Consider the following 55,629-nt stretch of genomic DNA (forward strand, 5'->3'; position numbering starts at 1 on the left):
GCGCTCTCCCAGCTGAGCTATAGCCCCGTCGGTCAGGACGGGGCGCATGTTAAGAGGCCCGGCCTCCCCTGTCAACACCAATCAGAAAAAAACCTGCTAGTAACAGACACTTAAGCCGGAAAAGGGTCAGATCGCCCGCGCCAGGGCCGCACGCTGGGCGCGGGCCGCCAGCAGGTAGGTGAACTTGCCATCGCTGGCGGAGAGCTTGCGCAGGACCTTCTTGTCCAGGGCGCGGTAGCCGCCCATCTCCAGCGCCGTACGCCCCGAGCTGCCGATCAGCATGCCGGGATTGGCTACCATCAGCCGAGCAGCCTGCTCCACGGCCTTGGCGCAGCTCTTGCGATCATTCAGGTCATAGCCTTGCAAGGGCAGCAGCATGCGCAGCCATTCGGCCCAGTAGAATTCAAGGAATTCCGAGGGCAGTACCCGGCCATCCGGCGTACGCGGCTTGTCGTAGCCGATCTGGCGAGTGAAATACACCAGGGCGCGGTAGGGATCGTCGGCCATGGCGGTGAGCCCCAGGGATTCAGGCAACTGTTCGGGCAGGATCGGACGCCCCTGGGGATCCTTGAGCCAGGCCTTGCGCTCGTCGAGCAGGCGAATCCAGAACTCGGCCATGCTCGCCGCGCCGCTGAAATCGTCGGTGACCCTGACCCACACCGAGGTCTCGGCGCCACCGCCGGGGTGTTCCCAGAAGGCGGAAAAGGTGTGGTGACCATCGGTGAGGTAGAGCTGCTGTCCTGGGCCGATGACCACGGTCTTCATTTCGTCTGGATAAGTGCCGGGTGGCTCGACGCCCAGGGCGTCGCCAGCCGAGCGCAGACTGGTGCTCGGCTGAAAACCGCCACTCAGATGCTGGCCGTTGGCTTCGCAGTAGTCGTCGAACAGCTTGCGTCGGTCGCAGGCGTACTTGCCAAGCTTGTACAGCACCTGGTCATGGCCGATCGCGGGCTGGGTGGGGCGCAGCTGGCGCAATTGCACCCGGAGCAGGCTTCCTGGCGACACGGGGTCTTCCTTTCTCGAGAGGTCTTCCCAGGTCCGACAACGGTCCTCCCGGGAAGACTCCTGCCGTCGATCAGACCTTGCGCAGGACCACGCTGCCGATGGAGTAACCGGCGCCGAAGGAGCTGAGCACCCCCAGACTGCCACTGACCAGATCCTCGTGGTGCAGATGCAGGGCGATGACCGAGCCGGCAGAGCTGGTGTTGCCGTAGGTATCCAGGATGACCGGCGCCTCGCCAGGCTCGGGTTCGCGCCCCAGCAGGCGCTTGACGATGAGGTGGTTCATCGCCAGGTTGGCCTGGTGCAGCCAGAAGCGCGAGACCCGCTCGACGGGGATATCCAGCTCGGCGAGGTGATTGGCGATCAGTTCGGCCACCAGCGGGCAGACCTCCTTGAACACCTTGCGCCCTTCCTGGACGAACAGCTTGTCCAGGTGGGTCATGCCCTCCTCCGCCGCGCGGTTGAGGAAGCCGAAGTTGTTGCGGATGTTATTGGAGAACTGGGTGAACAGCCGGGTGCCGAGGATTTCGTAGCGGTGAGCCGAGGTCGCCTGGTCGGCGCGTTCCACCACCAGGGCGGTGGCGGCATCGCCGAAGATGAAGTGGCTGTCGCGGTCGCGGAAGTTCAGGTGCCCGGTGCAGATCTCCGGATCTATCACCAGCAGTGCCCGCGCCTGGCCCAGTTGCACGGCGTTGGCCGCCGTCTGCAGGCCGAAGGTGGCCGAGGAGCAGGCGACGTTCATGTCGAAGCCGTAGCCCTGGATGCCCAACGCGGCCTGGACCTCGATGGCCACTGCCGGATAGGGCCGCTGCAGGTTGGAGCAGGCGACGATGACACCGTCGATGTCGGCGGCGGTCCGCCCTGCCCGTTCCAGCGCCTCGCGCGCCGCGGCGACGCCCATCTCGCAGAGGATCGAGGGCTCGTCGTTGGAACGCTCGGGAATGCGCGGCACCATGCGCGCCGGATCGAGGATACCGGCCTTGTCGACCACATGGCGGCTGCGGATGCCGGAGGCCTTCTCGATGAAGGCGGCGCTGGATTCCGGCTGGGGCGCCAGACTGCCTTGGGCGATGGCGTCGGCATGCTCGGCATTCCACTGGCCAGCCCACTGGTTGAAGGACGCAACCAGCTCGTCGTTGGAAATGCTTTCGGGCGGCGTATAGAGCCCACTACCGCTGATGACCGCGTGCTGCACGGCTATTCCTCTTGTTGTCAGGATGAAGCCGTGCCAGTTTGCCGCAAATCCAGGGTGGACGCCCGTGCAATCTCAACGCCGATTGGCGGCCTCGGCGGCGCGCAGGACGTCGCTGCCTACTTCGCTTTCGTACCTCTTGAGCAACGGCGCCACGGCCGTGCGCCAGGCTTCCCGCTCGGCAGGCGTCGGCACCAGGATCCTGCTGGTATTGGCCGCGACCACCCGTTCGCGCGCCTTGGCGTTGATGGCTTCGGCATCGCGGTTCACCGACTGGGTCACTTCGTCGAGGATGGCCTCCAGCTCGCTGCGGATCTGGAACGGCAGGCCATTCCAGAAGGTGGTGTTGGTGATGAGCATATAGGTGAGGAAGCTGTGGTTGTCCTCGACGATATAGGGCTGCACGCTGTTGATCTTCTGTCCCAGCAGGTTCGACCAGGGATTCTCCGCTCCCTGCACCTTGCCGGTCCGGAGGGCGTCGTAGACCTGGGCGAACGGCAGCTTGACCGCCTCGGCACCCAGTTGCTGGTAGTAGGCGGCCAGCACCTCGGAGGATTCGACGCGGAAGGTCAGCCCCTTGAGATCGGCGGGAGTGTGGATTTCCCGCGTGGCCGAGAGCTGGCGGCCGCCGTTGTTCCAGTAGCCTAATCCGGTGATGTTGTGGCTGACCAGGCTGCCCAGCAGTTCGCGGCTCTTGTCGCGGCGCTGGAAGCGCTTGACCGCCTCGATGTTGTCGAACAGGAAGGGCAGATCGTAGACCCTGAGTGGTTTGGCCAGGGCGTTGAGCTTGGAAACCGAGGGTGCCAGCAGTTGGACCTTGTTGCTGCGCAGGGCTTCCAGTTCGTCGGCGTCGCCCACCAGGCTGGAATTGGGATAGACCTCCACCTTGACCTGGCCGGCCAGTCGCTCCTGCACCAGCTTCTGGAATTGCAGGGCACCACGGCCCTTGGGCGTATCGTCCGTCACCACATGGGCGAACTTGATGACGATCGGCTCGGCCACAGCGAAGGGCATGGCCAAGGCGATAAGCGAGCCGGCCAGGGTGGCGAAGAAGGTCTTGATCATGGAATTCCCTGCGTTGAACGATCCATCGGATCGCCTGCGCGACCCCGGTCACGCTGCGTGCGCGACGCGGTTACCTTAGCAGTCGCGAGGTGAATGGCTGGTCAGCACAGGGAGATGGCACGACGAATGTGCAAGAAAGTAGGATCAGGGGTAGGACCAGCGCCGTCGAAACGGCGCCAGGAAATCATCAAGGCGAAATGGGATCGCTTGCAGGAAAGGTTTCCTCGACGGATTCGTCGAGCTGCTCTTCGCTTACCTCGTCTTCATCGTCGGCGACGGGCGGATCGTTCGGCTGCTGTTGGGCATGGACGGCGTTCATGGCAAATCTCCAGACGCGGAAAGAGAAGGACTACAGGGCCGAAAGGGTTCGGCCCTGTACGTTAGTCATGGCGATGCAGGCGGACGTTCAGCTCGTCGACGATCGGTGCCCAATCGGCATCTTCCATGATCTCGTCCTTGAGGAACGCCTTTTGCGACGGTGACCAGAAATCGGCTTCCGAGACCTTCACCTCGTCGGGCAGCGGGGAATGGCTGGCGATGAAAGCATCGATGGCAGCCGGATCGGAATCCAGGCCCAGTTGCTCGAAAAGGGTCGTCAGATCGTGAACGGGAAGTTCCATAGGGGTCTCCAGGCAGGTATCGGTCGGTAACGGCAAGCATCTAGAAAGACGCCAGCCTTGAGGGGTTCCCTGGCCTTAATAAATCCTTCAGCGTCGGGCCTTAAGGTACGCCCACGTTTCGCCAACCAGGGCCTTCGCCATGTCGCTTCCCGTCTCTGCCATTCACTTCACCGCCGCACCGCGCCGCATTCTCGTCACCGGTGCCACCGGCTTTCTCGGCGGCGCCGTTACCCTGCGCCTGCTGGAGCTGGGACATGTCGAGGGGCTACAGTTCCTGGTCCGGGCGGCCACCCCGGCGGAAGGTCTGGAGCGGCTGCTGCAGAATCTGCGCGTCCATGACGTCGACGAGCGCCTGGCGGCGCGGCTCAAACCCGAGCAGATCCTCTGCGGTGATCTGCTGGACACCCATTGGATCGAGGCCGCCAAACCACAACTGCTGGCGCTGGACGAGGTCATCAACTGTGCGGCGGTGGCCTCCTTCTCGCGCAATCCGAAGATCTGGCCGGTCAATGTCGAGGGCACCTTCGCCCTGGCCGAGGCCTGCGCCCAGTCCCGGCGGCTGAAACGCTTCCTGCACGTCAGCACCGCCATGGCCTGCGGCCCGCAGCGCCAGTCACCGGTCGCCGAGACCTGGGACTTCCCCGAACCCGAACAGCAGCTGGTGGACTACACCGCCTCCAAGGCCGCCATCGAACTCAAGCTGCGTAACGAATTGCCGCTGCTGCCGCTGGTGGTGGCGCGTCCTTCCATCGTCGTGGGTCACCGTCGCTCGGGCTGCAAGGCCTCGGGCAGCATCTTCTGGGTGTTCCGCATGGGCTTCGCGCTGGAGCGCTTCACCTGCGGTCTGGATGAGCAGATCGATGTCATTCCGGTGGACTACTGCGCCGAAGCCCTGGTGGAGCTGGCGCTCAAGCCCAAGCTGAACTACAGCCTTTACCACATCTCGGCGGGCAATGCGGGCGCCTGCACCTTCGGCGAAATCGACGAGGCCTATGCCGGCGCCATGGGCGACGCCCCGGTGGGCGAGCGCTATCGCCAGGTGGACAGCGCCGATCTCAAGGCACTCGCCGCCGACTTCAACGAACGCATCGGCCCGGCCAATCCGCGCCTGGTGCTGCGGGCGTTGAAGCTGTACGGCGGCTTCGCCGATCTGAATTATCTGTTCGACAATCAGCGGCTGCTCGACGAAGGCATCGCCGCCCCACCGCGCTTCACTGATTATCTGGATGTCTGCGTGCATTCCTCGCGGGACATCAGCATACCCGCGCAGATGCAGTGGGACTTCAAGTAAGGCCTACCCCGGTCCTGGCAATCGCTAGGGCCGGGCCTTGCTCAGACGGGGTCCTTTTCCGGCGAATTCAGCCGCGAATCCCGCACGATCTCGCTGACCGAAGCATAACCCCCGCGGGCATCGCGCAGCATGGTGCGCAGGTTGCCTTCGATGGTGTTGCAGATGGTACCCATGGTGATCTGGTGACGACTGCGCTGGAAGGGATTCTGCAGATCGGTGCCGACCTTTTCCATGGCCAGGAAGATGAAGCCCACCACGGTGGAGGCCAGCGGCGTGTACCACTCCAGGCTTTCCACCAGGCCGATGGGCATCAGCACGCAGAACAGGAAGATGAACAGCCGCGGAAAATTCACATAGGGATAGGGCAAGGGGGTATTGGCGATGCGCTCCATGCCGCCCTGCCAGTTGGACATATCGACGAAGGTGGCTTCCAGGCGCTCCAGACGGATGCTGTCCAGGCGACCGGCGCGGTATTCCAGGGCGATCAGGCTGGAGGAGCCGCTGAGGATGGCGTTGGCGAAGTTGTTGGTCTCCTTGCGCATCGCCCACTCCTCCTTGCCCAGGTAGGTGCGCACCTCCTTGGGCAACGAATCGCCGCTGAGCTGGCAGGCCAGGCAGCGGACATAGGCGAGGTGACGCTCGATGAGCACCGTCTTGATCGCGTTGAAATGTTCGTCGCCGTCGTCGATGAGCGTCAGCGCTTGGCGGGCGAAGCTACGCGAGCTATTGACCATGCCGCCCCAGAGGGTGCGCGCCTCCCACCAGCGCTGGTAGGCACTGGTATTGCGAAAGCTGGTCAGCACGATCAGCGCCGAGCCGATCAGGGTCAGTGGAATGTTGGGCAGCTGCGCCCGATTGTCGACGAAAATCATGTAGTCGACGGTAACGGCGATGTCCCACAGCAGCAGCCAGAACACCGACCAGCCAACGTAGGTGAAGGTTTGCCGAAGGAAGGTCATTTTGCTGGTGAAAAAACCCAAGGTGATAGTCCTTAGCGCGAGAAAGGAGGGATGCAGCCATAGGAACCTGGGGTCGAAAACAGGTTCAAGGCAAGCCTCTAGAGCGCGGATCGCCGCCCATTTCACGTAATAGGCCCGGGACAATTGCGTTTCCAGATATGAAGAGGCCCGCTGCGCAGGCCGTTACCTCGCCAAGGCAGCAGCGCCTGGCTGGTTGCCACGTCACGGAGGATATCGACCCGTTCAGCGAACATCCGCGCCCAGGTGCGGTCCGACGGACACCACGCCCTTCCGGAGCACTGCCATGACCGCCACCCCGCGCGTTCGTCTGGATGTCTGGAGCGACTACGTCTGCCCCTTCTGCTACCTGGAGCTGCCCCAGCTGGCGCGCCTGCAGGAGGAATTCGGCGATCAACTGGCCATCGAGTGGCATGCCTTCGAATTGCGCCCCGAACCCACGCCCACCCTGGATCCCGCCGGGGATTATCTGCGCCGGACCTGGGACCGGGCGGTCTATCCCATGGCGGCGGAATACGGCATGGTGCTGCGGCTACCACCGGTCCAGCCGCGCAGCCGTCTGGCCCTGGAAGCAGCGGAATTCGCCCGCGACCACGACCGCTTCGACGCCTTCCATACGGCGGTCTTCCAGGCCTTCTTCGAAGAGGGGCGCGATATCGGCGAGCGGGAGGTGCTGATCGATCTGGCGCGCCGCAGCGGTCTCGATGGCGAAGCCTTGCAGGCCAGCCTGGCGCGCGGTGACCACACCGACGTGGTGCTGCACGCCGAGGATCGCGCCGAAGCCCTGGGCATCACGGCCGTACCGACGCTGCTGCTGCGTTCCGCGCAGGCGCCCATCGAACAGGCGCGGGCTCTGGATGGAGCGGTACCCTTCGCCCAGTTGGCGGCAGCCGTCCGGGCGCAGCTGGACGCGATCCAAGCCTAGCGCTGGGCGGCCGGCGTCAACTCGGGGAACAGCACCTCGGTAAAGCCGAAGCGGGCGAAGTCCTGAATCCGCGAGGGATAGAGCCGACCGATCAGGTGATCGTACTCGTGCAGCACCACCCGCGCATGGAAGCCTTCGGCCTGCTGGTCCACCAGGTTGCCCGCGCCATCCACGCCTCGATAACGGATTCGCCGCGGCCGCGGTACCTCGCCGCGCAGCCCGGGGATCGACAGGCAGCCTTCCCAGCCCAGTTCTTCGCTGGCATCAAGGACCTCAATGCGCGGATTGATCAGTACCTGCAGCGGTACCGGCGGCGCCTCGGGATAGCGGGCATTGCGCTCGAAGCCAAAGACCATCAGCTGCAGGTCCTCACCGATCTGCGGGGCGGCAAGACCCACGCCACCCGCGGCGGCCATGGTATCGAACATGTCCTGGATCAACGCCTGCAGCTCCGCCGAGCCGAGGCGCTCGGCGGCTATCGGCGGCGCCACCCGCAGCAGCCGGGGATCACCCATCTTCAAAATGTCGCGAATCATGCGAGGATTCCTTCTTTGCCAGTCACCGGCGTTTCGCCAGGAGCTTAAACCAGATGTCCTCCCTACTGCTCGCCAGCGCCCTCGGTCTCGGCCTGAGCGCTCCCCTCGTCCAGGCCGAGGAAGCCGCCCTCGCCGCGCGGCTGGATCCGATCCTGGAGCGCGCCATCGCCCAACAGCGCATCGTCGGTACCGTGGTCATGGTCGCCCGTCAGGGCCGGGTGGTGTATCACCGCGCGGCGGGATTCGCCGATCGGGACGCGCAGCGGCCGATGCAGGAAGACCAGCTGTTTCGCTTTGCCTCCCTGACCAAACCGCTGGTGGCGGTGACGGCGCTGCGCCTGGCGGATCAGGGGCGCCTGGATCTGCAGGCGCCGGTCAGTCGCTACCTGCCCTACTTCACCCCGCACCTGGCCGATGGCACTCCAGCCGTGCCCACGCTGGCCCAGCTCCTCAGCCACACCGCGGGCCTGCGCTACGGCTTCGGCGAAGACCAGGACGGTCCCTATCACCGCGCCGGGGTATCCGACGGCCTGGATGGCGCCCCCCTGACTCTGGAAGAAAACCTGCGGCGCCTCGCCGGCGTACCGTTGGACTTCAAGCCAGGTACCCAGTGGCGCTACTCCCTCGGGCTGGATGTCCTGGGCGGCGTGCTGGAAGCCGCGACCGGCCTGCCCTTGCCTCAGGTCGTCCAGCAGCAGGTGGCGGCACCGCTCGACCTGCACGACCTGAGCTTTCACGTCAGCGAGCCCAGCCGCCTGGCCACGGCCTATCGCGACGGCTATCCACGCCCGGAGCCCATGAGCGAGCCCTATCTGCTGCCCCTGCCCAAGGGCGGCATCCTCTATTCCCCGGCGCGGGCACTTTCGGCCACGGCCTTTCCCTCGGGCGGCGGCGGCATGCAGGGCAGTGCGGGAGACTACCTGGCCTTTCTGGAGGCGCTGCGCCAGGGCCGGCTGCTCACCCCGACCAGCCAGCGTCTGTTCATGGAAGACCAGATCCCCGGGCTGCAACGCGACGACGCGCCAGGCTGGGGCTTCAGCCTGGGCGCGGCGGTGCTGCGCGATGCCCGGCTGGCGAAGACGCCGCAGACGCCCGGTACCCTGCAATGGGGCGGGGTCTACGGCAACGCCTGGTTCATCGATCCGGCGCGCGAGCTGAGCGTGGTGATCCTCACCAACACGGCGATCGCCGGCATGAGTGGCCCCTTTCCCGACGCCATCCGCGATGCCCTCTACCGGGACTGATCGCTCAGCTGGACCGGCCAGGAGCGGTCGAGCGGTGAGGCAGTGGCAGCGGCCTGTCCTCGCCGCGAGAAAGCTGTGCCTGGATGACGGGAAAGGGCAATTCCAGCACGGCGCAACACAGCCTCAGCAGCTCCAGTTCGCGGATTCGTACGGCTTGATCCGCCTCCACCAAGCGGATCAAGCCTTCCAGTACCAGGGTCCGCGCCTCGACGCCCAACCGGCCTAGGCCCATCAGAGCCACTTCGAGCGCGGGTAGCCAGGCCAGTGGCGGCTGGTAGGCACAGTGCAGTCCGGGAAAGGTGGTTGCCACGGCCAGGAGGAAGGCGCGCCGCGCCGCCAGGACGCTCTCATGGGTCTGCTCGGCAGCGACCGCGTAGAGGGTGAGCACCGCCGTCCGCTCCTGGGCCAGGGTACGCCGCCCTGCAGGCTGTTGGCGTCCGGGCGCCAGGCTGCCGATCAGCTGGCGCTGGATGATCCGGGCGAGGCAATAGCGGGACAGATCCAGCTCCGCGGATCGCAGCTGCGTCTTGAGCGCGACCAGCAAGGCACGCAAGGCAGGCCGGGGCAACTGCCGGATGGCCGGAAAGGTCAGCTGGGCCAGCGGCAGGTGCAGCGCCGTGTCCAGGCTATCCACCCAGCGTCGCCCCTCCCCTGCAGCAGTCGGCGCGGAGGCACCGGCCAGGGCCAGCAGCACCTCGGCGGCCTGTTGCGGGTCTTGCAGGAAGAGGTACAGCGCTGGCGGGATGTCCGCCAGGCGCTCGTCGGCCAACGCGGGCGGGGCTGTTGGTTGACTCGCGGTCGGTTGTGCCGGCGCGGGTGGCGGACTGCCGGCGACATAGGCCACGCCCGTGGGCAGCAGCGCCTCCGCCCGCAGGCGCTCCAGCTGCCATTCGTCGAACCCCGGTTCGAGTTGCTGGATGCGTTCCAGGACCGGTGGATGGGTGGCGAACCAGGACGCGCCGGAGTCGCCCAGCACCATGTGGGCGACGCTGCGCGCCCGGCGATGATAGAGCCGCCCCTGCAGCGGATGGGCGGCGATCTTTTTCAAGGCATCGGCCAGCCCCTGGGGATGGCGGGTGAACTGCACGGCGGAGGCATCCGCCAGGCGCTCGCGCGAGCGCGTCGCCGCGGCCTGGATCAGATTGGCGAAGAACAATCCGCAGCCGCCGATCGACAGCAGCACGGTGCCCAGCAACCAGCCGAGCAGATGGTTGCCGTCGACCCGGGTGGTGGTCGAGGTGCGATCGGAAAACAGCTCCTGTCCCAGGTCGGCGATCAGGCTGATGCCATGCAGCCAGCCCAGCAGGCGCAGATTCAGGCGCATGTCGCCATTGAGCAGATGACTGAATTCATGGGCGACCACGCCCTGCAACTCGTCCCTGTTCAGCTGCTGCAGGGCGCCGCGGGTCAGGCACAGGCTCGCATCGGCCGGTCCATAGCCACTGATGAAGGCATTGATGGCCGGTTCGTCCGGCAGCAGATACAGCCGCGGCAACGGTACGCCGGCGGCCAGCGCCATCTCCGCCACCACGTTGTGCAACTGGCGGGTCCGGGGATCGGCCTGATCGTCCAGCGGCACCGCGCCCAAGCGCCTGACTACCTCTTCTCCACCCTGACGGGCGAGTTGCCGGACGTTCCAGAAGGACGCTCCGGTGATGACGCCGACAAAGACCAATCCGCTCTTGACCAGCGTTGGCCCGCGTCCGCCCAGGTAGTCGACCACCTCCCGCGGCAAGAACACCAGGGCCAGTCCGGCACTGGCCAGCGCCATGAGCAGCACCACCAGAGCCAGCAAGGCGAGACACAGCCGGGTGCGCCGACGCGCCGCGGCCTGGTCGTCGAGAAAGCGCACGAACTCAGCTCAGGCTGATTCGCGGCACCTGGCGCGCGGCCCCATCCGGCAGCGCCAAGGGCTGCGCCAGGCGAAAGCCGAAGCGGCTGGCGAGCAGCGATCCGGGAAAGGTCTCGCAGCGATTGTTGTAGTCCATCACCGCATCGTTATGGGCCTGACGCGCGTAGGCCAGCCGATTTTCCGTGGAGCTCAGCTCTTCCATCAACTGGATCACCGTCTCGTTGGCCTTGAGCTCCGGATAGGCTTCGCTCACGGCGAACAGCCGCCCGAGAGCGATGCCGAGCCCCTGCTCGCCCTGCTCCAGGGCATGCAGCGCGACGGGATCCTCCGGCCGGGTCTTGGCCTGATGCAGACCGGATTGCGCCTGCTGGCGCGCCACCATCACCGCCTGCAAGGTCTCGCGCTCGTGCTGCAGATAGCCCTTCACCGCCTCCACCAGATTGGGGATGAGGTCGTGTCGGCGAGTGAGCTGGACATCGATCTGAGCGAAGGCATTGCGATAGGCATTACGCGCCGTGACCAGGGCGTTGTAGAGGCTGATCGCGAACAGGCCGATGGCGACCAGGGCAGCCAGCAGGAGCAGCAATTTCATCGAATCGTCCTTGAAGGTGGTGAGAGTGCCAGTCTAGGAGCAAGCCGCGCCGATCGCTGTTCAGCGCGACGGATGCGGCGGTTGAGGGGATGGCTGGTGGAGCATGGGCCGACCATCGCTGCTCAGGGCGAGGATGGCGCGCCCGTGTCGGTCGGCTGCCGTGGCGCCGAATCTCCCTTGCGGCTGTGCTGCACCTCCACCAGCAGGGCGTCACGCTCCTGGCGCATCTGGGCGAGACTGGTCTGAGCTCGGGTCAGCTCTTCCTGCAGCCGCTGGGCCTGGGCCTCGGAGGCGCGCAAATCCCGATTCTGCGCGCGCAGCCCGGTCACCACCTTGTGCGCCCGGGTGAGCCGCATGACCATGTTGTCCACCTTGAGCTCCAGGGCTTCGCGGTGGGACAGCAGCTCCTCGACGTAGGGGTCGTCGCTCTTTTTCCATTCGGGGTAGTTTTCGTCGTACACCTCTTCCGGTCCCTCGTCGAAGAGGTCGACGTTGCGGTTCACCGCCGGGCCGGGGCTGACGGGAAGAGGTGGCGGCTGGGTATCGGCAGGCGGATTGGCCACCGCCTCGGGGAGGGCCGGCGCCTGCGCCTCGCCGGCCTCCTCGCCCTTGGCCGCGGCGTCGCCGGCGAAGTAGCGCTGCCACAGGAGAAACACCACCAGGGCGATCAGCAGGATGTTGCACAGGGTTATCAGGACGAATCCCCAATCCATCAGCTGTGCATGACTCATCTGCCGCTCCGCTCTCTTCCGGTGATAGGGCCTGGGTGCCAAGCGAGGCCGCACGCCTACCCTGTCGGCGGCGGCGCCTCTCTGCAGCTGATTTGAATACAGTTGTCAGCCTAAAGCATTTTCATCAGCCAGGCGGCGCCCGAGTGGGGACGAGTTGTCAGGCACGAGGATGTGCGAGATTTTTCAGCGGGCGGCAGAGGCGCTACAGGCTAGGGCCGCGCGGGAAAATCTGGGCAAAAAAAAGCCCGACGCTGGGCGTCAGGCTTGGCGGCGGGCGATGTTGGGCTTCGCGGGGCTCAACCCAACCTACGGGACGAGGTAGGTTGGGTTGAGACGGCTTTATCGTCGAAGCCCAACAAGCAGCCCAGTCGGCTCTCCTACGCCAGGCTCTTGCTCACCACCTCGTAGACGTCGCTGGACAGCTCGCCGCTGGCCAGGATCCGCTCCAGCTCGGCGCGCATCAGCGCCTGGCGCGCGGGACCGTACTTCTTCCAGCGGGTCAGGGGCGTCAGCAGGCGCGAGGCGATCTGCGGATTGAGCCGATTGAGGGTGATGATCTGATCGGCCAGGAAGCGGTAGCCGCTGCCGTCCTCGGCATGGAAGTTGACCAGATTGCTGTTGGCGAAGGCGCCGATCAGCGCCCGCACCTTGTTGGGGTTTTTCAGGGTGAAGACCGGGTTTTCCATGAGTGCCTGGACGCGGGCCAGGCCGCCCGGCAAGGGGCTGGACGCCTGGACGCTGAGCCAGGTGTCCATCACTAGCGGATCGGCCTTGAACTCCTCGAAGAAACGCGCCAGTACCTCCGCCTTTTCCTGCTCGAAACCGGAGTTGACCAGGGCGCTCAGCGCAGCCAGGCGCTCGGTCATGTTGTCGGCGTGCTCGAATTGCTCCAGAGCGGCGTCGCGCGCCTCCGGCTCTTCCAGCAGCATGAGGTAGCCCAGCGCAGCATTCTGCAGGCTGCGACGCGCGATATGGTCGGCGCTGGCCTGGTAGGGCGTGGCGCGCGATTCCTCCCGAGCGCTGCGATAACGCTGCCAGAGCACGTCGCGCAGGGCCTCGGCGATGGTCCGGCGGGCCTGGCGACGGGCACCGTGGATGGCACCGGGATCAGCCTGCTCGGACAGCTCCACCAGATAGGCCTCGGACGGCAGCGACAGCATCTCGGCGACCATGGCCGGATCGAGGGACTCATCCGCCGCCACGGTGCGCAGGGCCTCTACCAGCCGGGTGTCCAGCGGCTGGCCGGCGATCATCTCCTGCAGCACCTGCACCGCCAGTTGCTGACCGGCGTCCCAGCGATTGAAGCCGTCGCTGTCATGTTGCATGAGGAAGGTCAGCTGCTCACGGCTATAGGGGAAGCTGAGCTTGACCGGGGCGGAGAAGCCGCGCAGCAGCGAAGGCAGCGGGCGCTCGGGCACATCGACGAAGGTGAAGGTCTGCTCGGCCTGGGTGACCGACAGCACCCGGTCGGTACCCTGGGCAGCGGCTTCGCCCTCCAGGCGCAGGGGCAGCTCGCGGCCCTGGCCATCCAGCAGGCCCAACTGGACCGGGATGACGAAGGGCTCCTTGGTCGGCTGGCCTGGGGTGGGTGGGCAGCTCTGGCGGAAGGTCAGGCGATAGGTCTTGGCCGCCGCATCGTACTGCTCGCTGACCGCCAGGCGCGGGGTGCCCGACTGGCTGTACCAGCGCTTGAACTGGCTGAAGTCGGCGCCGTTGGCGTCTTCCAGGGCCTTGATGAAGTCGTCGCAGGTCACCGCCTGGCCATCGTGGCGCTCGAAATAGAGATCGGTGCCCTTGCGGAAGCCGTCCGGGCCCAGCAGGGTGTGCAGCATCCGCACCACCTCGGCGCCCTTCTCGTACACCGTCAGGGTGTAGAAATTGGAGATCTCGATGAAGTGATCCGGACGCACCGGGTGGGCCATGGGGCCGGCGTCTTCGGCGAACTGGTTGGTGCGCAGGAAGGCCACGTCCTCGATGCGCTTGACCGTCGGCGAATTCATGTCGGAGCTGAAGCCGGCATCACGGAACACGGTGAAGCCTTCCTTGAGCGACAGCTGGAACCAGTCGCGGCAGGTCACGCGGTTGCCCGACCAGTTGTGGAAGTATTCGTGGGCGACGATGGCCTCGACGCGCTGGTGGGCGGCGTCGGTGGCGGTGCGCGGGCTGGCCAGCACGGCGCTGGAGTTGAAGATGTTGAGCCCCTTGTTTTCCATGGCGCCCATATTGAAATCGTTCACCGCGACGATCATGAAGATATCCAGATCGTATTCGCGGCCGTAGACCTCCTCGTCCCAGCGCATGGACTTCTTCAGGCTGTCCATGGCGTGCTGCAGCTTGCTGATGTTTTCCGGCTCGACGTAGATGCGCAGGGCCACGCCGCGGCCGCTGCCGGTACGGTAGCTGTCTTCCACGCACCAGAGATCACCGGCCACCAGGGCGAACAGATAGGCCGGCTTGGGGAAGGGATCTTCCCAGGTGGCCCAGTGCCGACCGCCTTCGGCCTCGCCGCTGGCCACCGGGTTGCCGTTGGAGAGCAGGATCGGATACCGGGCCTTGTCGGCCTCCACCGTGGTGGTGAAGACGCTCATCACGTCTGGGCGGTCCAGGTAGTAGGTGATCTTGCGGAAGCCCTCGGCCTCGCACTGGGTGCAGAACATCGTGCCGGAGACGTACAGCCCTTCCAGGGCGGTGTTGCTTTCCGGGTGGATGCGCACCGAGGTCTTGAGCACGAAGGCCTCGCCCTGCGGCTGCAGGGTCAGGCTGCCCGCCTCGACCTGGTAGTCGCCAGCGGCCAGCGCCTGATCGTCCAGCGCCACCGCCAGCAGTTCCAGCTCCTCGCCGTGCAGCACCAGCGGCGGCAGGCCGGCGCCGCGCACCGGATTACGCTGCAGCCGCAGTTCGGCGTGCACCAGGGTCTGGTCGTCGTGCAGCTCGAATCTGAGGCGGGTTTCCTCGATGAGGTACTCGGGCGCCTGGTAATCCTTGAGGTAGATGGTCTGGGGCTGGTCGGTGCGCATGGGTTTACATCCTTACTCGGAAACGGACACGGCCAGCTGATAGGCCGTGTACTTGCGAATGTTGATCACGCCGGTATCGAACATCAGGTATTGACCCTTGATGCCCAGCAGCGTGCCTTCCACCACGGGGGTCTTTTCCAGGTCATGACTGACCACCTTGGTGGGATAGACCGTGACCGGATAATGAATCTCGATAGGGGCCATGTCGACCACCGGCTGGATCGCCTGCAGGCCGAAACGGCCCTGGAGATCGTCCAGGCCCTGGGCGCAGGCGTCGAAGATGCGCTCCCGTACCGCCACCAGGTCTTCCGGCGCGGCGACGCCCTTGAGCATGGCGCGCCAGTTGGTGCGGTCGCCCACCTGGCTACGCAACACGTCCTCCACCAGGCCGGATTGCTGGCGGGTGGCGACCCGCAGGATCGGCAGCGCCTGGTAGGCGCCCTGGTCGATCCAGCGGGTGGGCAGCTGGGTGGCGCGGGTGATGCCGACCTTGAGGCCCGAGGAATTGGCCAGGTAGACTACGTGGGGCACCATGCAGTGGGCTTCGCCCCACTCCGGCTGGCGGCAGGTGCCGTGCTCGTAGTGACACTTTTCCGGACTGACGATGCAGCTGTCGCACTGGGCCAGGGCGGTGAAGCAGGGATAGCAGTAGCCCTGACTGAAGCTCTTGCGGGTCTTGCGACCGCAATGGGTGCAATGGATGGCGCCCAGGTATTCGAGGCGCACGCGGCGGCCGATCAGCGGGTTGACCGGCACCTCGCGCTCATCGAGGCGGAAGGCATAGTTGACGGGGTCGGCCAAGGTCACGGCCATCTTGCGCAGGGCGCCACGGCCCAGTTCGGTGATCACGGTGGTGTTTCTCGGTTTCTAAGAGCCCGCTTAACGTCTCGCGAGCTAGCGACAAACAAGGCGAAAAGGCCTGAGGAAGCGGAGTTTACAGATGGTAAATGAGCATTCCGAAGGCCTTTTCAACGCCGTTTGGCCGACGCACAGCAGACGTTAGGCGGGCTCTGATAAAGACGCGAGGTGCCTCTTCGTTCGAAGGGCACCTCGTCGGGTAGGGCGTAGTCGATCAGTGAATGGCGTCGGACTTGAACAGGATGTTCTCGATGGGCACCGACTTGGAGGCGCATTCCTGAGGGCCCATGTAACCGGTCCGCTGGTCTTCGGGCAAGTGCTTGGCCTCGTAGGCGATCACTGCCTGCAGACAGAGCTCGACCTGGTCACGACTGAGTTTGCGGCCATCGGGCCACTTGCCGATCTCCACGGCCAGCTTCAGGCCGTCGTAGATATCGGGGGTGATGTTTTCCAGCATCTGGGCGAAGGATGTCGACATGGGTCGCTCCGGACTCTAGTGAACCGCCAGTTTACCGGGCTGCCCGCCGCGGTGCACCTGGCCTGGCTCAATGGCGGTGATAGGGTGAGGTCTTGCGCGCGGGCAAGGAGGATCGCGGCCATGGGCCGCTCCTACGCCGCATCGGCGGACCGTCATCGCCGCAGGTTGACCCAGTCATGCGCCAGCGCTGCCCAACGTGCAACGCCGCTGAACCCTGGCACCCCACCGCCATCAGAGCAGGAGGCCTTTTCTGGAGACCCCATGCCTGCCTATCACCCTCTCATCCTCGCCGGTGTCGAACTCTGGCTGCTCGCGGAAAAGGCCATCTACTGGCCGGCGCGCCAGGCGCTGCTGGTGGCGGACATCCATTTCGGCAAGGCCGCGGCGTTTCGGGCACTGGGTCAGCCGGTACCCCACGGCACCACAGCGGGCAATATCGCGCGACTGGACAGCCTGCTGGCGCGCTACGACTGCCGCGAGATCATCTTTCTCGGTGACTTCCTGCACGCGCCGGAGTCCCGCGCGCCCCTGACCATGGACACCCTGGAGCGCTGGCGGGAACACCAGGCCCACCTGCAGCTGCTGTTGATCCGCGGCAACCACGACCGCCGCGCGGGGGATCCACCGGCCGCCCTGGGTATCGACGTGGTAGCTGAGCCGCTGGAACTGGACGGCCTGTCGCTGCAGCACGAACCCGATCCCCATCCGCGACTGCCGGTGCTGGCCGGACACATCCATCCGGCCTTTCGTCTGCACGGCCGCGGGCGTCAGGCGCTACGCCTGCCCTGCTTCTGCCTGGAAAACGATGAAGTGTTGATCCTGCCGGCCTTCGGGGACTTCACCGGCGGGCACCTGCTGGCGCCCGATCCGGCGCGACGGATCTTCGTGGTAGGGGATGGCGGTATCTGGCCCCTGCGCTAGGTTCTGTACGAAAAGTGCCTACGCTCGGTGATACTTCGTTGAAAAAGGCCTGGATCGCCAGCCCGGTCGGAATGCTCATTTACCGCTCGTGAACTCGAGCGCGAGTCCGATCCGCTTCCTCAGCCTATTTCGCCTCGCCTGACCTTCGCTCGTCGACTTTTCGTACAGAACCTAGAACCAGATACCCTGGAGATCAGCCCTCTTCGGTGATCCCGGTGATGGTGATGCCGTGCCGCTCCAACAAGGCTACGGTAGGTTCGTCGTAATCCCGCGGGACCTCGCTGTCATCGTACTCTTCCAGGGCATCGTCGCGGACGATCTGGGCGACCCGCTCCATATCCGGCTTCTGCTCGGCTTCGGTGGTGACCACCGAGGTGTTGCCGTCAACGTTGCTGTAAGCAATTTTCCACTTCGACATCTCAGGACTCCTCACACGGGAACAAGGCTATCGAGAGATTAGAGGGCGAGACGCCCAGTAATTCGCCCTAACGCGGACGAAAGACGATATCCAGCAATCCGGCCAGGGCACCATCGGCGCAATCGGCCACGGCCAGCGCCTCGCGGGCCTGCTTGAGGTGACTCTGCAACTGTCGTTGAGCATGGTCGCGGCCGAGCAGGCTGACCAGGGTGGACTTGTCGCCATCCTTGCCGGCGTCCTTGCCCAGGCCCTTGCCGTCGTCGAGATCGTCGAGCAACTGGAAGGCCAGGCCCAGCTGGCAGGCGAAGACGTGGAAGGCTTCGCGCTGCGTTGCGCTGGTGACCAGGGTGGCACCCGCCATGCCCATGGCCGCGGAGAACAGCGCTCCGGTCTTGAGCTGGTTGGTGAGGGCGATGGCATCGGCCGGACGCGTCTGGCGACCGCCGTGCAGGTCATGGTACTGGCCGCAGACCAACCCGGCCGTACCGACCGCATCGGCCAGCTGGCAGACCATCTGGGTCCGGGTTTCCGCCGGCACCCCGGCAAGGCCGGCGACCAGCCGCAGGGCATGACTGAGCAGGGCCACCGCCGCCAGCATGGCGACGTCTTCGCCGAACTCGACATGCAGGGTCGGACGGCCACGGCGCAGGCGCGCATCGTCCATGCAGGGCATGTCGTCGAGGAACAGGGAGGCCGCGTGCACCATCTCCACCGCGCAGCCCAGATCGAGCACGGCTTCGTCGGACTGACCCAGGTCCTCGGCGGCCAGGACCATCAGCAACGGACGCAGTCGCTTGCCCGGGGCCATGACCCCACTGCGGATGGCGGCGGCGACCGGATCGGTTCCGGCCGGCAATAGCTCTGCCAGACGCTCGTCGATACGGGTACGCTGCCATTGCAGCGAAGCGGCAAAATTGTCTGTCGCGTTCGGCACTAATACGGTCGCCATGAGTCGAGATACTCCATATGTGGAACCGACGAACGGTCGCACCTCGGTGGATTAGGTCTTCGCAAAGCGAACCCGTCGTCCCCTACCAGACCACAACGACCGACGAAAGGTCATTCAGGGCGGACTCTAGAAGACATGGTGGATTGGGAACTGGCAAGCCGCAAGAACGATCATCTGGACATCGTGCTGGATCCCCACAAGGCCCGCAGCGCCGTCACCACGGGCTTCGACGCCTACCGCTTCACGCACTGCGCCCTGCCCGAACTGAATCTGGACGAGATCGACCTGGGTACTCGGCTGTTCGATCGCCCCCTGGCCGCGCCCCTGCTGATCAGCTCCATGACCGGCGGGCCAGAGCGGGCCGCGCTGATCAATCGCCATCTCGCCGAAGCGGCCCAGACCCTGGGTATCGCCCTGGCGGTCGGCTCCCAGCGGATCGCCCTGCAGCAGGGTGGCGACCAGGGCCTGACCGGCGAATTGCGGCGTCTGGCGCCGGACGTGCCCCTGCTGGCCAACTTCGGTGCCGCCCAGCTGGTGGCCGGTTATGGCCTCGACGAGGCACGCCGCGCGGTGGAGATGATCGAGGCAGACGCCCTGATCGTGCATCTCAATCCCTTGCAGGAAGCCGTGCAGGCCGGTGGCGATCGGACCTGGCATGGCATCCTCGGCGCGCTGGAAAACCTGGTTACACATCTGGCCGTGCCGGTCGTCGTCAAGGAAGTCGGGGCCGGCCTTTCGGGCCGGGTCGCCCGGCAATTGCTGGAAGCAGGCGTGGCGGTGCTGGATGTCGCCGGGGCCGGTGGCACCAGCTGGGCCGCGGTCGAAGCCGAACGCGCCCGTGACGAGCAGCAGCGTGCCATCGCCCGCGCCTTCGCCGACTGGGGCATTCCCACCGCCGAGAGCCTGCGCCAGGTGCGCGCGGCCTGCCCGCAGGCGACGGTGATCGCCTCGGGCGGCATCCGCGACGGCATTGACGCCGCCAAGGCCATCCGCCTCGGCGCGGATCTGGCCGGCCAGGCCGCCGCGGCCCTGCCCGGCGCCACGGAATCCACCGAGGCGGTGATCGCGCATTTCCAGGTGGTGATCGAACAGCTGCGCATCGCCTGCTTCTGCACCGGCTCGGCCGATCTGGCCAGCTTGCGCCAGGCCGAGTTGCTGGACGCCACGCCGCTGCGGTGCCCATAGTGGCCGACACTCGACCGGACGCCGCCATGCATGTCGCCCTGATCTCGCCGCCGCTGCCGAGCCATTTGTCCACCCATCTGGTGCTGGGCGAGGCGCTGGTCGCCCTCGGCCACCGGGTCACCCTGTTGCACCAGGTGGAGGTGGGCGATCGGACGCTCCCAGCGGGTATCCAGTTTCAGGCCATAGGCGCGACCAGCCATCCACGTGGCAGCCTGGCGCCCTTGCTCGCCCGTACCGCCAGCAGCAAGCCCTGGTCGGTGTTCGGGGTGATCGCCGACATGGCACGCAATACCGAATTGTTCTGCCGCGAAGGCCCGACCGCCTTGCGCGACCTGGGTGTCGACTGCCTCATCGCCGACCAGATGGAACCGGCCGGTGGCCTGCTCGGCGACCACCTGGGTCTGCCCTATGCCTCGCTGGCCTGCGCCGTGCCGATGAATCGCGAGCCCTATCTGCCGCTGCCCACCCTGCCCTTCGCCTATCCCGGCACCGAGCGGGAGCGGCAGATCGTCCAGGGCGCCACCCAGGTGTTCGACCTGATGATGCGCAGCCAGGGCAAGGTCATCCAGCGCCAGGCTCAGGCCTTCGGCCTTGGCGACCGGCGCACCCTCGACGACTGCTTCTCGCCGTATCTGCAGTTGAGCCAATGCCTGCCGGGCTTCGACTTTCCGCGCCGCGCACCGCCACCGCACTTCCACGAAGTCGGGCCGCTGCGCTCGCCGGCGGTGCGTGAGCAACGGCTGGAATTGGAAATCGATCCACGCCGGCCCTTCGTCTTCGCCTCCTTCGGCACCCTGCAGGGTGGCCGGCTACCGCTGTTCCGCCGCATCGCCCAGGCCTGTCGCCTACTCGATGTCCAGGTACTGATCGCTCACTGCGGGCGGCTGGACCCCAGCGCCGAGCGGCGTCTGCTGGACGACGGCGCCACCTGGGTGACCGACTTCGCGCCCCAGGAAGCGGCCATCGCCCGCGCCGATGCGGTCATCACCCATGGTGGCTTCAATACCGTGCTGGACGCCCTGGCGGCCGGCAAACCCATGCTCGCCCTGCCCATGGTCTTCGACCAGCCCGGCATCGCCCGGCGGTTGGAGCGGGTCGGCGCCGGCATCTGCCTGGCGCCGCGCCTGGCCAGCAAGGCACGCCTCACCCAGGCCCTTGGCGCGGTGCTGGCCGATCCCGGCTATCGCCAGGCAGCCGAGCGGTTCGTGCCCATTACCCAGGCAGCCGGCGGTGTCTCGGCTGCCGCCCGCCTGGTGGATGGCCTGGCCCGAAGAGGGCTCGACCGTGCGTCCTGATCTGTTGATCGTCGGCGGCGGCCTGGCCGGTGGCCTGCTCGCCCTGCGCCTGGCGGAGACGCGGCCAGAACTGGACTGGCGCCTGGTGGAAGCCGGCCCACGCCTGGGCGGCAACCACACCTGGTCCTTCCACGAACCGGATCTCACGGCGCCGCAGCATGCCTGGATCGAGCCCCTGGTCGCCCATCGCTGGCCGGGCTACGAGGTGCGCTTCCCCAAGCGGCAGCGACAGCTCGGCAGCGGCTACGCCAGCATCAGCGCCGAACGTTTCCATGAGGTGCTGAGCGCGCGCCTGCCCGCCGAACGCCTGCTGCTGGGTCGCCAGGTGCTGCGCCTACAGGACGACGGCGTGGTCTTCGCCGATGGCTACACCCTGGCCGCCGGCGCGGTGATCGACGCCCGCGGCCCACGCTCCGATCCGGCGCTCTGGCTGGGCTATCAGAAATTCCTCGGCCAGGAGGTCCGCCTCACCCGCCCCCATGGCCTTTCCGAACCCATCGTGATGGACGCCACCGTCGATCAGTTGGACGGTTACCGCTTCGTCTACAGCCTGCCACTGGCCCCCGACCGGCTGCTGATCGAAGACACCTACTACGCCGACGGCGAAAGTCTGCCGGTCGAACGCCTGCGCCAGCACCTGGCCGACTATGCCGAGCAGCAGGGCTGGGAGATCGCCGAGGTGCTACGCGAGGAACAGGGCGTGCTGCCCATCACCCTGGGCGGCGATCTCGACCGCTACTGGGACAATGTCGTCGCCGGGGCGCCCATCGGCCTGGCCGCGGGCCTGTTCCACCCCACCACCGGTTACTCGCTGCCGGAGGCGGTGCGTCTGGCGGAGCACCTGGCCGCCCAGCCCTTCACCTCCAGTGCCGTGCTGCGCGACACCCTGCGGCACTACGCTCAGGGGCGCTGGCGGCAACAGGGCTTCTTCCGCCTGCTCAATCGCATGCTCTTTCTCGCTGGCCGCCCCGAACACCGGGTACGCGTCATGCAAAGGTTCTACGGCCTCGGCGAACCACTGATCCAGCGGTTCTACGCCGGCCGCCTCACCGCCTTCGATCGCCTGCGCATTCTCTCCGGCAAACCGCCGGTACCGCTGAAACCGGCCCTGGATGCCGCGTTGGCGCGTCCCCCTCAGTTCAAGGAAGCACCATGACCCAAGGTAACGGGCCCAAGCGGGCCATCGTCATCGGCGCCGGCTTTGGCGGTATCGCCCTGGCGATCCGCCTGCAGTCGGCCGGCATCGCCACCACCCTCATCGAGGGTCGCGACAAGCCCGGCGGTCGTGCCTATGTCTATGAAGACGCCGGCTTCACCTTCGATGCCGGCCCCACCGTCATCACCGATCCGTCGGCGCTGGAAGAGCTGTTCGCCCTGAGCGGCCGGCGGATGAGCGACTATGTGGAGCTCCTCCCGGTCAGCCCTTTCTACCAACTGTGTTGGGAAGACGGCACCCGCTTCGACTACGTCAACGACCAGGCCCGTCTGGACGAGCAGATCCGTGCCCTGGAACCGGACGACGTGGCTGGCTACCAGCGCTTTCTGGCCTATTCCCAAGCGGTGTTCGAAGAGGGCTACCTCCGTCTCGGCGCCAAGCCCTTCCTCAAGGTCGGCGACATGCTCGCCGCTGGCCCCAAGCTGGCCCAGCTCACCGCCTGGCGCAGCGTCTACACCCAGGTGTCGCGCTTCGTGAAGAGCGAGAAGCTGCGCCAGGCGCTGTCCTTTCACACCCTGCTGGTGGGCGGCAATCCCTTCGCCACCTCCTCGATCTATGCGCTGATCCATGCACTGGAGCGCAAGTGGGGCGTCTGGTTCGCCAAGGGCGGTACCCATCAGTTGGTCCTGGGTCTGCTGAAACTCTTTAGCGACCTCGGTGGCGAGCTGCGGCTGAATGCGCCGGTGGAACGCATCCTCACCGAAGGCAATCGCGCTACCGGCGTCTGCCTGGCCGATGGCAGCCAGATCCCGGCCGACCTGGTGGCCTCCAACGCCGACGTGGTGCACACCTATCGCAAGCTGCTCGGTCACCACACCCATGGCGTGGTCGAGAGCAACCGCCTCAAGCGCAAGAGACACAGCATGTCGCTGTTCGTCATCCACTTCGGTCTGAGCCAGCCGCCGGTGGGTCTCGAACACCACATGGTCTGTTTCGGCCAGCGTTATCGCGGTCTGATCGACGAATTGTTCAAGGGCCCGGGCGTCCCGGACGATTTCTCGCTCTACCTGCATTCGCCCTGCGTCACCGACCCCTCGCTGGCGCCACCTGGCCAGAGCGCCCACTACGTGCTAGCGCCGGTGCCGCACCTGGGCAATGCCGACGTCGACTGGAGCGTGGAAGGCCCACGCCTACGCGACAAGATCCTCGCCTATTTGGAAGAGCGCTACATGCCGGGCCTGCGAGCCAATCTGGTCACTTCGCGCATCTTCACTCCAGCCGACTTCCGTCAGGAGCTCAATGCCCACGTCGGCTCGGCCTTCTCCCTGGAGCCCATCCTCACCCAGAGCGCCTGGTTCCGCCCGCACAATCGCGATAAGGTCATTCCCAACCTCTACCTGGTCGGCGCGGGCACCCATCCCGGCGCGGGCGTTCCGGGCGTGGTGGGTTCGGCCAAAGCCACCGCCAGCGTCATCCTCGAGGAGCACGGTTAGCCATGACTGCCACCCATGACGTCGTCGACCACGCCGAGCAGAGCATCGCCGTCGGCTCCAAGAGCTTTGCCGCGGCCGCCAAGCTGTTCGCACCCGAGACCCGCGAGAGCGCCGTGCTGCTCTATGCCTGGTGCCGCCATTGCGACGATGTCATCGACGGCCAGGAGCTGGGCCACGGCCAGGTCGAGGGCGACCGCCGTGGCGGTCGGGAACGCCTGGTCGAGCTGGAACGGCTGACCCGCGCCGCCTATGGCGATGAGCTCCTGCAGGATCCGGCCTTCGCCGCCTTCCAGCGGGTGGTCAAGCGCCACGGAATCCCCCTGGCCCTGCCGCTGGACCACCTGGCCGGTTTTCGCATGGACGTCGAGGAGCGCGTCTATGTGGAGCTGGAAGACACCCTGGAGTACTGCTACCACGTCGCCGGTGTGGTCGGAGTGATGATGGCACGCATCATGGGCGCCGAAGACGAGGAGACCCTGGATCGCGCCTGTGACCTGGGCATGGCCTTCCAGCTCACCAACATCGCCCGCGACATCGTCGAGGACGCCCGCATCGGCCGCATCTACCTGCCACGGTTGTGGCTCGACGAGCTCGGCGTACCGGCCGAAGAGCTGGCCGACTCCCGCCATCGCGCGACGGTCGCCCAATTGGCCGAGCGGTTGGTACGCCTGGCCGAGCCCTACTACGACTCGGCGCGCCAGGGCCTCGCCGCCCTGCCCCTGCGCTCGGCCTGGGCCATCGCCACCGCGCGGGGCGTCTATCGCGAGATCGGCGTGCAGGTGCTGCACCTGGGCGCCCATGCCTGGGACCAACGCGTCAGCACCAGCACCGCCGACAAGCTGCGCCTGGTCTGCCGCGGCGCCGCGCGCGCCATGCTTTCCCGGCACCAGCGCGACGAGCCGCGCCCGGCCATGCTCTGGACCCGACCGCGCCGCTGACGCCAGCGATTACGCTTCGGTCACATTTGCGTGCATCTCGGGGATGCCCAACAGCAAACTTTTATGCGATAAACGGGTCGGATTAAAGCGACCCCTCGCGGGCCGCGGATGGATGGATGCCTGAGCCAGAGCGCTGCATCCGGTAGTCAGCCTACGAGTATGGGATTTGCACATGCACAAGACGGAAACGGCTGTTTCACACGATCGCTTCGCTGCCTCCTCGTCACTACTTGCCCTTGGCCTTTCCGCTAACGCGCAGTCCGGTTACAAGCCAGAATTCTTCAACGCCACCCAGTGGCGTACCCTGGTCGCCCTGTGCGCTCATCTGCAGGCCGACAGCCAGCAGGCCGATGCTCGCCTGCCCGAATTCATCGATCGCCATATGCTCACCCCCTACGCCCATGGCGACCGCTCCAACATCGTCGATCCCTTCGACGAACAGGCGCAGGTCCAGCAGGGCGCCAATCTGCGCGACCTGCTGCGTGACGGTCTGGCCGTGGTGGATAGCTATTGCACCGAGCGACTGGGTGCCGGTTTCGCCGACCTAGCGGCTGGCGAGCAGGCCCAGGTGGTCACCGCCGCCGAAGCGGGGACCCTGAATCCGCCGGCCAAGGAATTTATCGATCTGCTGCGCAACGAGAGCGAGCGCAGCCAGTACGCCCATTCGCTGTTCGCTGCCTACGACGACACCCCCGCCGTCGCCTGACCCCGGTTAGCGCCTCCCAGGAGGCGCTTCCGCTCCCGCCTAGTCCATGCCTTCCTGCACCTGATCCCGGGCCTTGCGCTCACGCGAGGAATCCAGGGCGCCGCCGTGTATCTCACGCAACTGCTGTTTGAGCTGCTGGGTGGTTGGCGCCAGCAGGAAGCCGAAGGACACGCAGCCGTCCTTGCCGTCCACCGCATGGTGCATGCGGTGCGCCTGATAGAGCCGTTTCAGATAGCCGGTGCGCGGCACGTAGCGGAACGGCCAGCGCTGATGGACCAGGCCATCGTGGGCGATGAAGTACAGCAGGCCGTAGAGGGTCATGCCGGCGCCGATCCATTGCAGGCGCCAGTAACCGGCATTGCCCAGGGCGATCAGCAGGATGGCGAGGCCGGCGAAGACGACCGCATAGAGGTCGTTCTTCTCGAACCAACCCGTGCGCGGGCGGTGGTGGGATTCATGCCAGCCCCACCCCCAGCCGTGCATGATGTACTTGTGCGACCACCAGGCGAAGGCTTCCATGCCAGCCACGGTGGCCAGCACGATTCCCGCATTGATCAGTAGCTCCAACGTTACCTCCGCACCCACCTGCTCAGGACGTCGCGACCGGCTCGGCCAGGGAGCCGGCGGTCTCGCCCAGCAGGGGCGAATCCACTGGTAGATAGACCTGCAGGATACCCGGACGCACCTCGAATCTCACCCGGTCGCGCTTGACCGGTTCGCCATCGAGATTCATGTCCAGACCTTCGGCGGCTTCCAACTCCACCCAGGGCAGGCGCGCGCGGATAAACATCTCTTCGGTGCTGAAGCCTTTGCTGAGGAATTCGCCAAGGGTACCGAGCACGTCCTGGGACGCCGGCAGGATGCCCACGTCGAGCAGGCCATCGTTGACCACGGCGGTGGGACAGAGCACATGGCCACCGCCCGCCTGACGACCATTACCGATGCCCAGGGCGAGGAATTCACCTTCCCACTCGAAACCCGGCCCGCGGAAATGGCCGTGGGCCGAATGCACCTCGGCGAAGCGGGTCAGGCCGGTGAGCAGATAGGCCGCCCCGCCCAGCAGGCGCTTGAGTTCACCCGGGGTATTGGCGGTGACCTGGGAGCCGAAGCCACCGGTGGCCATGTTGAGGAACAGTTGACCATCCGCCGCGACCAGGTCGATGGCGCTGGTCGGGCCGTCCAGCAGCGCCAGGGCCGCCGCGGGTTCTACCGGCACCCCCGCTGCGCGGGCGAAGTCATTGGCGGTGCCCAGCGGCAGCAGACCGAGGCGCGCCTGGCTGTGGTTCTGGGCCATGGCTTCGGCCACCGCGCGCAGGGTGCCGTCGCCACCGGCCGCCACCAGGGTGCCATAGCCTTCGCGGGTCGCCTGCTCGACGAAGCGCGCCGCATCGTCTTCTTCCCAGGTTACCCGCACATCGATGCGATGACCGGCGGCACGCCGTTCGAGAATGGCCTCTCGAACGTCCTCGTTACCGGTTTCCTTGCCATTGAGAATGACCAGGGCTGCGTCAGCCAGGGTGCCTGTCGTCGTCATGTCTGTCGTCCAAGGTTGGCGCTGCGCGGCGAGATGCCGCGTCAGGTACCGGGCAGAGCCCGGCGTGCGATTCTGGAGACTAGGACTGTGGCCCAACGGCCACGTTCAGTCCTGACGATCGGTTGGCTACGCCTTGAGCAATTCCGCGAGGGGAATGAAGCGCACCAAGTCACCGACGGCGAAGGTGCGGTCCTCACGGATCTCCACCAGACCATGGGCCCAGGCCGCGGTTTGCAGCACATTGGAACCCTGGTTGCGATGGGGCACCGCCCGGCCATTCTCCAGGCGCGCGCGCTGGTATTCACGGCGCGCCCCGGCTCGCGGCCAGTCGAAACCCGCCGGTACCTCGACGCTCAGCGGCGCCACGTCGATCTTGCCGGCCCGGCGCAGCAGATAGGGCCGCGCCAGCAGGCCAAAGGCCACCAGGGTCGAGGCGGGATTGCCCGGCAGGCCGATCAGCGGGATACCGCGAAAACGCCCACAGGTCAGCGGCTTGCCCGGCTTGAGCGCCAGCTTCCACAGGGTCAGCTCGCCTTCCTCGCGCAGTGCCTGGCCCAGATAGTCGGCCTCCCCTACCGAGACGCCGCCGGTGGACAGGATCAGATCGGCCTGCAGCGCGCCGAGCCGCTGGCGGGTCTCGGCGAGGTCGTCCGGTAGGATGCCCTGGTCCGAGACCTCGCAGCCCAGCCGCCGCAGCCAACTGATGAGCAGGGCACGATTGCTGTTGTAGATCTGCCCCGGTCCCAGGGGCTGCCCAGGCGCCACGAGTTCATCGCCGGTGGACAGGACCGCTACCTTGGGGCGCCGAAAGACGTCCAGCCGGGCACGCCCGAGGGAGGCCGCGACGCCCAGTTCCACCGGGCCCAGGGCAGTACCAGCCGACAGGACCTCGTCCCCCACCTTGACCTCGTTGCCGCGGCGGCGGATGTTGCGCCCCGCTCGCAGTTGCTCGACGAAACGGACCCGACCGTCGTCCAGCACCTCGGTGTTCTCCTGCATTTCCACGCAGTCGGCACCCGCCGGCACCGGCGCGCCGGTAAAGATGCGCGCACAGGTGCCTGGCTCCAGCGGCGCCGGTGCCTGGCCGGCGAAGATACGCTGGGAAACCCGCAGCGGCTCGCCCTGCCAGTCATCCAGGCGCAAGGCATAGCCGTCCATGGCACTGTTGTCCCAGGGCGGCAGGTCCAGGTCGGCGATCAGCGGAGCGGCCAGGATGCGCCCGTCGGCGTCTTCCAGGGCGACGCGCTCCTGGGGCAAGGGACCGTCTTCGGCGGCCATGGCCAGCAACCGCGCCAGGGCCTCTTCCAGCGATAGCAGGCTCATCCGCGCGGCCCGCAGGGTTCGGCCTGCTTCAGATGCGGCACGAAGTTGCAGGGGCGATGACGGTTGTCCAGCTGCTCGGCGAGGATGCCGTCCCAGGCGGTGCGGCAGGCATTGGTCGAACCGGGCAGGCAGCAGACCAGGGTGCCGTTGGCCAGACCGGCCAGGGCACGGGACTGCACGGTGGAGGTGCCGATGTCGGCCACGGAGATCTGGCGGAACAGCTCGCCGAAGCCGTCCACCTGCTTGTCTAGCAGGCAGGCCACGGCTTCCGGGGTGCTGTCGCGACCGGTGAAGCCGGTGCCACCGGTGATGAGCACCACCTGCACCTGGTCTTCGGCGATCCAGTGGGCGACCTGGGCGCGGATCCGGTAGAGGTCATCCTTGAGCAGCACGCGGTCGGCGAGGAAGTGGCCGGCGGCCTGCAGGCGGTCGACGAACAGCTGACCCGAGGTATCGGTCTCGAAGGTGCGGGTGTCACTGACCGTGAGGACAGCAACGTTCAGCGGTACGAAAACCGCCTCGGCTTTATGGCTCATCTGCTTGGGTTTCCGAAGAGTGCGAAAGAAAGGGTGCAGCGGAAGACCGCTGGACGGGCAGCGGGTTTCCCGTGGGTGAGGTGACCAGGGGTGGCCAGGAGGCGAGCGCTCCGGCAGGGAGGCTCGCTGTCGGCCACCAGGGTCAGGGAAGACATCCGCGCGGGCTGCATATCGACAGCCTAGAGGAAAAGCCGACGCCCCTTCAACCCGCAGGGGCGCGACCGGCCATGGCTAGCGCTGGCGCTGTTCGCCCTCGGCATGGCTGTCCCACTTGATGGGTCGCGGATCGGCGATGTCGTTGGCGTCCTGGCTGAAGCGACCATATTGCGGCGCGATATCTGGGTCCTCTTCCCAGGTCGCCTGCTGGGTGAAGGTGCCGGCCTTGCGATCGAAGGTGAGGAAGTGCCGGGCCGTCTTGCCACCCCAGTCCGCAGACGGCAGCGAGATGAAATCCACCTGGTACTTATCGTCGGTCAGTTGGCCATGCACCACGTAGACGCCATAGTGCTCCTCGCCCGGCGAGATGATCTTGTAGACGCCATTGCTGTAGTAATAGAGGGTGGCGTCGGGATAGGGCTTCTTCTCGTAGAGCTTTTCGTAGAACAGCTTCTGCCGGATGGTCGGCTTGCCGAAGGTGACCTTGATCGAGGGCGGTTCGCCACCGCCCGCGCCAAAGGCGGGCAAGGCCGCCAGGGCCAGGGCGGAAAGCAGCATCGTCTTCATCGTTTCCAAACTCCTTCTGGGCAGGGACTCCCCTCCACCAGGCGGAGAGGATCAAAGGTGTCTAGTACGCCCCTTTGCAGGGCACGCCCGAGTCTAGCCCAGGGCTGCTGCCCGAACAAACCCCGCCAGAGCCGGCAGCCAGGGCTTAAACCGGGCTAGGATGGGCGCCCGCTTCCCACGTCCTGACACTCGAGGTCTTTTGCATGTCCCTCCTGCCCGCTTCCATCCTGATCCTTGCCGGCGGGCGCGGCCAACGCATGGGCGGGCGCGACAAGGGCCTGGTGGAATGGCAGGGCCAGCCGCTGGTGGCCAAGGTACAGGCGGCGGTGCGAACGCTGACCGATGACCTGGTGATCTCCTGCAACCGCAACGCGCCGCTCTATGCTCGATGGGCCGACCAACTGGTGGCCGATGACCAGCCGGACTTTCCCGGCCCCCTGGCCGGCATCCTCGCCGGCCTCGCCGTGGCGCGGCATGACTGGGTGCTGCTGCTGCCCTGCGATGCGCCCCGTATCGATACCGCCCTCGCCCGGCAGCTGCTGACCGCAGCCCAGGCGAGCGACGGCCCGGTGATGGCGCGCCAGGGCGGCTACTGGCAACCGCTGTTCAGCGCCCTGCCCCGGCGCCTGCTGCCGGCGCTGCGCCAGGCCTGGGCAGGCGGCGAGCGCAGTCCGCGTGGGGCCCTGCTGCCGCTGGGTCTGACCGCGGTGGATTTCGCCGAAGACGATATCCGCCTGGCCAACTTCAACGATCCCACAGCCCTGGAAAGCGCGATCCGACCCTAGGTTCTGTACGAAAAGTCGACGAGCGAAGGTCAGGCGAGGCGAAAAAGGCTGAGGAAGCGGAGTTTACGAGCGGTAAATGAGCATTCCGAAGCCTTTTTCAACGAAGCATCACCGAGCGCAGGCACTTTTCGTACAGAACCTAGCGACCCATCGAGCCAGAGGGTGTGACTCACCGGTTCCCGGACGAACTTGGCCCCGCGCCAGCGGTCCTAAGGCCGCTTGGTTGCCAAGAAAGGAGACCGTCATATGAACAAGCACCTGTTCCCCGCCGCCCTGTTGGTCGTCGCCAGCACTCTGCTCGCCGGCTGCTCCACGCCCAGCGTCATCACCCTCAACGATGGCCGCGAGATCCAGGCCACCGACACGCCGAAGTACGATGACGACTCGGGTTTCTATACCTTCAAGCAGCTCGACGGCAAACCGACCCGCATCAACAAGGACCAGGTTCGCACCATTAAGGAGCTCTGATTCCTGCCCGGCGCGATTTTTTTACCTAACCCCTTGTGCTTGCATGAGTTTTAGGTAGAATGCGCGCCATCCATTACGGAGCGTAGCGCAGCTTGGTAGCGCGTCTCGTTCGGGACGAGAAGGTCGCTGGTTCGAATCCAGTCGCTCCGACCATTGCCTTGTTTCTGGTAGTCCCAAGCAGTACCAGAAACGCCCTCAAAAGCCCGCCCAGTGCGGGCTTTGTTGTTTCTGGTGGTTCCATGTAGTCTCTGGTCATTCCAACCCACCGTGTATGCCAATGTGTATGCCTCGGGAAAATTCGAACCAAAGGCATACAAGGAATGAAACGCCAAGACATCAAGCGTCGCCCCCTTTCCGACACAACCCTCTCTGGCCTTGAGCCTGAAGCCGCCGTCTACCGCGAGCAGGATGGCAACGGCCTCTACTTCCGCGTCAAACCCAACGGCCAGAAAAGCTGGGAGCTTCGCTACAAGAAGCCGGACGGCAAATGGTCCTGGCTCGGCCTGGGCGCCTACCCTGCCGTGAGTGGTGCCGCCGCCCGCGCCAAGGCCGCCGAGTTGAAAGCCGAGGTAGCCACCGGCAAGAGCCCGATGCTGACTAAGCGCGAGCGCAAGGCCGCCGAGGCACTGGCCGCCACCAACACCTTCGAGAAGCTGGCGCGTGAGTGGTACGACGCACGCAAGCCACGCTGGGAGGACGGCACCGCCCGACGGATCATCGGCGCCCTCGAGTTGCACGTTTTCCCCGTCTTCGGCCCGCGCCCCTTCACTGAGATTATGCCCATCGAGTGGATGGAGTTCCTGCGGGGCATGGAGCGCAAAGGCATCATTGACCAGATGGGCAACGTGCGCCGCTTCTGCAAGGAGATCTACGACCTTGCCAGGGTCACCGGGCGGGCCACCCACAACCCTCTCGAAGGACTGCATAGGTTCCTGCAGACCAAGCCGGCCGAGAACTATGCCCACGTCTCCCAGGAAGAGCTGCCCGAGCTGCTGCGAGCAATGGGCGCCTATCCCCATGCGCATGACATCCGCCTCGGCCTGAAGCTGCTGATGCTGACGGGTGTGCGGCCGAGCGAGCTACGGGAAGCGCCATGGGCTGAGTTCGATCTCGAGGCGGCGATTTGGAACATCCCTGCGGCTCGCATGAAGAAGCGTCGCGATCACCTGGTTCCCCTGTCGCGCCAGGCGCTCGAGCTGCTGAAGGGAATACAGGAGCTGAATGGGCACTATCCCCTTCTCTTCCCAGGTCGCAACGACCGCAAGAAGCCTCGGAGCAACATGGCCTTCAACATGGCCCTCCGGCGCATGGGCTACGAGGGCAGGCAGACAGGCCACGGCTTCCGCCACATCGCATCGACGACTCTTCGGGAGCACGGTTTTCCTCGCGAGCATGTTGAGGCGCAACTCGCTCATGCCGAGCAGGGCGTTGCGGGCGTTTATAACAAGGCCATTTACCTCGATCAGCGGCGAGTGATGATGCAGTGGTATGCGGATCATTTGGACAAACTTGAAAAAGGCAACGTCGTTACGGTCGACTTTCAAGCCAAAGGATAATCTCAATGTCATCTTATGAATTCAAAGAGTGGCTCAACTATTCAGAGGCCGCCGCTTACCTATCGGATAAAACCGGACGAAAGTTTGACGAAGACGCCATTGATAGGGCTGCGACCAACAACATAGTCCGGGCACACTATTGGCCAACCGATGACGCAGACCTAGGTGTTTTCAGTATCGTTTACGACGAAGAAAGAATGAAGAAGCTGCCACCATTCTTCGCGCGCTATGTCGAGTCACCGGTACCTGTTTTTCTAGAAAAATCGGAATATATAGTTCATTTCGAGGGGCCTGTACCAATTACCCATTATCAAATTTTCGCCATCAACTGCAGGGCAGGACATCAACAGCCTATTGGCATTACTGTTCAAATCAATCCGCTGGATAGTGGAGTAATAACCGTCGGCGGCTGCTACAGAGTCGGTGAAGATGGAAAGCCCATCAGCCTGAAGGAAGGTCACTATGACTTCTTCATCCACATCACTGACCTGGAGCAGCTTGCAGCAACTCTGCCTAACCAACCACAGCTGCCCCCGTGCATCTGCAACTTGAACCTCCTCAAGTCGCCAGACGAGGACAGCTCAGAAGATATTCCTTTCATCAACAGTCCCGCGCCGTGGATGGCTTATCCCATTACTAATCGCCGAGAGACAAGCAACGTACGGCCAAGCACAACCGCTGCGCCCAAGCGCCCGGAGCCACTACTCAGAACAATTGGCTTCGCTGCCCACCTGATTGCAGAGTTGGGTGACAAGCTCGATCAACTCGAGAAGGTGGGAAATCGGAAGAGAGGGCTTTCGTGTGGCGATAAACCCAACTGCTCGACCATCTCGAAAGAGCTTGCGCGTATAGCGGCTGAGCACAACTACGAACTGAAAAGCGATGGATTCAGCAAAACGCTGAGCGCAGCGCTCAGGCACCTGCACCCCTGATTTTCCGAATTCGGAATTCGGAAAAAAAGCCGGTCAGGCGCCGTAACCCAGCACTCTTCGCTCCGTCATCGAGAACGCATTACGGAGACGAAGATGCATCATCCCTCACCTACGGCGCATTGCGCTGACCTCTGGACGCCCCGTCGCGCAGCCCAAGCGCTGGGCGTCTCCCTTCGCACGCTGGCCACCTGGCGCAGCACTGGCCGCCATGACCTGCCGTTCCTCAAAGTCGGGCGCCTGGTGCGCTATCGCGAGCAGGACGTCGCCCACTGGCTGGAATCTCGCTGTCAGGGAGGTGCCGAATGATCCTCGCCATCCCCCAGCAAACCACTCCCGCCCTACCAAATACTTGTAGCAGCGTTTGCTACAAGTCCGCCGCATATCGTTCCTCAGTAGTCCAAGGGAAGCTTGGCACGTCCAGAAACCAAGGCGTGCCAACCATGACAAACACTCCCAAATCCAACCGCAACACCACGCCCCGGCGCCGGTGCCCTGACTGCGGCGCGTCCCTGGTGAAGCGCAGCTCGACGAGCAAACACCTGCTGCTGTCGCGCACTTTCCTTATCTGCCGGAATCCGGTGTGCGGCGCGACCTTCCTGGGTATCGACGAGATCACCCATCGCCTCAGTCCATCCAGTCAGCCAAACCCTGACGTCACCCTTCCCTACGCGCCAAACGCCCTCCGCCGAGCGGCATCGGCCGACCTGGAGCAGGATCCCGGATCGAATTGCCCCGGCCAGGTCGAGAGAGGTGCAGCGTGAGCGCGAACTCCAACAAACAACCCGTCAGCCTCAGCCAGGAATCGCTGCGATTTGTGCGTATGCCCGAGCTGCTCGCCTTGACCTGCCTTTCCCGCACCACGGCGCATCGCCTGATGAAGACTGACCCGACCTTCCCCAAGCCGGTCAAGCTCAGCGACAGCGGTGCCCGCAACGCCCCCGTAGGCTTCGTCCTTGGCGAGGTCCAGGCCTGGATCGAAGGCCGTATCGCTGCCAGGGAGCAACGTGCATGAGCAAGCCGGCACAGAGCGCATTCCGCCCCATCGAGCGCATCAACCTGGGCAATCGCCTGCTGCGGCGCCGCGAGGTGGAACTCAAGACCGGCAAAAGCCGGGCTGCGATCTATGCCGACATTCGTGCCGGCATCTTCCCGGAGCCGGTCCCCATCGGCCGGAGCAGCGTCGCGTGGCTGGAAGCGGAAATCGATCAGTGGATCGCCGACCGTCTCGCCGAGCGAAAGCTCATCAGCGCTGCTCCCTAGGCCTAGCAGTCCCCTACCCTCGGAGATCCACCATGAACCGCTGCACCCTGACCATCGACAACCAGTCCATCACCTTCGCCGTGGAAGACCTCGCCAGCATCGAAAGCGCCCTCCTGGACGCGGCGCGCAAGCCTGGCGAGCAGACCTTCCGCCGCCTCGGCCCGAGCCGTGTGGGTGCCAAGATCGAGCTGAACGTGTCCAGCGCTTCCAACGGCGCTCAGCACACGGCCAATGGCCTGCCAGGCGGCGCCCTGATCTTCAACCAGACCAGCGCCGACACCCCTGTCATCCTGACCGACTGCTGATCCACCCCCGCTTCCCTTCCTGAATCCATACGCATACGCCGCCGGGCTTGCTCGGCGGAGAGGAGTTTTGCATGTCTCAGAAAAGACAAAGCCCCGGCAAGCGCGCCAACGCTGCCAGGGCTCAGAACCAATCAATTTGCACCGGCAAGGCTACCACAGCCCTGGGCGTTTTCAGCCGTTCGGCCCGCGTGGCAGGCGCTGCGGTGCTGCAAGACCTGTTACAGGTAGATCACGCTCAAGCCTTGCCAAGCCTTCCGAAGACAGCCTATAGTCGTGGCGTCGCGGCAAAATCCGCGACCGGGTTTGGCGACCCGATCTACTCTAGGCGCACAGGCGCCCACCATCCCATTGCAGGCGCTTTTTTTGTGCTCGCAATGCCGTGTTATGGCGGTCGTGCGCGGGAGACCGAAAGGTCTGCCGGGTTCCTAGAGTCCCGGTTCGCCAACCTGCGCACGGCTGCCACCCAAAATCGTTTGGCGACGGTTCGTGGCAGCTCCCCAACTCTAGGAGCCTCACCCATGAAGCGTTCGCACGCCCTCAATTCGTCCCCCCGTTGCATCCGCGTCGCCGCACATAAGGCCATGGCCTTGGCTGCCCTGCACGCAAACTCCAGCCTTTCCACCCGTCTCGCCCGCTACAACCACCACATGCAGCGCGCTCGCGCCCTCGAGGCCGCATGCGCGCCGGCTGCCGCTGCTACCGACACCACCCTCTCCATTTCTCCTGTCACGCCTACCGCCGTCGCCCAGGTGGCCACCGCCGTCCTGGAGGTGCGCCATGGCTGATTCCATCGATGCCCTCCACCAGCTGCTGACCGAGCTAGCCAACCCGGCCGGCCAGTCGCCGTCGCGCCCTGCCCTCGAGGCCATGCTCGATGCCGTCGACGCGCTCAATCATCAACCCGGCGTCGCTGACCAGCTGCGCGCGGAGGTCCACGCCGCCGTGCAGGCCGGCCAGCTCCACATCCGCCAGGTGCCGCTGTCGCTGCTGCGCCTGCTCCTGGCCATGGTGCAGACGGGTGCCGGCCATGAGTAACCTCATTCCGCTGACCCTCAACCCGACCTATGCCTCGGTCCTGCTGGTGGATACCACGCCAGGCTTTGCCGCCCTGGTGGACTGCGCCGAGCAGCGCCTTACCGCTGCCTATGGCCTGGTCGATAGCCTGACCTGCATGAACACCAAGAACGCCGCCAGCCAGGACTTGCTCAACGTCGCTGAGGTGGTCCGCATCCTGCTGGCCGATGCCACGGATCTCTACAAGGCGGCGCGTACCGTCGGCCTGCATGGGGAGCTGCCCCATGGCTGAGAGTCGCATTCCCGACCTGATCCGCCAGGCCGCGCTCCACGCCCTGGCCAACGCCACCACCTTGCTCCCCGAGTGGCTGCCAAAAGGCAGTCGCCAGGGCCGCGAATGGGTCGCGCCCAACGCCGCACGCGGCGACCGCCAGGCCGGTTCCTTCGGCGTCTCCCTGGACAGCGGCAAGTGGAACGACTTCGCCGACAGCGCCGCCCACGGCGGCGATCTGGTATCGCTACTGGCCTACCTGCGCGGCTGCCGGCAGGGCGACGCGGCGCGGGAGATCGATCAACGCCTCGGCCTGGGGCTGTTCGAAGCGCTCGCCAGGGGGGATAGCCACCCCTCACTCGAGGCCCTGGCCACCCGCCAGCGCCTCGAGCAGCAACAGCGCGACGCCGAGGCGCAGCTGCACGACAAGCAGACCGCTGCGGCGCGCCAGGCGGCCTTGCTCTGGCAGCATGGCAAGCCGGTGGATCGGCTGCACACCTACCTGCAGGCCAAGCAGGTCGAACCGTTCGGACTGCGCCAGATCTCGCACGGCCGGCTGGCCGTACCCCTGGTCCTGGACGGACGCCTGGTCAACCTGCAGATCATCGATGGCCAGGGCAACAAGCGCTTTCTGGCCGGGGGTCGTGTGCAGGGCTGCTATTGCCCGCTGGGCAAGGTCGAGGACGGCGCCCGGCTGTACATCTGCGAGGGCTGGGCCACCGGCGCCACCCTGCACCACCACACCGGCGCGCCGGTGGTGTGCGCGCTCAACGCCGGCAACCTCAAGCCGGTGGCCCTGGCCATGCGCGAGCGCTTCGGCCGGCGCGTCGAACTGGTGATCGCCGGCGACGACGACCGCCTCACCCTGGGCAATCCCGGCCGCGCCGCGGCGAACCGGGCGGCCGCCGCGGCGGAGGCCCTGGTGGTCTTCCCTGACTGGCCGTATGACGGCCCGGCCGAGCTGTCCGACTTCAACGACCTGCACCTCTGGCAGAGCGGACGCTGGGAGGTGCCGGCATGAGCACGCCCGAAGCGAAATCCGGCCTGAGCCTGGTCGGCGAACCCAAGGCGCCGGACCGCGACACCTTGGATCGGCCGTGCTTTGCCGTCTACGACCGCCCTGTCTTCAAGGAGGGCAAACAGTTCCGCGAAGGCACCTGGTACCACGGCGTCAAGCACACTGGCCCGGAAGACAAGCCGGTGCCGTTCGACTACTGGATCTGCTCGCCGCTGCACGTCGACGCCGAGACGGTAAACACCGAGGACGGCAGCATTGGCCGCCTGCTCAGCTTCCGCTATCGCGGCAAGCGCATTGAGTGGGTCATGCCCATGGAAGCCCTGGCCGGCAAGGCCGACGAGGTGCTCAAGGCGCTCATGCGCCAGGGCCTGGCCATCGAGTACCACCAGCGCCGCCACGTCGCGCCGTACCTCGCCAGCTATCACGCCCCGGCGCGGGTGATCGCCACCACCACCAAGCCTGGCTGGCATGAGTCCGGCGCTTTCGTACTGCCATCGCGAGTAATCGGTGGCGACAACGTGCGCTATCAGGACTCCGGCCGGGCGGTGAATCTCTTCACGAGCAAGGGCACGCTGGCCAACTGGCAGGCGCAGATCGCACCCTACTGCCTGGGCAATCCGGTGCTGATCCTGTCCGTGTGCTGCGCCCTGGCCGGGCCGCTGCTGGCCAAACTGGGCATCAACGGCGGTGGCATCCACCTGGTCGGCGATTCCTCGAGCGGCAAGTCGCTGGCGCAGCTGCTCGCGGCGTCAGTCTGGGGCAACCCAGGCACCTTTGCCGCGTCCTGGGACGTGTCCAAGGGCGGCGTGGAGATCGAGGCGGCGTCGCGCAACGACACGGTGCTGATCCTGGACGAGATCAAGCGGGCCGACCCCAAGCGCGTCCAGGAGATGGCCTACGCCATCGCCAACGGCATGGGCAAGAGCACCATGACCCGCGAGCGCGAGGGCCGCGCCAAGCTGACCTGGCGCGTCCTGGCGCTGTCCAGCGGCGAGCGCTCGCTGTCAGAGCATGCTGCCATTGCCGGCAACGGCGCCCACGCCGGCGCGGAGCTGCGCATGGTGGACGTGAACGCCGGCACTCGCCCCTTCCGGGCGTTCGACGACGTGCACGGCCTCACCGGCCAGGAATTCCACCGGCGGCTGACCGATGCCGTCGGCCAGGACTACGGCCACCTGGGGCCGGCGTTCGTGGAAAGCCTGCTCAAGACCCCTGAAGACTTACTCGAGCGCTTTCGCCAGGTCCGCGCCACCTTCCGCACGGAAAGCTCCCAGGCCGGCCGGGTGGCAGATCGCTTCGCCGTGCTCGCCCTGGCCGGCGAACTGGCGGCCGAGCGCGGGCTGCTGGGCTGGCCAATCGGCGCAGCGGGCAACGCTTGCCGCCAACTGTTCGGCGAATGGCTCGCCAGGATGGGTGATGGCAACGCCGAGGAGCGCCAGATCCTGCGCGGTATCGGCGATTTCATCGCCCTGCACGGCGACAGTCGCTTCTCCTGGATCCACGCCGAGCACGCTGCCTCGACCGTGCGCGATCGGGCCGGCTTCTACGAGCTGATCGACGATCGCCGGCTGTACCTGTTCAACGCGCCCGCGCTGCTCGAGGCGGCGGCCGGCTACGGCAAGGAGCGGATCCTGCGCGCTCTGGTGGAAGCCAATGCACTCGCCAAGGTGGATGAAGAGGCGCGCACCTCCCGGCGCACGAAACGCTATCGCACGCCAGGCGGAGGCAATGCCCGGTTCTACGTCATCGACCCCGAGCGCCTGGATGCCGAGGGAGAGAGTCAAGCATGAATCTCTCAGTAGATATCACCTTGCTGACTGTTTTCAGCGGGAACAGTGGGAACGTGGGAACAGGCCAGCAACGACGCGGGTTGCAGCGTTCCCATTTGAATTACGAGAGTGGGAATGTGGGAACACAACTCTGTTCAAGTAATAGCCTCCCTCCTCCCTCTGTTCCCGCTCGAAAAAGGGTGGGATCAAATTCCCACTCGTAAACCCGCATTCCAGAGCGGTTTTGTCCGCGCGCCCACGTTCCCGGTCGATTCGCGTTTTCAGACACGAACAAGGGTGTTCTGGCACGAAGTGCTTGACGCTCCTCACTTAACTTGATCCACCCAACCCAACCGCGACGGCTGGCCGTGCTCGAGCACGGTCGGTCCGGAGCACCCCAACCCCAAACTAGAGACACCCCATGAACACCGAAACCCACACCACCGCCCTCCCCGAAGACGTTGCCGCCGCACTGGCCAGCCATGACCAGGCGAAAGCCGCCTACCTGGCCCAGCGCGAAACGCTGATCGCCCTCGGCAAGCGACTGGAAAAGCACCGTGCTGCGGCCAGCGCTGCCCGCCACGAATCGGAGACGGCCGGCAGCGAATGGCGGGCGGCATTCCGCGCTGCCGATGGCGACCCAAGGCCGGAGATCTTGAAGGTGAAGCGCGCCGAGCTGGACAAGCGCGAGCTGGCCGAGAGCTACGAGGAGCTGGCAAGCGAGTTGGAGCCGAGCTACCAACTGGCGCAGCTGGACGCAGTGGAGGCGCGCAAGCGATACGCCTACACCAGAGACCAGGCGGCAGCCCTCTACGGGGATCATCGCTTCGCCGCCGCGTCCGCTGCGATGTTCGCCACCGATGAGGGCCGTGCCTGGCTGCAGCTGGCCAGACGTCAGCAGGCACGCCACCTCCGCGCGGTCCTCGGTGAAGGGATGATCGCTAGCAGCGATTGCGAGCAGGCGGCCCGAGGACGCTTCGAACGTTCGCTGGCAACGCTGGTGGACGCGGCTGGGACCGGACTCGAGCCAGCTGACGCAGATCCGCACGAGCAGGCGCTGCAGGTGCTTCCAGCCGTAGCCTACGAACTCACGGGCCAGGAAGCATCGAGTCCCACAATGCTCGCCCGGAAGCGGGCCAACCTGCTCGCCCTGCTCGAAGAGAAAGGCGTTCAGCACAGCGCCTAGCTCTTCCTGGCCAGCGACAGGCCGCCTACAGGCGGCCTTTTGCTATCCGGGTGAACGAGTCAGCTGACCGCTTGCAGGGGTGCTTGTGCAGGCATAGCCGATTGCAGGCTGGCCAGATTGATCGTCTCAGCGTCGAACGCGCTTGGGTGACGATTCACGATTGCCTCAAAGGTGCCCCGCGCAATGCCGTCCGCTTCGAAGTCGGTGCGGCATTGAAGAACGCCGGAGTGGCAGACGCTGCGCTGCACAGCGGCGATCAATCCACCCGCGCGCAGGCTCTTAATGATGTTGTGCGGCAACTGCCGGGAGCGCCGCAGGGCCGCAACGGCGGTGGCCAGGACATCGAGGATCTCTTCCTCTACCGCAGAGAAGGGACCATTGCCCAACCTGGCTTTTTTCAGCAGGTATCGCCGGGCCAGGGTGTGGGCATGACGGTCCAACTCAGCCTGGACCTTTCCGTTGATGAGGCCGCGAGCGGTCAGGCTGCTTTCCAGCGCGATGAGGTATTCCCAGTCGAGATTCTGGGAGATCTGGGCGACGACACGATCCATAGCTGCTATCCCTGCAAGTGGTTCCAAGATGGCGATCTGATAGCACCTTCGATGAATCGTTCCCAACCGTCCGTCTCCAGCCGCCGCGGGCCTCTTACCCCAGCGCGCGCCGTTGTCCCCCCGCCACGCCTGCGGGCTAAATGTGTCGGTTTTTCTGCATCCCTGCACTGTCCTGAAGGCCGCGCCAGCTGTGGTCCTAAGGCTAGACTCTGCACCAGAAAAAACCCTGCAGATCCCTGCAGCTGAGGCATGAGTAACCCATCCAGACCTAGTGGCAGAAATTCGTGAGTCGGATCACAATTACCAATTCAAGCCAACAGCATAGGGAAAGTGATTTGGACTGGAACACGTTGGGATCCGCAGACATTCTGCCGAGCGTAAAAGATCTCTATCTCCCTGCCTTGACGGCTGGACTGTATTGGGGATTCAAAAAACTAGGTGGTCCGGCAATTACCAAACTGGTCTATCTGTTAAGAGGCCTCCGTTACCGAGACCTTGTAAAAGCAAAAAAGATCAGGATTGACCGACTCAAAACGTTAAGAGAACTAAAAAAGGAGGCTGCGCTATACACTTGCTTTCTACTCTCAGCAGTTATATCTCTTGGCCTTCTGATCCTACCAATATATCCCTCCCAGCGCCCATTTAGCGCGCAAATAGCCCAATTCGCATTCTATCTCACACCCGTTCTAATACTCGAAATCATGTGGCTTGTTCAAAAGTCCTTTGTAGACACATTAATAGAAGAAGCATCTAAACTACCGCAAGAAATTACACGGTCTATAAAAACTGGCACACAAAGCCCGTTAAGGGACGCTATGAGAAAAAAACGAATTGAGAAGAAAAAATTAAAAAGCGCGCTGAACTTTAAACGCGTACGACGTAAAACTTACTAAGCATAAAATCATGATAAACATTAAAGGTCTTCAAGCGGCTTTTGAATTCGATCAATTCGAGCCATCTGTCAGGCACATTAGATTCCCCCACTTCAAGAACCTAGAACCGTACCTTCGCATCGACTTTAGCTTTCCAATAACAGCCATTGTTGGCCCTAATGGATCAAATAAAAGCTCAGTTCTAAGAGCGCTTGCCTGCTGTCCACAATACTCGAATCTCGGCGACTTTTGGTTTTCGACGGACGTAGATCCAATAGACGAAACTGGGGGACGACCGAGATATATATTTGGCTACAAAGATCCGACTTCGAAAGCCATAGTGGAGGTAATACAAACAAGAATTTCCAAGCCTGATGAACCTGATTATTGGGAGCCGTCTAGGCCACTAGTCGGAGATGGTATGACAAGGCTTCCCAAGTTAGCAGATGGCAAAGTACATCCAGGAAGGACAAGAACCCGATGGAAAGGAATAAAAAAAGAAGTGCTGGTTATTGATTTCAGAAACGAAATCAGCGCCTTTGATAAGCTTCTTTATCATGGACAGTCAGTATCAGCTCTACGCGGACGAAAGCCGAAAAAAATTCTCAGACAGCGCTCAGTTTATCTAAAGCGAGCAGTTAATGAAGACCTTAAAACGCTTCGACCATTTAAAGGACGAAAAGAGCAAATTTTCTCCAACATTGAGCTTAGTGCAATTGAATTGAGAAAAATTTCGGACATAGTAGGCCGAGAATATGTCAGCATAAAACTCATCCTGCACGATCTGTTTGAAAACAATTCCTATACAGCCATAATCAAAACAAGAGATCTAAGCTATAGCGAAGCATTCGCAGGAAGCGGAGAATTTGCAGTCATAATTTTGGTTCACAAGATTCTAAAGGCTAAGGATAAGACGCTGATAGTCATAGATGAACCGGAAGTCTCACTTCATCCTGGAGCACAGTCAAAGCTCATAGAATTTTTATCCGAGCAGTGCATTCAGAAAAAGCATCAAATATTCATTGGCACTCATTCAAAATCAATAATTGATCAGCTTCCGGACAACGCTATAGTGCTGCTGCAGCAAAACCTGGCATCGGGGCGAGTTGTTTGCCAGCAAAACGTAAAGCCGAATGAAGCATTTTTCCATCTTGGTCTTTCGCCTGCTAACAAAAAGAAAATATTTGTAGAAGACCTTCTAGCCAAGGAAATTGTTAGGAAGGCCCTCAGGCTGATTGGAGAAGCGGCGATGGAGCAATTTGAGATTATCCCCTATCCAGGCGGTGCCAAATCAATATTCACTACATGCATGCCCGGCCTTTTTCAAACCCAAGTAAATAACGTATTGTTTTTGTTAGACGGCGATCAAAAACCGCAGAAGGCCATCACGCCTCCTGAAAACATTCCTGAAATAGACACAAAAGCCATCAAGGAGCAGATCAAGACTTTCACAGGTGCTCAATCAATTGAATTCTCACGAAACGGCGGGGATGACCCGAACGCTGAGCAAGCACTTGAGAAATTGGAAAGGGGATTTCTAGAATACATCATCAAGCATACAAGCTATCTTCCAGACGAGAATCCAGAAGTCTTCATCTGGAATAATATGGAAAAAACAGCCATCACTGCTTTATGTGAAACGAGAAATCCAAAGAAAAGTATGCTAAGCTCACCCGATTAGAAAAAGGGCTAATGGATACCGAAACGGTCACGTCAGCTGAGATACTTGAGACACAAGTTAGAAAGCTGGCCACTATCCCCCCTGACCACCTCGATATTGTTGAGCTCTCCAGGACTTTACGGAAGTACATTGACTGAGACCGCTATGAACGTTGACGTATTCGACTTTTTCTCTGGATGCGGCGGCACCAGCTGTGGATTCCGTGATATCGGACTCAATATAAAAATGGCTATCGACATCGACTACGATGCGATTCAGACATTTAAACAAAACTTTCCCGACGCTAATACGATACAGAAAGACATCCGCGAAGTAAAAACGGATGACATTAGCCACATTGTAGGCAAAAGAGAGAATCCACTTCTATTTTGTGGGTGTGCTCCTTGCCAACCGTTCTCCAAACAAAATCGGCAAAGAACCTCTAGCGACACCAGATCTACGTTGCTAGACGAGTTTGGTCGATTTGTCGAAGCGTGGCTACCTGAATATGTTTTTGTGGAAAATGTCCCAGGAATACAGCGTCGCGCTGCGAACAGTAAGACTTTCAAGAATTTTTTAGGGCTTCTTGACAGACTTGGATACAACCACGACTCCAAGGTAGTAGAAGCCCAGTGGTTTGGTGTACCTCAAAGACGTGCCAGACTTGTTCTGATAGCGTCCAAAAAAAACAAAGTATCTATACCTGCGCCAAGTCACGGCGCCAGTAAAATACCCTACTCAACATTACGCGACTGGATATTCGAACTTCCCCCACTATTAAATGGCCAGGTCAATGAGCGGGACCCTGATCACTTTGCACTAAAACTTTCTGATTTGAACCTGCAAAGAATTCAGAATACTCCTGAAGGTGGAGGGAGAGAACATTGGCCTGAAGAATTGATTCTTGAATGCCACAAGGGATACAAAGGGCATTCAGATGTGTACGGAAGGCTGAGCTGGGACAAGCCGGCAGTAGGTCTAACAACACGCTGTATAAGCTATTCAAATGGACGTTTTGGACACCCTGTCCAAGACCGAGCCTTGAGCCTGCGGGAAGCTGCACGGCTACAGACGTTTCCACGTTCCTTCACTTTTTTTGGCTCAAAAAATTCCAAGGCTCGTCAGGTTGGGAATGCTGTACCCCCGCTTATGGCTGCAGCAATCTCCGTAGGACTTTTTTCTCCGAACGAATAAACCAGACAGGCTAGAAGGACTGACGCGCAAGCAGTGGATCAAAACCACCGTGTATGCCAGCTTGTATGCCCAGAGATCACAAACCGCCTAGAATCCAGCATCTAAGCAGCTTAGAGACGAATGTATTGACGTAGTCACTCGACCAATATGATCCGCCAGCATCACCTCGAAGCCCGCCCAGTGCGGGCTTTGTCGTTTCTGCCGTTCAGCTTTAGCGCCCCCAAAGCAGCACTACCCTCCCCCTACCGCCGACTCAACGCCAGCTTCGCCGCGAACAGCAGAAAGACCACGCCCGTCACCCGATCCAACCAACGGATCACCGCAGCCTTGCGCAGGGTCTCGCCCAGAGTGCGGGTGGCGCCGATCAGGGTCAGGGACCAGAGCAGGCCCAGCAGAACATGGATGGCGACCAGGCCGAAGGTCCAGGCGATCAGGGGTTGGCCCTGGGGAATGAACTGGGGCAGGAAGGACACATAGAAGATGCCGATCTTGGGATTGAGGACATTGCCGAGCAGGCCCTTGAGAAACCAGTTGGAGGCCGTACCGCCCTCGCCTGTCGTGGGTGCGAGGGCGGTACGGGGGCGCAGCAGCAGGTTGAGGCCAAGCCAGCAGAGGTAGGCGGCGCCGCAATACTTGAGCAGCGTATAGGCCAGTTCCGAGACCGCCAGCAACGCGCCCAGGCCAAAGGCCACGGCGGCGCCCCAGAGCAGGCAGCCGGCATTGATCCCCAGGGCCGCGCGCCAGGCCTGGGCGCGGCCTTCGACCGCGGCGGTGCGCAAGATCAGGGCGGTATCCAGGCCAGGGGTGAGGGTGAGCAGGGAGGCGGCCAGGGTGAAGGCCAGCAGGCTGTCGGCGAGGGGCATGGCGGGACCCGTTGCGGCGTGTGGCTCGCAACGGTAGCACGCGCCAGGACAGCGATCAGCCTGCCCCTGTATCGCAAGGCCGCCCGCAGGCGGCCATGACGAGGCTCAGCCGGCGGCGCGGAAGGCCGGTTCCTGGTCGGCAATGTAGCGGGCGGCGGCGCGGCGGGCTTCCAGTTCGAAGGCCTGAGGATGGCGATCGACGATGCGCTCCAGGGTGCCACGGGGAATGCCGTCGGCTTCGAAGTCGGTACGGCATTGCAGGGCGCCGGCGTGGCAGACGTTGCGCTCGACGGCCTCGATCAGGCCTCCGGCGCGCAGGCTCTTGACGATGTTGTGGGGCAGACGACGACTGCGGCGCAGGGCGGCCGTGGCCGTGGCCAGAACGTCGAGGATCTCGTTTTCCACCGGGTTGAAGGGACCGTTGCCAAGCTTGCCCTTCTGCAGCAGATAACGACGGGAGAGCAGATTGCCTTGGCGTTCGAGGGCCTCTCTGGCCGCCAGGTCGAGGCGACCGCGACTTTCCAGGCTGCGCTCCAGCGCGATGAGAAATTCCCAATCGGTGATCTGAGAAATCTGGGTGATGACTGCGTCCATGAAGCGCTCCTTGCCAGTCGGGAATAGATGGCACATTGATAGCGTTCGGCGTATTTGGTTCCCTGCCAAAGGGGCTTGCCGACGGACGTCATATCATTTGGCCAGTGCCCCCGTCGTCCTGCCGACGAACGTCTTCTTTCCAGGCACCAACGGCGGAATCACTGATGTGGGTCGAGGGCGATTGGGAGATCGGCAGGCAGGGGGCGCTAGCGGCGCGGCAGCAGGTTTTCGACCAGCTGGCTGAGGTCGGCGACACTCCAGGGCTTGGGCAGGAAGGCCGCGCGACGCGGTAGGATGGCGAGGTCCTGGTCGATGTAGCCGGAGATGATGATGAAGGGCACCGTGGGCCAACTGACGGCGGCCAACTGGGCGAAGGCCAGGCCGTCCAGCATGCCTGGCACGTTGACGTCGGCGATGACCAGCTTGGTATCGCTGCCGCGGGCGTCCATGTGCGCCAGGGCCTCGTCGCTGGAAGCCACCGCCACGACATCCAGTCCCTGTTCGGTCAGGATTTCGGTCAGCAGCTCGCGCTGCCCCGGATCGTCTTCCAGAACAAGAATTTGTCTTTGTATATCAAGGCTTCTCGGCTTCATGGCAGCTCAGACATCGGATGCCGGAGAGGTTCTCCGCAAACTTACCTAACGGTCACCTGAGAGAGGTGAGCGGTACACTGGCAAATGGCCGCCAAAGCCGCGCCGCGCCTGGCTTTCAGCCCGGCAAAGGAGGATGCCAGACGGCCTCGGACGGCGCGCCAGTGAAGTTTTTTCGCCGCTTGGCTGTCTGAGGGCCATACCGCCCCATTTTGCCTGCGCAAGGATTCCGCCCCCCGTGAGCCGACAGCACCCACCCCGCAAGGCGCGGGTCGATAATTCAGCGACGAGCGATGTTTCGCACGAGGGCAAGAACATCTTCTTCGCCGCGGTGGAAACGACGCGGATGCCGATGCTGATCACCGATCCCAACCAGCCGGACAATCCGATCCTCTTCGCCAACAATGCCTTCACCGAGATGACCGGCTACCAGGTGGACGAACTGCTGGGGCGCAATTGCCGGTTCCTGCAGGGGCCGGAGACGGATCGCTCGGTGGTCGCCCAGGTTCGCGAGGCGGTGGAGCAGGAGCGCGAGGTCTCGGTGGAGATCATCAATTACCGCAAGGATGGCTCGACCTTCTGGAATGCGCTGTTCGTCTCGCCGGTGTACAACGAATCGGGCGAGCTGACCTACTACTTCGCGTCCCAGCTGGACGTCAGCCGCCGTCGCGACGCCGAGGATGCCCTGCGCCAGGCGCAGAAGATGGAAGCCCTCGGCCAGCTCACCGGCGGTATCGCCCACGACTTCAACAACCTGCTGCAGGTGATGATGGGCTATATCGACATCATCCAGCGCACCGCGGAAAAGCCCAGCTTCGACCAGGAGCGCATCGTTCGCAGCGCTACCCACGCCAAGTCCGCCGCCGAACGCGCCAGCACCCTCACCCAGCAATTGCTGGCCTTCTCGCGCAAGCAGAAGCTCGAAGGCCGGGTGCTGAATCTGAACAACCTGATTCGCTCCTCCCACGAACTGGCCGAGCGGACCCTGGGCGATGTGGAGATCCGCACGCAGCTGGATCCGAACCTGTGGAATTGCCGCATCGATCCGACCCAGGCCGAGGTGGCGCTGCTCAATATCCTGATCAATGCGCGAGACGCCCTGGCGGATCGAGCGCAACCCAGCCTGGGCATCGAGACGCGCAACGTCGAGGTGCGCGAACTGGCCAACATGTCCTACGACGGCCTCATGCCGGGCCGCTATGTCAGCCTGGCGATCACCGACAACGGCCACGGCATGCCGGCCAGCATCCGGGACCGGGTGATGGATCCCTTCTTCACCACCAAGGAGGAAGGCAAGGGCTCGGGGCTGGGTCTGTCGATGGTCTATGGCTTCGCCAAGCAATCCGGCGGCACGGTGCGCATCTATTCGGAAGAGGACGTCGGCACCACCCTGCGCCTGTACTTCCCGGTGGACGACAGCCACATCACCCATCAGCAGGGCGAGCAGCGCTCGGAGCGCCGTAATGGCACTGAACGCATCCTGGTGGTGGAAGACCGCCCGGACGTCGCCGAATTGGCCAAGCTGGTGCTGGAGGACTATGGCTATACGGCGCAGATCGCCTTCAACGCCAGCGAGGCCCTGCGCGTGCTGCGGGAGACCGAACAGCCCTTCGATCTACTCTTCACCGATCTGATCATGCCGGGCGGCATGAACGGCGTGATGCTAGCGCGGGAGGTGAAACGCCTGCATCCGGAGATCAAGGTGCTGCTCACCACCGGCTATGCCGAGAACTCCCTGGAGCGCACCGACATCGGCGGTTCGGAGTTCGATGTGATCTCCAAGCCCTATATCCCCAACGATCTGGCGCGCAAGATCCGCCGGGTACTGGATGGCCCGAACGGGATCGCCTGAGCACCGCGCCGCGCCAGCCGGTAACGACGTATCGGTATGGCCGGGTGACCGCCTGTCACAGTGGCCTGGCGCAGGCGACAGCATTAGACTGACCATTAACAAGGTGCGGGTCTTGCCGTCACCCTCTCCCGCCGAGGTCTTTCGGCGTGCTGCCGTCACTGCCTGCACCTTGCCGCGTCCCTGTCGAGTCCGCTCGGGGCGCCGGCTGGGCCGCGTATATCCTGAGTCTTTCGCTTCCGCCACCACGAGGTCCGGTCATCCATGAGTTCTCCCAGCCAGTCAATTATCGCGACAGGCAATGCCGGTCTGGATCAGGTGTTACGCGGCGGTTTGCCCAAGGACCGGCTCTATCTGCTGGAAGGCACCCCGGGGTCGGGCAAGACCACCCTGGGCCTGCAATTTCTCTTCGAGGGGGTGCGTCGAGGCGAATCGGTACTATACATCACCCTGTCGGAAACCAGCGAGGAGCTGCAGAGCGTCGCCGAATCCCACGGCTGGAGCCTGGAGGGCATGCACCTGTTCGAACTGTCGGCTGCCGATGCGGTGCTGGGCGGCGCGCAGGAACAGACCATCCTGCACCCCTGGGAATCCGAATTGGGCGATACCATCGAGTTGATCCAGACCCGGGTGGATGAGCTCAAGCCAAGCCGACTGGTGTTCGACAGCCTGTCGGAGATGCGCCTGCTGGCCCAGGACCCGCTGCGCTATCGACGCCAGGTGCTGGCGCTCAAGCAATTCTTCGCCGGCCGCGGCCTCACCGTCCTGTTGGTAGATGACCTGACCACCAGCGGCGGCGAGCGGGACAATCATCTGCACAGCCTCTGCCACGGCGTGTTGACCCTGGAACGCCTGACCCTGGACTTCGGCGCCGCTCGTCGCCGCCTGCAGATCCAGAAGCTGCGCGGCCGGGACTTCGTCGCCGGCTATCACGACTTCACCATCCGCCATGGCGGCCTGGAGGTCTATCCGCGGATGATCGCCGCGGGGCGCTACCAGGATTTCGCCGGCGAGCCGGTACCCAGCAGCATCGCCGACATGGATGCCCTGTTGCACGGCGGGCCCTTGCGTGGCACCAGCACCCTGATCACCGGGCCGGCCGGCACCGGCAAGACGACCCTGGCCCTGCAGTACGTGATGGCCGCCTGCGCCCGCGGCGAGAGGTGCGCCCTCTATGAATTCGACGAGCGCATCGGCACCCTGCTCAAGCGTGCGGAAAGCATGGGGATGCCACTGCTGCGCTATATCGAGGAAGGCCTGCTAGTGGTTCACCAGATCGATCCCGCCGAGCTGTCTCCCGGTGAATTCGCCTGGCGCGTGCGGCGAGACGTCGAGGAGGACAACTGCCGGATGCTGGTGCTGGACAGCCTCAACGGCTACCTCGCCGCCATGCCCCAGGAACAGCAGTTGATCCTGCAGCTGCACGAATTGCTCTCCTATCTGAGCCAGTCCGGGGTCGTCACCTTTCTCATCAACCCCCAGCACGGCCTGGTCGGCTCGATGACCTCCAGCCTGGACATCTCCTATATCGCCGACACCGTGGTGCTGATTCGCTTCTTCGAGGCCCAGGGACGCCTGCGCAAGGCCATCTCCATCCTCAAGCATCGCGGGGGTGGCCATGAGGATGCGATTCGGGAATTGCGCATCGATACCCGGGGCATCCGCGTGGGCCAGCCCCTGGTGGACTTCCGCGGCGTGCTGACCGGAACCCCGGAATACTTCGGTGCCAAGCAACCCCTGATGGAAGAGCGCGATTGACCGAGACCACGACGCCGGCCTGTGAGCTGATCATCTGCGCCCCGTTGCGGGGTGACGCGGCCAGTCTGCAGCGCCTCTTCACCCAGGGCTACCACACGCGTTACCTGGCCAGCCTCGACGAGGTCGCCGCCGCGCTGGGCGACGAGACGGGCATCATCGTGTTCACCGAAGAGGCCCTGCGCCAGGACCTGCAGGCGCTGGCAGAGGCGCTGGAGCGGCAACCGACCTGGTCGGACATCCCGCTGGTGCTGCTGGCCTCCGACGCCAAACGCTCGGGCCGCGGCAATGACCTCCTGCGTCGGCAGCTGCCGGCGGCGACCACCAATCTGGTCATCCTGGAGCGCCCGCTGAGCGGTGCCTCCCTGCTGAGCAGCGTGGCCTCGGCCTGGCGTTCGCGCCTGCGCCAGTTCGAGATGCGCGACCGCCTCGCCGAACTCGCCCAGGAACGCGAGCGCATGCAGACACTGCTGGAGAACCTGCCGGTCGGCGTGTGCTTCATGGACAGCGAAGGCCGCACCCTGGTCAGCAATCCCTTCTATGAGCAGCATGTGCCCGGTCAGCGCATCCCCTCCCAGCAACCCGAGGAAGCCACACGCTGGACCGCGCTCGACGACAGTGGACGCCTCTTGCCGCCCGAGCGCTTTCCGGGTGCCCGCGCCCTGGCTGGCGAACGGGTCAAGGGCCAGGATTTCTATCACACCACCGCGACCGGCGAGGAATCCTGGTTGCGGGTAAGCGCGGTGCCCCTGCACGACGCCACCCAGCGGATCATCGGGGCGACCACGGTGATCGCCGACATCAGCGACGAAAAGCGCGCCGAACTGGCCTTGCGCCGCTTCAACGAAGAACTGGAATTCCAGGTCGAGGAACGCACCCGGACCCTGGCCCACACCCTCAGCGAGCTGCAACGGGAGACCGTCGAGCGCAGTCGCGCCGAGGAGCAGTTGCGCCAGTCACTGAAGATGGAAGCGGTCGGCCAGCTCACCGGCGGCATCGCCCATGATTTCAACAACATGCTGACCGGGGTACTGGGCGCCCTGGATCTCATGAAGATCAAGAACAAGGGCCAGCTGGCGGGCCTGGAGCGCTACATGGAGGCCGCCCAGCATTCGGCGCACCGGGCGGCGGCGCTGACCCAGCGGCTGCTGGCCTTTTCCCGGCGGCAATCGCTGGAATCCCGGCCAATGTCCGCCAATGACCTGATCTTGGCGCTGCAGGACCTGCTGCAACGCACGGTGAGCGAGCAGATCTCGGTGACCCTGGCGCTGGCCGATGACCTGCCCTGGATCCTGGCTGATGCCAACCAGCTGGAGAATGCCCTGCTCAACCTGGTGATCAATGCCCGCGATGCCATGCCGCACGGCGGTGTCATCACCCTGGAGACCTATCCGCTGACGGTCACCGAGCCGGGTAGCGGGGATGATGCGCTGGCCCTGGGCGACTACGTCTGCCTTGAGGTCCGGGACACCGGGACCGGCATCCCCGAGCGGCTGCTCGGCAAGGTGCTCGAACCCTTCTTCACCACCAAGCCCCAGGGCCAGGGCACGGGGCTGGGTCTGTCGATGGTCTATGGCTTCGCCCGGCAGAGCAACGGCCGTCTGACCATCGCCAGCGACACGACGGGGACGCGGGTTTGCGTCTGCCTGCCGGCGGCCGAGCAGCGCCGCGAACCCAAGCGGATCGAGCCGGCCGAATTCGTCCAGGGCGCTGGCGAGACCATCCTCCTGGTGGAGGACGACGATGCGGTGCGGCTGGTCAACCAGGAGGCGCTGGAAGCCCTGGGTTATCGCGTCTGGAGCGCGGCCGAAGGCAAGGCCGCGTTGCATCTGCTGGAGCAGATCCCGCGGCTGGATCTGCTGGTGACCGATGTGGGCCTGCCGGGCCTCAATGGTCGCCAGCTGGCGGAGGTGATCCAGCAGCTCAGGCCGCGGCTGCCGGTGCTGTTCCTCACCGGCTACGCCGAGGGCGCGCTCAGTAGGACCAGCTTCCTGGGTGGTAACATGGAATTGATGACCAAGCCCTTCACCCTGGACCAGTTGGCCGCGCAGGTCGCCGCCATGCTGTCCGGGTCCGCCAATCGGGCCGTGGTGCCCTCCTGAGGTCGCCGCTGCCCCACGAACTGACCAAGGCACCCATGACCACCCAGATCCGCCCCGCCCGCCGCACCGACGCCGCCCGCATCCATGCATTGATCGTCGAACTGGCCGACTACGAAAAGGCCATCCACGAGGTCCTGGCCAGTCCGGCCCAGATCGAGGCCACGCTGTTCGCCGCCGACACCCCGACCCGCGCCCTGGTCGCCGAGCAGGAAGGTGTGGTGGTGGGCTATGCCGTGTATTTCTACAGCTATTCCACCTGGTTGGGCCGCAACGGCATCTACCTGGAAGACCTCTATGTGAGCCCCAGCGCTCGCGGCACCGGCCTGGGCAAGGGCCTGCTGCGCGAGCTGGCCCGCGAGGCGGTGGCCAACGATTGCGGTCGCCTGGAATGGAGCGTGCTGGACTGGAACGCCCCCGCCATCGACTTCTACGAAAGCCTGGGCGCCCAGGCCCAGAGCGAATGGGTACGCTATCGCCTGGATGGCGCCGCGCTGCGGGATTTCGCCGAAAGCGGGCGATAGGCTTTCGTAGGTTTAGTTAAGCGCAGCGAAGCCCAACGCGACGGGACGCGACATCGGTAATGGCAGTTGCGGTTATGACGATCCGCTGCTGCCAGGGGACGCCAATCGCGGCCATGGGCCGCTCCTACAGATTCCGCCCCCTGTAGGAGCGGCCCATGGCCGCGATCAGCGCCGTAGCGTGGAAAACGGCGCAGCCTTTTCCGCTGGGGCTTCGGCATGGGGCTTGCCCTCACCCCAGCCCTCTCCCAGAGGGAGAGGGGGTTGTCCGAGTGAGAATCAGATCTTTGCCATTCCTGAAAAATCGCAAGCGACCGGTACAAGCCGGACCGCCCTGATCAACACCCATTACAGATCCGCCAACTCCACCTGCGCCGGGCGGCGTTGCATCAGCACCTTGCCGTGGCGGATGGAATACAGCGGCAGGCCCTGGCTGCGGACCATCTCGTAGTCGCTCTCGGCGGACAGCACCAGCAGATTGGCGGGGCGCCCCTCCTCCAGGCCATAACGGTCGCCCAGGCACAGCGCCTTGGCACTGTTCACCGTGACCAGATCCAGCGCCGACTGCAGATTGCGATAGCCGAGCATGTGGCAGATGTGCAGCCCCGCCTCCAGCACGCGCAGGATGTTGCCGTTGCCCAGCGGATACCAGGGATCGACGATGGAGTCCTGGGCGAAGCAGACATTGAGGCCGGTCTCCAGCAACTCGTTGACCCGGGTCACGCCGCGGCGCTTGGGAAAGCTGTCGAAGCGGCCCTGCAGGTGAATGCTCTCGGTGGGGCAGGAGATGAAGTTGATGCCGGCGTGGGTCAGCAGGCGAAACAGCTTGGCGCAGTAGGCGTTGTCGTAGGAGCCCATGGCGGTGGTATGGCTGGCGGTGACCCGTGCGCCCATGCCGCGGCTGCGCGCCTCTTCGGCCAGCACCTCCAGAAAGCGCGAATGCGGATCGTCGGTCTCGTCGCAATGGACGTCCACCAGGCAACCAGTACGCTCGGCCAGGTCCATGAGGAATTTCACCGAGCTTACGCCCTGGTCGCGGGTGTACTCGAAGTGCGGAATGCCGCCGACCACATCGGCGCCCAGGCGAATCGACTCCTCCATCAGCTCGCGGCCGTTCTTGAAGGATTCGATGCCCTCCTGGGGAAAGGCGACGATCTGCAGATCGATCAGGTGGGCGGTTTCCTCGCGCACCTCCAGCATGGCCTTGAGCGCGGCCAGGGACGGATCGGTGACGTCGACATGGGTGCGCACGTGCTGGATGCCGTGGGCGGCCAGGGCGCGGATGGTGCGCGTGGCGCGGGTCTTGGTGTCTTCCCGGGTGATGGTGGCCTTGCGCTCGCCCCAGCATTCGATGCCTTCGAACAGGGTGCCGCTCATGTTCCAGCGCGGCTCGCCGGCGGTCAGGGTGGCATCGAGGTGGATGTGCGGCTCGACGAAGGGCGGCACCACCAGGTTGCCAGCGGCGTCGATGTCGTCCGGCCCCACCGCGGGGGGCATCAACTGCTCGGCGATGGCGGCGATGCGCCCGCCTTCGAGGCGGATGTCGTACAGGCCTTCGCGGTCACGCAGGCGGGCGTTGAGGATGCGCATGGTGGATCTCCCTAGAGCGAGGCAGGAGCAGTAGTACGCCCCCTAGTCAGTCCATTGAACACGCCATAGGCCAGTGCCGCCACCCCGATACCCACCAGCGGTGCGACCCAGGGTGAGCCGAAGGCGGCGATGGTGCCCAGGCCATAGGCGGCCAGGCCCGGCCAGTTGTAGTGCGGCAGGCGGGCCTCGGCGAGCAAGGGATAGCGCCCGCGATGGCGCAGCCAGAAGTCGGCGACGATCACCCCGCCGATGGGCGGGATCACGGTGCCGAGCAGGACCAGATAGGGCACCAGCAGGTCGTACATGCCCAGCACCGCCAGGGCGGTGCCGATCAGGGCGCCGGCCAGGGTCACGGTCTTGCGGCGGTCGGTACGCACCAGGTTGCAACCGGCCACGGCGAAGTTGTAGATGGTGTTGTCCTGGGTGCTCCAGATATTGAGCAGCAGCATGGCCAAGGCGGCGGTGGCGAAGCCCTGCAGCATCAGCACCTCCACCACGTCGGGCTGCTGGTAGACGATGGCGCCATAGGCTCCGATCAGCACCATCAGGCCGTTGCCGATGAAGAAGCCGATCAGGCTGGCCAGCACCGCCACTCGCGTGGAGCGGGCGAAGCGCGTCCAGTTGGTGGCCTGGGTGGCGCCGCTGACGAAGGTGCCGAACACCAGGGTGATGGCGGTGGACAGGTCCAGGCTGGCGCTGGGCTGGATCGCCAGCAGGCCGGCCAGGCCGCCGGCCTTGGCGGTGGTCACGCTCATGGACAGGATCAGCAGCAGCGCCATGGCCGGCACGGCGATCCAGGAGAGGATCTCCAGACCGCGGTAGCCGATGTAGGCGGTGGCGCAGAAGCCCAGGCCGAACACCGCCATCAGCGCCAGCACCGCGCCCTGCTCCAGGCCGAAGTACCTGCCCAGCACCACGGCAGCGGTGGCCGTCCCCCAGGCATACCAGCCGATCTGGGTGAAGCCGAGGATGAGGTCGCACAGCTTGCTGCCGCGTTCGCCAAAGGCGAAGCGCCCCATCAGCACCGAGTTGAGGCCGCTGCGACAGGCGATATGGCCGAGGGCGGCGGCATAGAGACCCAGCAGCAGATTGCCGAGGGCGATCACCCACAGCAGGTCGGTGAAACCAAAGGCCACCCCCAGCTTGCCGCCGGCGAACATGGTGGCGGTAAAGAAGGTGAAGCCCAGCAGCACCATGGCCAGGGAGGCCAGCCCCTTGCGGGCGTGGGGCGGGACTTCGCTCAGGGGATAGTCGTTGCCGGCGTTGCTCATAAGGCATTCCTCGGGATGGGCGTGCCTGTCCTGTAGCAGTGGCCATGCCAGACTCGGCCAAGGGGCGTGGCAGAGGCCAGGGCGCCCTCGCCGGCCAGT

The 55,629-nt window shown here is 64.3% G+C and carries 57 protein-coding genes and 1 tRNA gene; 32 read left to right on the forward strand and 26 right to left on the reverse strand.

The genetic code is table 11. From position 1 onward, the window contains the following. Positions 1-126 precede the first annotated feature (126 nt). From BMZ43_RS01870 to BMZ43_RS01885, 5 genes are all read right to left on the reverse strand, one after another. Positions 127-1,005, reverse strand: a complete 879-nt coding sequence (locus BMZ43_RS01870; protein ID WP_177344760.1) for a ParB/Srx family N-terminal domain-containing protein — start codon at positions 1,003-1,005, stop codon at positions 127-129. Positions 1,006-1,075: 70 nt separating this feature from the next. Further along, entirely contained in the window at positions 1,076-2,197 is a 1,122-nt protein-coding gene (locus tag BMZ43_RS01875; RefSeq protein WP_093249334.1) for a beta-ketoacyl-ACP synthase III, read from the reverse strand. A gap of 72 nt (positions 2,198-2,269) precedes the next feature. Further along, the gene (locus tag BMZ43_RS01880; RefSeq protein ID WP_017641793.1) at positions 2,270-3,259 is read right to left on the reverse strand and encodes a DctP family TRAP transporter solute-binding subunit; all 990 of its coding nucleotides are present in this window, start codon (positions 3,257-3,259) and stop codon (positions 2,270-2,272) included. 187 nt (positions 3,260-3,446) lie between these two features. Beyond that, on the reverse strand, positions 3,447-3,578 hold the full coding sequence (locus BMZ43_RS26830) for a hypothetical protein (protein WP_007162893.1): 132 nt from the start codon (positions 3,576-3,578) through the stop codon (positions 3,447-3,449). Positions 3,579-3,639: 61 nt separating this feature from the next. After that, complete coding sequence (locus tag BMZ43_RS01885; protein WP_017641794.1) at positions 3,640-3,879, reverse strand: DUF2789 domain-containing protein; 240 nt, start codon at positions 3,877-3,879, stop codon at positions 3,640-3,642. Between the two features lie 139 nt (positions 3,880-4,018). Here BMZ43_RS01885 and cprA point away from each other — a divergent pair, with 139 nt between their 5' ends. Beyond that, positions 4,019-5,170 (forward strand): cationic peptide resistance protein CprA, encoded by a 1,152-nt coding sequence (gene cprA, locus BMZ43_RS01890; protein ID WP_093249337.1) that lies wholly within the window; start codon positions 4,019-4,021, stop codon positions 5,168-5,170. A 41-nt stretch (positions 5,171-5,211) separates the two neighbouring features. Here the strand turns inward: cprA and BMZ43_RS01895 are convergent, their stop codons facing one another. Next, positions 5,212-6,129 (reverse strand): bestrophin family protein, encoded by a 918-nt coding sequence (locus BMZ43_RS01895; protein WP_051226173.1) that lies wholly within the window; start codon positions 6,127-6,129, stop codon positions 5,212-5,214. Between the two features lie 304 nt (positions 6,130-6,433). Between BMZ43_RS01895 and BMZ43_RS01900 the strand changes: the two genes are divergently transcribed. Beyond that, positions 6,434-7,072: a DsbA family oxidoreductase gene (locus tag BMZ43_RS01900; RefSeq protein ID WP_017641797.1), complete on the forward strand. Its 639-nt coding sequence runs from the start codon at positions 6,434-6,436 to the stop codon at positions 7,070-7,072. Here the strand turns inward: BMZ43_RS01900 and def are convergent. Beyond that, positions 7,069-7,608: a peptide deformylase gene (def, locus tag BMZ43_RS01905; RefSeq protein WP_017641798.1), complete on the reverse strand. Its 540-nt coding sequence runs from the start codon at positions 7,606-7,608 to the stop codon at positions 7,069-7,071. The genes BMZ43_RS01900 and def overlap by 4 nt on opposite strands. 53 nt (positions 7,609-7,661) lie before the next feature. Between def and BMZ43_RS01910 the strand changes: the two genes are divergently transcribed. Then, positions 7,662-8,852 (forward strand): serine hydrolase domain-containing protein, encoded by a 1,191-nt coding sequence (locus BMZ43_RS01910; RefSeq protein ID WP_093249342.1) that lies wholly within the window; start codon positions 7,662-7,664, stop codon positions 8,850-8,852. 4 nt (positions 8,853-8,856) lie between these two features. Here BMZ43_RS01910 and BMZ43_RS01915 read toward each other — a convergent pair whose 3' ends face one another. The 6 genes from BMZ43_RS01915 to BMZ43_RS01940 form a co-directional block, all read right to left on the reverse strand. Continuing rightward, a complete protein-coding gene (locus BMZ43_RS01915) occupies positions 8,857-10,704 on the reverse strand; it encodes a M48 family metallopeptidase (protein WP_093249346.1) in 1,848 nt (615 codons plus the stop codon). A 4-nt stretch (positions 10,705-10,708) separates the two neighbouring features. Continuing rightward, positions 10,709-11,296, reverse strand: a complete 588-nt coding sequence (locus BMZ43_RS01920) for a LemA family protein (protein WP_064307230.1) — start codon at positions 11,294-11,296, stop codon at positions 10,709-10,711. Positions 11,297-11,418: 122 nt separating this feature from the next. Further along, on the reverse strand, positions 11,419-12,027 hold the full coding sequence (locus BMZ43_RS01925; RefSeq protein ID WP_093249349.1) for a PLP-dependent aminotransferase family protein: 609 nt from the start codon (positions 12,025-12,027) through the stop codon (positions 11,419-11,421). A 377-nt stretch (positions 12,028-12,404) separates the two neighbouring features. After that, positions 12,405-15,044, reverse strand: coding sequence for an aminopeptidase N (gene pepN, locus BMZ43_RS01930; RefSeq protein WP_093249352.1), 2,640 nt, complete (start codon positions 15,042-15,044; stop codon positions 12,405-12,407). 12 nt (positions 15,045-15,056) lie between these two features. Continuing rightward, a complete protein-coding gene (locus BMZ43_RS01935; RefSeq protein ID WP_177344776.1) occupies positions 15,057-15,890 on the reverse strand; it encodes a DUF2797 domain-containing protein in 834 nt (277 codons plus the stop codon). Positions 15,891-16,116: 226 nt separating this feature from the next. Further along, a complete protein-coding gene (locus BMZ43_RS01940) occupies positions 16,117-16,380 on the reverse strand; it encodes a YeaC family protein (protein ID WP_059314391.1) in 264 nt (87 codons plus the stop codon). Positions 16,381-16,641: 261 nt separating this feature from the next. Here BMZ43_RS01940 and pdeM point away from each other — a divergent pair, with 261 nt between their 5' ends. Continuing rightward, complete coding sequence (gene pdeM / locus BMZ43_RS01945) at positions 16,642-17,301, forward strand: ligase-associated DNA damage response endonuclease PdeM (RefSeq protein WP_093249356.1); 660 nt, start codon at positions 16,642-16,644, stop codon at positions 17,299-17,301. Between the two features lie 193 nt (positions 17,302-17,494). On the opposite strand, the gene BMZ43_RS01950 is transcribed toward pdeM, so the two are convergent. Together BMZ43_RS01950 and BMZ43_RS01955 are read right to left on the reverse strand one after the other, a co-directional pair. After that, on the reverse strand, positions 17,495-17,719 hold the full coding sequence (locus BMZ43_RS01950; protein ID WP_017641806.1) for a hypothetical protein: 225 nt from the start codon (positions 17,717-17,719) through the stop codon (positions 17,495-17,497). A 67-nt stretch (positions 17,720-17,786) separates the two neighbouring features. Further along, positions 17,787-18,668 (reverse strand): polyprenyl synthetase family protein, encoded by an 882-nt coding sequence (locus tag BMZ43_RS01955; RefSeq protein WP_093249359.1) that lies wholly within the window; start codon positions 18,666-18,668, stop codon positions 17,787-17,789. 135 nt (positions 18,669-18,803) lie between these two features. On the opposite strand from BMZ43_RS01955, the gene fni reads away from it, so the two are divergent. The 6 genes from fni to BMZ43_RS01985 all read left to right on the forward strand — a co-directional run bounded on the left by fni (position 18,804) and on the right by BMZ43_RS01985 (position 25,441). Then, on the forward strand, positions 18,804-19,853 hold the full coding sequence (fni, locus tag BMZ43_RS01960; protein WP_017641808.1) for a type 2 isopentenyl-diphosphate Delta-isomerase: 1,050 nt from the start codon (positions 18,804-18,806) through the stop codon (positions 19,851-19,853). 26 nt (positions 19,854-19,879) lie between these two features. After that, positions 19,880-21,148, forward strand: a complete 1,269-nt coding sequence (locus BMZ43_RS01965; protein ID WP_256562849.1) for a nucleotide disphospho-sugar-binding domain-containing protein — start codon at positions 19,880-19,882, stop codon at positions 21,146-21,148. After that, positions 21,111-22,304: a lycopene beta-cyclase CrtY gene (crtY, locus tag BMZ43_RS01970; RefSeq protein ID WP_093249366.1), complete on the forward strand. Its 1,194-nt coding sequence runs from the start codon at positions 21,111-21,113 to the stop codon at positions 22,302-22,304. The genes BMZ43_RS01965 and crtY overlap by 38 nt, the downstream gene beginning before the upstream one ends. Continuing rightward, entirely contained in the window at positions 22,301-23,797 is a 1,497-nt protein-coding gene (locus tag BMZ43_RS01975; protein ID WP_064308033.1) for a phytoene desaturase, read from the forward strand. The genes crtY and BMZ43_RS01975 overlap by 4 nt, the downstream gene beginning before the upstream one ends. Before the next feature lie 2 nt (positions 23,798-23,799). Then, complete coding sequence (locus BMZ43_RS01980) at positions 23,800-24,735, forward strand: phytoene/squalene synthase family protein (RefSeq protein WP_093249369.1); 936 nt, start codon at positions 23,800-23,802, stop codon at positions 24,733-24,735. 172 nt (positions 24,736-24,907) lie between these two features. Continuing rightward, positions 24,908-25,441: a gluconate 2-dehydrogenase subunit 3 family protein gene (locus tag BMZ43_RS01985; protein WP_017641813.1), complete on the forward strand. Its 534-nt coding sequence runs from the start codon at positions 24,908-24,910 to the stop codon at positions 25,439-25,441. Positions 25,442-25,480: 39 nt separating this feature from the next. Here the strand turns inward: BMZ43_RS01985 and BMZ43_RS01990 are convergent, their stop codons facing one another. The 5 genes from BMZ43_RS01990 to BMZ43_RS02010 all read right to left on the reverse strand — a co-directional run bounded on the left by BMZ43_RS01990 (position 25,481) and on the right by BMZ43_RS02010 (position 29,557). Beyond that, positions 25,481-26,008, reverse strand: a complete 528-nt coding sequence (locus BMZ43_RS01990; RefSeq protein WP_093249373.1) for a sterol desaturase family protein — start codon at positions 26,006-26,008, stop codon at positions 25,481-25,483. Between the two features lie 22 nt (positions 26,009-26,030). Then, on the reverse strand, positions 26,031-26,975 hold the full coding sequence (yegS, locus tag BMZ43_RS01995) for a lipid kinase YegS (protein ID WP_064308030.1): 945 nt from the start codon (positions 26,973-26,975) through the stop codon (positions 26,031-26,033). Between the two features lie 126 nt (positions 26,976-27,101). Next, positions 27,102-28,298, reverse strand: a complete 1,197-nt coding sequence (glp, locus tag BMZ43_RS02000; RefSeq protein WP_093249377.1) for a molybdopterin molybdotransferase MoeA — start codon at positions 28,296-28,298, stop codon at positions 27,102-27,104. Continuing rightward, the gene (gene moaB, locus BMZ43_RS02005; protein ID WP_017641817.1) at positions 28,295-28,834 is read right to left on the reverse strand and encodes a molybdenum cofactor biosynthesis protein B; all 540 of its coding nucleotides are present in this window, start codon (positions 28,832-28,834) and stop codon (positions 28,295-28,297) included. Before moaB ends, glp begins: the two co-directional genes overlap by 4 nt. A gap of 231 nt (positions 28,835-29,065) precedes the next feature. Then, complete coding sequence (locus tag BMZ43_RS02010; protein WP_017641818.1) at positions 29,066-29,557, reverse strand: hypothetical protein; 492 nt, start codon at positions 29,555-29,557, stop codon at positions 29,066-29,068. Between the two features lie 203 nt (positions 29,558-29,760). Between BMZ43_RS02010 and mobA the strand changes: the two genes are divergently transcribed. From mobA to BMZ43_RS02090, 16 genes are all read left to right on the forward strand, one after another. Then, on the forward strand, positions 29,761-30,342 hold the full coding sequence (gene mobA / locus BMZ43_RS02015; protein ID WP_093249380.1) for a molybdenum cofactor guanylyltransferase MobA: 582 nt from the start codon (positions 29,761-29,763) through the stop codon (positions 30,340-30,342). Between the two features lie 246 nt (positions 30,343-30,588). Next, positions 30,589-30,810 carry a YgdI/YgdR family lipoprotein gene (locus BMZ43_RS02020; protein ID WP_064308028.1) on the forward strand — a complete coding sequence of 74 codons (222 nt, stop codon included), beginning with the start codon at positions 30,589-30,591 and terminating at the stop codon, positions 30,808-30,810. A gap of 76 nt (positions 30,811-30,886) precedes the next feature. Beyond that, positions 30,887-30,963 (forward strand) — tRNA-Pro (locus BMZ43_RS02025). A 167-nt stretch (positions 30,964-31,130) separates the two neighbouring features. Then, complete coding sequence (locus BMZ43_RS02030; protein ID WP_093249384.1) at positions 31,131-32,366, forward strand: tyrosine-type recombinase/integrase; 1,236 nt, start codon at positions 31,131-31,133, stop codon at positions 32,364-32,366. Between the two features lie 5 nt (positions 32,367-32,371). Continuing rightward, the gene (locus tag BMZ43_RS02035; protein ID WP_093249387.1) at positions 32,372-33,298 is read left to right on the forward strand and encodes a hypothetical protein; all 927 of its coding nucleotides are present in this window, start codon (positions 32,372-32,374) and stop codon (positions 33,296-33,298) included. Positions 33,299-33,391: 93 nt separating this feature from the next. Next, positions 33,392-33,604 (forward strand): helix-turn-helix domain-containing protein, encoded by a 213-nt coding sequence (locus BMZ43_RS02040; RefSeq protein ID WP_093249391.1) that lies wholly within the window; start codon positions 33,392-33,394, stop codon positions 33,602-33,604. Between the two features lie 134 nt (positions 33,605-33,738). Further along, entirely contained in the window at positions 33,739-34,059 is a 321-nt protein-coding gene (locus BMZ43_RS02045) for an ogr/Delta-like zinc finger family protein (protein ID WP_093249395.1), read from the forward strand. A gap of 59 nt (positions 34,060-34,118) precedes the next feature. Further along, positions 34,119-34,310 carry a helix-turn-helix transcriptional regulator gene (locus BMZ43_RS02050; RefSeq protein ID WP_093249398.1) on the forward strand — a complete coding sequence of 64 codons (192 nt, stop codon included), beginning with the start codon at positions 34,119-34,121 and terminating at the stop codon, positions 34,308-34,310. Beyond that, positions 34,307-34,558 (forward strand): helix-turn-helix transcriptional regulator, encoded by a 252-nt coding sequence (locus BMZ43_RS02055; RefSeq protein ID WP_093249402.1) that lies wholly within the window; start codon positions 34,307-34,309, stop codon positions 34,556-34,558. Before BMZ43_RS02050 ends, BMZ43_RS02055 begins: the two co-directional genes overlap by 4 nt. A 32-nt stretch (positions 34,559-34,590) precedes the next feature. After that, positions 34,591-34,863 carry a hypothetical protein gene (locus BMZ43_RS02060; RefSeq protein ID WP_093249407.1) on the forward strand — a complete coding sequence of 91 codons (273 nt, stop codon included), beginning with the start codon at positions 34,591-34,593 and terminating at the stop codon, positions 34,861-34,863. Between the two features lie 518 nt (positions 34,864-35,381). Beyond that, the gene (locus tag BMZ43_RS02065; RefSeq protein ID WP_093249411.1) at positions 35,382-35,648 is read left to right on the forward strand and encodes a hypothetical protein; all 267 of its coding nucleotides are present in this window, start codon (positions 35,382-35,384) and stop codon (positions 35,646-35,648) included. Then, positions 35,641-35,898: a hypothetical protein gene (locus BMZ43_RS02070; RefSeq protein ID WP_093249415.1), complete on the forward strand. Its 258-nt coding sequence runs from the start codon at positions 35,641-35,643 to the stop codon at positions 35,896-35,898. The genes BMZ43_RS02065 and BMZ43_RS02070 overlap by 8 nt, the downstream gene beginning before the upstream one ends. Beyond that, a complete protein-coding gene (locus BMZ43_RS02075) occupies positions 35,891-36,169 on the forward strand; it encodes a hypothetical protein (RefSeq protein ID WP_093250950.1) in 279 nt (92 codons plus the stop codon). Before BMZ43_RS02070 ends, BMZ43_RS02075 begins: the two co-directional genes overlap by 8 nt. Continuing rightward, positions 36,162-37,169 (forward strand): toprim domain-containing protein, encoded by a 1,008-nt coding sequence (locus BMZ43_RS02080; RefSeq protein WP_093249419.1) that lies wholly within the window; start codon positions 36,162-36,164, stop codon positions 37,167-37,169. Before BMZ43_RS02075 ends, BMZ43_RS02080 begins: the two co-directional genes overlap by 8 nt. Further along, positions 37,166-38,956, forward strand: coding sequence for a DUF927 domain-containing protein (locus BMZ43_RS02085; RefSeq protein WP_093249422.1), 1,791 nt, complete (start codon positions 37,166-37,168; stop codon positions 38,954-38,956). The genes BMZ43_RS02080 and BMZ43_RS02085 overlap by 4 nt, the downstream gene beginning before the upstream one ends. Before the next feature lie 400 nt (positions 38,957-39,356). Continuing rightward, a complete protein-coding gene (locus BMZ43_RS02090) occupies positions 39,357-40,121 on the forward strand; it encodes a hypothetical protein (protein WP_093249426.1) in 765 nt (254 codons plus the stop codon). A 59-nt stretch (positions 40,122-40,180) separates the two neighbouring features. Here BMZ43_RS02090 and BMZ43_RS02095 read toward each other — a convergent pair whose 3' ends face one another. Next, the gene (locus tag BMZ43_RS02095; RefSeq protein WP_256562850.1) at positions 40,181-40,672 is read right to left on the reverse strand and encodes a hypothetical protein; all 492 of its coding nucleotides are present in this window, start codon (positions 40,670-40,672) and stop codon (positions 40,181-40,183) included. Positions 40,673-41,575: 903 nt separating this feature from the next. Here BMZ43_RS02095 and BMZ43_RS02100 point away from each other — a divergent pair. Both BMZ43_RS02100 and BMZ43_RS02105 read left to right on the forward strand, forming a co-directional pair. Then, the gene (locus BMZ43_RS02100; protein ID WP_093249428.1) at positions 41,576-43,225 is read left to right on the forward strand and encodes an ATP-dependent nuclease; all 1,650 of its coding nucleotides are present in this window, start codon (positions 41,576-41,578) and stop codon (positions 43,223-43,225) included. A gap of 144 nt (positions 43,226-43,369) precedes the next feature. Next, positions 43,370-44,398: a DNA cytosine methyltransferase gene (locus BMZ43_RS02105; protein ID WP_093249432.1), complete on the forward strand. Its 1,029-nt coding sequence runs from the start codon at positions 43,370-43,372 to the stop codon at positions 44,396-44,398. Positions 44,399-44,640: 242 nt separating this feature from the next. Here the strand turns inward: BMZ43_RS02105 and BMZ43_RS02110 are convergent, their stop codons facing one another. The 3 genes from BMZ43_RS02110 to BMZ43_RS02120 all read right to left on the reverse strand — a co-directional run bounded on the left by BMZ43_RS02110 (position 44,641) and on the right by BMZ43_RS02120 (position 46,448). Next, on the reverse strand, positions 44,641-45,261 hold the full coding sequence (locus BMZ43_RS02110; protein WP_093249435.1) for a LysE family translocator: 621 nt from the start codon (positions 45,259-45,261) through the stop codon (positions 44,641-44,643). 105 nt (positions 45,262-45,366) lie between these two features. Then, entirely contained in the window at positions 45,367-45,855 is a 489-nt protein-coding gene (locus BMZ43_RS02115; protein ID WP_093249438.1) for a hypothetical protein, read from the reverse strand. A 206-nt stretch (positions 45,856-46,061) separates the two neighbouring features. Then, positions 46,062-46,448, reverse strand: coding sequence for a response regulator (locus BMZ43_RS02120; RefSeq protein ID WP_082900412.1), 387 nt, complete (start codon positions 46,446-46,448; stop codon positions 46,062-46,064). A gap of 235 nt (positions 46,449-46,683) precedes the next feature. Between BMZ43_RS02120 and BMZ43_RS02125 the strand changes: the two genes are divergently transcribed. The 4 genes from BMZ43_RS02125 (at position 46,684) to BMZ43_RS02140 (ending at position 52,672) form a co-directional block, all read left to right on the forward strand. Continuing rightward, the gene (locus BMZ43_RS02125; protein ID WP_093249441.1) at positions 46,684-48,297 is read left to right on the forward strand and encodes a hybrid sensor histidine kinase/response regulator; all 1,614 of its coding nucleotides are present in this window, start codon (positions 46,684-46,686) and stop codon (positions 48,295-48,297) included. Between the two features lie 261 nt (positions 48,298-48,558). After that, entirely contained in the window at positions 48,559-50,052 is a 1,494-nt protein-coding gene (locus BMZ43_RS02130; protein ID WP_064308015.1) for an ATPase domain-containing protein, read from the forward strand. Then, complete coding sequence (locus tag BMZ43_RS02135) at positions 50,049-52,151, forward strand: ATP-binding protein (RefSeq protein WP_064308014.1); 2,103 nt, start codon at positions 50,049-50,051, stop codon at positions 52,149-52,151. Before BMZ43_RS02130 ends, BMZ43_RS02135 begins: the two co-directional genes overlap by 4 nt. 35 nt (positions 52,152-52,186) lie before the next feature. Then, on the forward strand, positions 52,187-52,672 hold the full coding sequence (locus BMZ43_RS02140; protein WP_064308013.1) for a GNAT family N-acetyltransferase: 486 nt from the start codon (positions 52,187-52,189) through the stop codon (positions 52,670-52,672). A 345-nt stretch (positions 52,673-53,017) separates the two neighbouring features. Here BMZ43_RS02140 and codA read toward each other — a convergent pair whose 3' ends face one another. Then, positions 53,018-54,259 carry a cytosine deaminase gene (gene codA, locus BMZ43_RS02145; protein WP_093249446.1) on the reverse strand — a complete coding sequence of 414 codons (1,242 nt, stop codon included), beginning with the start codon at positions 54,257-54,259 and terminating at the stop codon, positions 53,018-53,020. An 11-nt stretch (positions 54,260-54,270) separates the two neighbouring features. Then, the gene (gene codB / locus BMZ43_RS02150) at positions 54,271-55,530 is read right to left on the reverse strand and encodes a cytosine permease (RefSeq protein ID WP_093249450.1); all 1,260 of its coding nucleotides are present in this window, start codon (positions 55,528-55,530) and stop codon (positions 54,271-54,273) included. Positions 55,531-55,629 lie beyond the last annotated feature (99 nt).

Source organism: Pseudomonas sp. Snoq117.2 (assembly GCF_900110545.1).
Lineage (GTDB): Bacteria > Pseudomonadota > Gammaproteobacteria > Pseudomonadales > Pseudomonadaceae > Chryseomonas > Chryseomonas benzopyrenica.

Bases quoted from the DNA above. Each gene is read 5' to 3' on its own strand.
- BMZ43_RS01880 (WP_017641793.1), bottom strand. From the start codon at position 3,259: ATGATCAAGACCTTCTTCGCCACCCTGGCCGGCTCGCTTATCGCCTTG.
- BMZ43_RS26830 (WP_007162893.1), bottom strand. From the start codon at position 3,578: ATGAACGCCGTCCATGCCCAACAGCAGCCGAACGATCCGCCCGTCGCC.
- BMZ43_RS01885 (WP_017641794.1), bottom strand. From the start codon at position 3,879: ATGGAACTTCCCGTTCACGATCTGACGACCCTTTTCGAGCAACTGGGC.
- cprA (WP_093249337.1), top strand. From the start codon at position 4,019: ATGTCGCTTCCCGTCTCTGCCATTCACTTCACCGCCGCACCGCGCCGC.
- BMZ43_RS01895 (WP_051226173.1), bottom strand. From the start codon at position 6,129: ATGACCTTCCTTCGGCAAACCTTCACCTACGTTGGCTGGTCGGTGTTC.
- BMZ43_RS01900 (WP_017641797.1), top strand. From the start codon at position 6,434: ATGACCGCCACCCCGCGCGTTCGTCTGGATGTCTGGAGCGACTACGTC.
- def (WP_017641798.1), bottom strand. From the start codon at position 7,608: ATGATTCGCGACATTTTGAAGATGGGTGATCCCCGGCTGCTGCGGGTG.
- BMZ43_RS01910 (WP_093249342.1), top strand. From the start codon at position 7,662: ATGTCCTCCCTACTGCTCGCCAGCGCCCTCGGTCTCGGCCTGAGCGCT.
- BMZ43_RS01920 (WP_064307230.1), bottom strand. From the start codon at position 11,296: ATGAAATTGCTGCTCCTGCTGGCTGCCCTGGTCGCCATCGGCCTGTTC.
- BMZ43_RS01925 (WP_093249349.1), bottom strand. From the start codon at position 12,027: ATGAGTCATGCACAGCTGATGGATTGGGGATTCGTCCTGATAACCCTG.
- pepN (WP_093249352.1), bottom strand. From the start codon at position 15,044: ATGCGCACCGACCAGCCCCAGACCATCTACCTCAAGGATTACCAGGCG.
- BMZ43_RS01940 (WP_059314391.1), bottom strand. From the start codon at position 16,380: ATGTCGACATCCTTCGCCCAGATGCTGGAAAACATCACCCCCGATATC.
- pdeM (WP_093249356.1), top strand. From the start codon at position 16,642: ATGCCTGCCTATCACCCTCTCATCCTCGCCGGTGTCGAACTCTGGCTG.
- BMZ43_RS01950 (WP_017641806.1), bottom strand. From the start codon at position 17,719: ATGTCGAAGTGGAAAATTGCTTACAGCAACGTTGACGGCAACACCTCG.
- BMZ43_RS01955 (WP_093249359.1), bottom strand. From the start codon at position 18,668: ATGGCGACCGTATTAGTGCCGAACGCGACAGACAATTTTGCCGCTTCG.
- fni (WP_017641808.1), top strand. From the start codon at position 18,804: ATGGTGGATTGGGAACTGGCAAGCCGCAAGAACGATCATCTGGACATC.
- BMZ43_RS01965 (WP_256562849.1), top strand. From the start codon at position 19,880: ATGCATGTCGCCCTGATCTCGCCGCCGCTGCCGAGCCATTTGTCCACC.
- crtY (WP_093249366.1), top strand. From the start codon at position 21,111: ATGGCCTGGCCCGAAGAGGGCTCGACCGTGCGTCCTGATCTGTTGATC.
- BMZ43_RS01975 (WP_064308033.1), top strand. From the start codon at position 22,301: ATGACCCAAGGTAACGGGCCCAAGCGGGCCATCGTCATCGGCGCCGGC.
- BMZ43_RS01980 (WP_093249369.1), top strand. From the start codon at position 23,800: ATGACTGCCACCCATGACGTCGTCGACCACGCCGAGCAGAGCATCGCC.
- BMZ43_RS01985 (WP_017641813.1), top strand. From the start codon at position 24,908: ATGCACAAGACGGAAACGGCTGTTTCACACGATCGCTTCGCTGCCTCC.
- yegS (WP_064308030.1), bottom strand. From the start codon at position 26,975: ATGACGACGACAGGCACCCTGGCTGACGCAGCCCTGGTCATTCTCAAT.
- glp (WP_093249377.1), bottom strand. From the start codon at position 28,298: ATGAGCCTGCTATCGCTGGAAGAGGCCCTGGCGCGGTTGCTGGCCATG.
- moaB (WP_017641817.1), bottom strand. From the start codon at position 28,834: ATGAGCCATAAAGCCGAGGCGGTTTTCGTACCGCTGAACGTTGCTGTC.
- BMZ43_RS02010 (WP_017641818.1), bottom strand. From the start codon at position 29,557: ATGAAGACGATGCTGCTTTCCGCCCTGGCCCTGGCGGCCTTGCCCGCC.
- mobA (WP_093249380.1), top strand. From the start codon at position 29,761: ATGTCCCTCCTGCCCGCTTCCATCCTGATCCTTGCCGGCGGGCGCGGC.
- BMZ43_RS02020 (WP_064308028.1), top strand. From the start codon at position 30,589: ATGAACAAGCACCTGTTCCCCGCCGCCCTGTTGGTCGTCGCCAGCACT.
- BMZ43_RS02030 (WP_093249384.1), top strand. From the start codon at position 31,131: ATGAAACGCCAAGACATCAAGCGTCGCCCCCTTTCCGACACAACCCTC.
- BMZ43_RS02035 (WP_093249387.1), top strand. From the start codon at position 32,372: ATGTCATCTTATGAATTCAAAGAGTGGCTCAACTATTCAGAGGCCGCC.
- BMZ43_RS02040 (WP_093249391.1), top strand. From the start codon at position 33,392: ATGCATCATCCCTCACCTACGGCGCATTGCGCTGACCTCTGGACGCCC.
- BMZ43_RS02045 (WP_093249395.1), top strand. From the start codon at position 33,739: ATGACAAACACTCCCAAATCCAACCGCAACACCACGCCCCGGCGCCGG.
- BMZ43_RS02050 (WP_093249398.1), top strand. From the start codon at position 34,119: ATGCCCGAGCTGCTCGCCTTGACCTGCCTTTCCCGCACCACGGCGCAT.
- BMZ43_RS02055 (WP_093249402.1), top strand. From the start codon at position 34,307: ATGAGCAAGCCGGCACAGAGCGCATTCCGCCCCATCGAGCGCATCAAC.
- BMZ43_RS02060 (WP_093249407.1), top strand. From the start codon at position 34,591: ATGAACCGCTGCACCCTGACCATCGACAACCAGTCCATCACCTTCGCC.
- BMZ43_RS02065 (WP_093249411.1), top strand. From the start codon at position 35,382: ATGAAGCGTTCGCACGCCCTCAATTCGTCCCCCCGTTGCATCCGCGTC.
- BMZ43_RS02070 (WP_093249415.1), top strand. From the start codon at position 35,641: ATGGCTGATTCCATCGATGCCCTCCACCAGCTGCTGACCGAGCTAGCC.
- BMZ43_RS02075 (WP_093250950.1), top strand. From the start codon at position 35,891: ATGAGTAACCTCATTCCGCTGACCCTCAACCCGACCTATGCCTCGGTC.
- BMZ43_RS02080 (WP_093249419.1), top strand. From the start codon at position 36,162: ATGGCTGAGAGTCGCATTCCCGACCTGATCCGCCAGGCCGCGCTCCAC.
- BMZ43_RS02085 (WP_093249422.1), top strand. From the start codon at position 37,166: ATGAGCACGCCCGAAGCGAAATCCGGCCTGAGCCTGGTCGGCGAACCC.
- BMZ43_RS02090 (WP_093249426.1), top strand. From the start codon at position 39,357: ATGAACACCGAAACCCACACCACCGCCCTCCCCGAAGACGTTGCCGCC.
- BMZ43_RS02095 (WP_256562850.1), bottom strand. From the start codon at position 40,672: ATGGATCGTGTCGTCGCCCAGATCTCCCAGAATCTCGACTGGGAATAC.
- BMZ43_RS02100 (WP_093249428.1), top strand. From the start codon at position 41,576: ATGATAAACATTAAAGGTCTTCAAGCGGCTTTTGAATTCGATCAATTC.
- BMZ43_RS02105 (WP_093249432.1), top strand. From the start codon at position 43,370: ATGAACGTTGACGTATTCGACTTTTTCTCTGGATGCGGCGGCACCAGC.
- BMZ43_RS02110 (WP_093249435.1), bottom strand. From the start codon at position 45,261: ATGCCCCTCGCCGACAGCCTGCTGGCCTTCACCCTGGCCGCCTCCCTG.
- BMZ43_RS02115 (WP_093249438.1), bottom strand. From the start codon at position 45,855: ATGGACGCAGTCATCACCCAGATTTCTCAGATCACCGATTGGGAATTT.
- BMZ43_RS02120 (WP_082900412.1), bottom strand. From the start codon at position 46,448: ATGAAGCCGAGAAGCCTTGATATACAAAGACAAATTCTTGTTCTGGAA.
- BMZ43_RS02130 (WP_064308015.1), top strand. From the start codon at position 48,559: ATGAGTTCTCCCAGCCAGTCAATTATCGCGACAGGCAATGCCGGTCTG.
- BMZ43_RS02140 (WP_064308013.1), top strand. From the start codon at position 52,187: ATGACCACCCAGATCCGCCCCGCCCGCCGCACCGACGCCGCCCGCATC.
- codA (WP_093249446.1), bottom strand. From the start codon at position 54,259: ATGCGCATCCTCAACGCCCGCCTGCGTGACCGCGAAGGCCTGTACGAC.
- codB (WP_093249450.1), bottom strand. From the start codon at position 55,530: ATGAGCAACGCCGGCAACGACTATCCCCTGAGCGAAGTCCCGCCCCAC.